Here is a 56,645-nt window from a genome sequence, read left to right on the forward strand (position 1 = left end):
TCTTCCAGTTCCTTGATCGCGGCTTCGATCTTTTCCTTCTCGCCCGCTTCCAGCTTGTCGCCGTATTCGGTGACGGCCTTCTTGGTCGAGTGGATCAGCGCGTCGGCCTGGTTGCGGGCGTCAGCCAGCTCACGGGCCTTCTTGTCTTCCTCGGCGTTGGCCTCGGCGTCCTTCACCATGCGCTGGATCTCGTCTTCCGACAGGCCCGAGTTCGCCTTGATGGTGATGCGGTTTTCCTTGCCCGTCGCCTTGTCCTTGGCGCCCACGTGCAGGATGCCGTTGGCGTCGATGTCGAACGAGACTTCGATCTGCGGCGTGCCGCGCGCGGCCGGCGCGATGCCTTCGAGGTTGAACTCGCCCAGCAGCTTGTTGCCAGTGGCCATTTCACGCTCGCCCTGGAACACCTTGATGGTCACGGCCGGCTGGTTATCGTCAGCGGTCGAGAACACCTGCGCATGCTTGGTCGGGATGGTGGTGTTCTTGGTGATCATCTTGGTCATCACGCCACCCAGGGTTTCGATACCCAGTGACAGCGGCGTCACGTCCAGCAGCAGCAGGTCCTTGCGGTCGCCCGACAGCACGGAACCCTGGATCGCGGCGCCAACGGCCACGGCTTCGTCCGGGTTCACGTCCTTGCGCGCTTCCTTGCCGAAGAACTCCTTGACCTGTTCCTGCACCTTGGGCATGCGGGTCATGCCGCCGACCAGGATCACGTCGTCGATTTCGCTGACCTTGACGCCGGCGTCCTTGATGGCGATGCGGCACGGCTCGATGGTGCGCAGGATCAGTTCCTCGACCAGCGATTCCAGCTTGGCGCGGGTCATCTTGAGGTTCAAGTGCTTCGGGCCCGAGGCATCCGCCGTGATGTACGGCAGGTTGATTTCGGTCTGTTGCGAGCTCGACAGTTCGATCTTGGCCTTTTCAGCAGCTTCCTTCAGGCGCTGCAGCGCGAGCACGTCCTTGGACAGGTCGACGCCCTGGTCCTTCTTGAACTCGGTGATGATGTAGTCGATGATGCGCTGGTCGAAATCTTCGCCGCCCAGGAAGGTGTCGCCATTGGTCGACAGCACTTCGAACTGCTTCTCGCCGTCAACGTCGGCGATCTCGATGATCGAGATGTCGAACGTGCCGCCACCCAGGTCATACACGGCGATCTTGCGGTCGCCCTTTTCGTTCTTGTCCAGGCCGAAGGCCAGCGCGGCCGCGGTCGGCTCGTTGATGATGCGCTTGACGTCCAGGCCGGCGATGCGGCCAGCGTCCTTGGTGGCCTGGCGCTGCGAGTCGTTGAAGTAGGCCGGCACGGTGATCACGGCTTCGGTCACCGGCTCGCCGAGGTAGTCTTCGGCGGTCTTCTTCATCTTGCGCAGCACTTCGGCGGACACCTGCGGCGGTGCCAGCTTCTGGTCGCGCACGGACACCCATGCGTCGCCGTTGTCGGCCTTGACGATGGTGTACGGCATCAGGCCGATGTCCTTCTGCACTTCTTTTTCTTCGAACTTGCGGCCGATCAGGCGCTTCACCGCATACAGGGTGTTGCGCGGATTGGTCACCGCCTGGCGCTTGGCAGGTGCGCCCACCAGGATCTCGCCGTCTTCCATGTAGGCGATGATCGACGGGGTGGTACGCGTGCCTTCGGCATTTTCGATCACCTTGGGCGTATTGCCTTCCATGATCGCGACGCAGCTATTGGTGGTACCGAGGTCGATACCGATGATCTTACCCATTATTCTCTCCTCTTGAGCCCCGCTATCCGCGGGGACTGCAATTCATCCTGAGGCCGAAATGTGGCCGTCCGGGGCCATTTCAAGGGCCAGAAGCGCAAATCCGACTAAATTTCTCGACTTCTCCCTCCGCGCAGCGGCTGCCTGGCCGGCCAAGTTGAAGGGTGTTGGAAGACGTTGCGCGCCAAGCGTGGTTTTTGTGCTTTTTGAATCACCAGAAAAAGGCGGCTAGCGCGCCCGCTGCCACTGGACATCGCTGCCCCCGCCGGCCCGGTTGAGCACGCGCGCCAGCACGAACAGCAAGTCGGACAAGCGGTTCAGGTACTGGCGCGGCGCCTCGTTCAGGGCTTCCTGCGCGCCAAGCGCCACCAGCGCGCGCTCGGCGCGCCGGCACACCGTGCGGCACACATGCGCCACCGCCGCGGCCCGGCTGCCGCCCGGCAGGATGAATTCGGCCAGGCGCGGCAGGTTGGCATTGTAATGATCCAGCCATTGGTCGAGCTGCAGCACCTGCTCTGGCTTGACCAGCACGTAGCCGGGAATGGACAGCTCGCCGCCAAGGTCGAACAGGTCGTGCTGGATGTGCAGCAAGGCCGAGCGGACGTCGTCGGGCAGCGTCTCGGTGAGCAGCACGCCAAGGCTGGAGTTGAGCTCGTCGACGTCGCCGATGGCCGCGATGCGCAGGCTGTCCTTGCCCGTGCGGCTGCCGTCGCCGAGCCCGGTGGTGCCGGCATCTCCGGTGCGGGTGGCGATCTTGGAGAGGCGATGGCCCATGCGGGACTCCTGCGTTGGTGAGTCCGCCATTATGGCGTGCATCTGGCCGCTCGCGTTATCGCAAGGCCCGGCGCCGGGTGCCTGTTGCGGCGCCCGCCCCGCGAGCCGCCACGGGCGCGGCGTAGAATAACGGGATTCGCTTGATACGCTACCGGGTGCGAGTGCCGGCACCGTTCGGAGCCGGCCTGCCATGGCCGGCACTGCACGGCCCGCGGCCCCCGCAGACCCGCCGGAGACGCCATGAACCAACCCCTTGCCCATGCCGCGCTGGTGCGCCAACCCTTGCCCGCCGCCGTGCGCGACGCGCTGCAGGCCCGCTTCGGCGAGCGCTTCTCCACCTCCCCTGGCGTCTGCGACCACCATGGCCGCGATGAATCGCCCTTTCCGCCGGCCGCGCCCGACGGCGTGGTCTTCGCCCATACCACCGAGGAAGTGGCCGAGGTGGCCCGCCTGTGCAACGCGCACCGCGTGCCGCTGATCGCCTACGGCGCCGGCTCCTCGCTCGAAGGCCACCTGCTGGCGGTGGCCGGCGGCATCAGCCTGGACCTGTCGCAGATGAACAAGGTGCTGTCGGTGCAATCCGAGGACCTGAACGTGACGGTGCAACCGGGCGTGACCCGCAAGCAGCTGAACCAGGAAATCAAGGATACCGGGCTGTTCTTCCCGATCGATCCGGGCGCCGATGCGTCGCTGGGCGGCATGTGCGCCACCCGCGCCTCCGGCACCAACGCCGTGCGCTACGGCACCATGCGCGAGAACGTGCTGGCGCTGACGGTGGTCACCGCGGACGGCCGCATCATCAAGACCGGCACCCACGCGCGCAAGTCTTCCGCCGGCTACGACCTGACCCGCTTGATGATCGGCAGCGAAGGCACGCTGGGCATCCTCACCGAGGTGACGGTGCGGCTGTACCCGCAGCCCGAAGCCATCTCGGCAGCCATCTGCAGCTTCCCCAGCATGGGCAGCGCGGTGCGGGCGACCATCGAAACCATCCAGCTGGGCGTGCCGGTGGCGCGCGTGGAGTTTGTCGACGCGCTGGCCATCCGCGCCATCAACCGGCATGACAACCTGTCCATGCCGGAGATGCCGCACCTGTTTTTCGAATTCCATGGCACCGAGGCCGGCGTCAAGGAGCAGGCCGAGACCGTGCAGCAGATCGCCGCCGACAATGGCGGCCAGGGCTTCGAGTGGGCCACCCGCCCGGAAGACCGCAGCCGCCTGTGGAACGCACGCCATACCGCTTACTTCGCCATGCTGCAGCTCAAGCCGGGCTGCAAGGCAGTGACTACCGACGTGTGCGTGCCGATCTCCCGCCTGGCCGATTGCGTGACCGAGACCGAGCGCGACCTCAACGCGTCCAGCCTGCCCTGCCCGATCGTGGGCCACGTCGGCGACGGCAACTTCCACGTGGCGATCCTGACCGACCCCGAAAAACCCGAGGAACTGGCCGAAGCCGAGACCATCAACCGGCGCATCGTGGAGCGCGCGCTGGCCATGGGCGGCACCTGCACGGGCGAGCACGGCGTGGGCCTGCACAAGATGGATTTCCTGGTCAGCGAGCACGGCGAAGACGCGCTGGACCTGATGCGCGCCATCAAGAACGCGCTCGATCCCAACCACATCCTCAACCCGGGCAAGATCTTCCGCGCGGTGCGCTGAGGACCAGCGCGGCATGGCATCCGTGTTCAACCGCGTCCCGCCGCTGCACCTGCTGATCGCGTTCGAGGCCGCCGCGCGCCTGGGCAGCTTCGCGCGCGCGGCCGAGGAGTTGTCGGTCACGCCCAGCGCGGTCTCGCACCGCATCACACATCGACACCGAGCTGCACCTGGCCATCCCCTTCCTGGACGTGAAGGCGGAAGACACGGATGTGGAGATCCGCTACGGCACCGGGCGCTACCCCGACCTGAAGACCACCAAGCTGCTGGTCGAGCCCGTGTTCCCGGCCTGCGGGCGCGAGTACTACGAGCGCATCGACGGCCGCGCCATCACCAGGCCCGAGCACCTGCACAACCTGGTGCTGCTGCGCAGCCCGCTGGAACCCTGGAAGCCCTGGTTCGAGACCGCGGGCCTGGACTGGCCCGAGCCTCAGGCCGGCCCGCAATTCAACGACATCGGCCTGATGCTCGAAGCCATCGCCTCCAACCAGGGGGTGGCCCTGGTGCGCCAGCGCATGGCCCGCCACTGGCTGTCACTGGGCCAGATGGTACGGCTGCTGGACATCGAATCGGTATCGCCGCACGGTTACTACATCGTCGAGCGCGAACAGGCGCCGCTCAAGCCGGAGGCGCGGTACTTCGTCGACTGGCTGCTCAGCCTGGACTGGTAGCACCGCCGAACCCGAACCTGAACCCGAACCTGAACCCGAACCGACCGACCGACCGACCTGACCTGAACCTGAACCTGAACCTGAACATCAACATCGACGAAGAGGAATCCTGCCAATGCTAGCCCTGAAGCTGTTGCTGGTACCCGGCTTCATCGCATGCATCTCCGTGGCTGGCAAACGCTGGGGCCCCAGCGTGGCCGGCCTGCTGGCCGGCATGCCCGTGGTGGTTGGCCCGATCCTGTTCTTGATCGCACTGGAGCGTGGCGCGCCGTTTGCCGCAGCGGCGGCTACCAGCGCCCTCTGCGCCGTGTTCGCGTCGGTCGCGTTCAGCTTGGCTTATGCCTGGAGTTGCCGCCGGCACGGCTGGCCGCTGGCGCTATCCGCTGCCTTGGGTGCCTGGCTGGCCGCAGCGGCGTTGCTTGGCAGGCTGCCCTTCTCGCCCTTCACCGCCCTGGCTTTTGCGCTGCTCACGCTAGGCATCTGCCCGTCGCTCTTTCCGCCGCCGGGTCCCGCCGGGCGGGCGGCTCATATGTCTCGCGCGGGGCTGCTGATGCGCATGCTAGCCGGCGCGGCCCTGACGGTTGCGGTAACGACCCTGTCGGCATCGATCGGCTCTACCTGGAGCGGGCTGCTGGCTGTATTCCCCGTGCTTGGCATCGTGCTGTCGGTGTTCTCGCATCGGGCAGCCGGCCCGGATTTCGTCATCGCCTTGCTAACGTCGATGGCGGCAGGCTTGTTTTCCTTTGTCGTGTTCTGCTTCACCTTGGCCGTACTCTTGCCGCATGGCACCATCGCGATCGCCTTTCCCGTGGCAATCCTCGCCGCCGCCGTTACCCAATGGGCAGTCAAGGCATATCGGGAACGACGCGCCAGACGGCGGCCAGCGATTGCCAACCAGGAACCAGCATGATGCCCATGCAGATCCGCCTGCTCACCCCCAACGACGCTAGCGCCTTCCAGGCGCTGCGCCTCGAAGGCTTGCTCGAGGCGCCCGCCGCCTTCGGCTCCAGCTTCGAGGAAGAGCGTGACCTGGCACTGGCCACCATCGCCGGCCGCCTTGAGGCAACGGCCGAAAAGGCCGTGATCGGCGCCTTCGAAGCCACCGGGGACGGCACCGCGCTGGCTGGCGTGGTCGGGGTGATGCGCGAGGACAAGGTCAAGCAGCGCCATAAGGCGTTTATCTGGGGCATGTACGTGGCACCGCCCTATCGCGACCGGCGCCTCGGGCGGCAGCTGATGGAACAGGCAATGGCGGTGGCTGCCGCCATGCCCGGCCTGCGCCAGGTCACGCTCTGCGTCAACGTCATCAATGCGCCGGCGATTGCACTCTATGAGGCCATGGGCTTCGTGCGCTACGGCGTGGAGCCGCAGGCGCTCTATGTGGCACCGGACTATCACGACAAGCTGGAAATGGTGCACATGCTGGCGCCGCGCTGACCAAAAAACGCCCTATTGCCGCCTTGCGCCACGCCGGTGCTAAGCTGGATTGGTAGCGGCCGGCCCGCGAGGATCCTCCCCGCCACCGCCCGCAAGGCACGTTCCGGGCCAATGCCGTCATGAGCGATTTTGATCGCCCCGCCATGCGGAATTCACTTCGCCACGGGACTGCGCAGCCACCTGGCTGCGCTATAGTCCTTGCTCCCCACCCGCTCCCGCCCTGCTTTTTTGGCGAGCGCCGGCGGCCATAACAGGAGTTGCCATGAACGCCCCGCACGAAGTCTCACTGGTCGCCGACGACGCACGCCGCAACGCGTTGCTCGCCGGCCTGGCGAAAATCCTGCCCGATGCGGCGTTGTTGTGGAAACCCGAAGACACCGTGCCCTACGAGTGCGACGGCCTGGCGGCCTACCGCCAGGTGCCGATGGCCGTGGCACTGCCCGACAGCGAGGACCAGGTCTGCGCCATCCTGCGCCTGTGCCACTCGCTGCAGGTGCCCGTGGTGCCGCGCGGCGCCGGCACCAGCTGTCCGGCGGCGCCATGCCGATTGCCACCGGGCTGGTGCTGTCGCTGGCCAAGTTCAAGCGCATCATCAGCGTGGACGTGCGCTCGCGCACCGCGGTGGTCCAGCCCGGCGTGCGTAATCTCGCCATCTCCGAAGCCGCCGCGCAGTACAACCTCTATTACGCTCCCGATCCTTCCTCGCAGATCGCCTGCACCATCGGCGGCAATGTCAGCGAGAACTCGGGCGGCGTGCATTGCCTGAAATACGGCCTGACGGTGCACAACGTGCTGCGCGTGCGCGCCGTCACCATGGAAGGCGAAGTGGTGGAATTCGGCTCGGAGGCGCCCGACGCGCCGGGCCTGGACCTGCTGGCGGCTGTGATCGGCTCCGAAGGCATGCTGGCGGTGGTCACCGAGGTGACCGTCAAGCTGATCCCCAAGCCACAACTGGCGCAGGTGATCATGGCCAGCTTCGATGACGTGGCCAAGGGCGGCAACGCGGTGGCCGATGTGATCGGCGCCGGCATCATCCCGGCCGGGCTGGAGATGATGGACAAGCCCGCCACCGCCGCCGTGGAGGAATTCGTGCGCGCCGGCTATGACCTGGACGCCGCCGCCATCCTGCTGTGCGAATCCGACGGCACGCCGGAAGAAGTGGCCGAGGAAGTGGAGCGCATGAGTGAGGTGCTGCGCGCTTCCGGCGCCAGCCGCATCCAGGTGTCGCAAAGCGAGGCCGAACGGTTGCGCTTCTGGAGCGGGCGCAAGAACGCCTTCCCCGCCGCCGGGCGCATCTCGCCGGACTACTACTGCATGGACGGCACCATCCCGCGCAAGCATATCGGCACGCTGCTCAAGCGCATCGAGGAGATGGAGCGCAAGTACGGCCTGCGCTGCATGAACGTGTTCCATGCGGGCGACGGCAATATGCATCCGCTGATCCTGTTCGATGGTGCGGACCAGGACGAATGGCACCGCGCCGAATTGTTCGGCTCCGACATCCTGGAGAGCTGCGTGGAACTGGGCGGCACGGTGACCGGCGAGCACGGCGTGGGCGTGGAGAAGCTCAATTCCATGTGCGTGCAGTTCTCCGCGGAAGAGCGCGAGCTGTTCTTTGGCGTCAAGGCGGCCTTCGACCCGGCGCGCCTGCTCAACCCGGACAAGGCCATCCCCACGCTGGCGCGCTGTGCCGAGTACGGCCGCATGCATGTGAAGCGCGGCCTGTTGCCGCACCCTGACCTGCCGCGATTCTGAACATGGCCGCTCCAGACGCCACGCAACGCGCCCGCAGCAGCGCGCAAACCCGCCAGCGCCTCGGCAAGCCCGAGTCCGGCTGGCGCGAGCGCTGGTACACCATCATCTTCGAGGCCGACACGCGCAACGGGCGGCTGTTCGACATCACCCTGCTGCTGGCCATCGTGGCCAGCGTGCTGATTGTGGTGTTCGACAGCCTGCCGGCGGTAAGCCTGCGGCTGGGCCGCGTGTTCACGATGCTGGAGTGGCTGTTCACGCTGCTGTTCACCGCCGAATACCTGATGCGCATCGTGGTGGTGCGCCGCCCCTTGCGCTATGTGTTCAGCTTCTTCGGCGTGGTCGATTTCCTGTCGATCATCCCGACGTGGCTCGCCTTCTTCGTGCCCGAGCTGGCGTTCCTGATCGACGTGCGCCTGCTGCGGCTGCTGCGCGTGTTCCGGATCCTCAAGCTGACGGTGTATTTCGAGGAGGCGCAGATCCTGTACCGCGCGCTGGCCAACAGCCGGCGCAAGATCTTCGTCTTCCTTGGCACGGTGTTCATCATCACGGTGATCCTCGGCACCGTGATGTATGTGGTGGAAGGCCCGCAGCATGGCTTTACCAGCATCCCCGTGAGCATGTACTGGGCGGTGGTGACGCTGACCACCACCGGCTTCGGCGACATGGTGCCCAAGACGCCGCTGGGCCAGTTCATCACCTCGCTGACCATCCTGCTGGGCTACGGCATCATCGCCTTCCCGACCGGCATCGTGGGCGCCGAGCTGGCCGCCAGCATCATGAAACGGCCGCTGACCACGCGCACCTGCACCCATTGCCTGACCGAAGGCCACGATCCGGACGCTGGCTATTGCAAGCACTGCGGCAGCGAGCTGCCGCCTTACCAGGACGAGAGCGAACGCGAGCCGGCCGGCTCCGGCGCGGCAGCCGAGGCGTCACCCCGCCGTCCCACTTCTTCCGCCTGACTCAGTTCAGGCCGACACCAGCCAGCAACCATGCCAGCCATGCCAGCAGATCTGCAAGCCACCCTTACCGCCTTTCGCGATGCCATCCGGCACGCCACCGACACGCGCGCGCCGCTGCGCCTGCGCGGCGGCGGCAGCAAGGATTTCTACGGCCAGCAAGCGCAAGGGGCACTGCTCGACACGCGCGCCTACAGCGGCATCGTCGACTACGATCCGCCCGAGCTGGTGATCACCGCGCGCTGCGGCACGCCGCTGGTGGAGATCGAGGCGGCGCTGGCCGAGCGGCGCCAGATGCTGGCGTTCGAGCCGCCGCACTTCGGCTCCGGCGCCGATGCCGGCGACGCGGCCACGATCGGTGGCGCGGTGGCCGCCGGCCTGTCCGGCCCGCGCCGGCAGGCGGTGGGCGCGTTGCGTGATTTTGTGCTGGGCACGCGCGTGATGGATGGCCGTGGCGACATCCTGAGCTTCGGCGGCCAGGTCATGAAGAACGTGGCCGGCTATGACGTCTCGCGGCTGATGGCCGGATCGCTCGGCACGCTGGGGCTGATCCTGGAAGTTTCGCTCAAGGTGCTGCCGGTGCCCTTCGACGACGCGACGCTGCGCTTTGCGCTGGACGAGGCCGCGGCGCTCGACCGCCTCAACGACTGGGGCGGCCAGCCCCTGCCAATTGCCGCCTCGGCCTGGCACGACGGCGTGCTGCACCTGCGCCTGTCGGGCGCGGCGGCCGCGCTGCGCGCCGCGCGCGAGCGGCTTGGCGGCGAAGCCGTGGACGCCACACAAGCCGATGCATTGTGGCGCGCGCTGCGCGAGCAGAGCCACGCCTTCTTTGCCCCGGTGCAAGCTGGCCGGGCCCTGTGGCGCATTGCCGTGCCAACCACCGCCGCGCCGCTGGCGCTGCCCGGCGGGCAACTGATCGAATGGGGTGGCGGCCAGCGCTGGTGGCTGGGCGGCAGCGACAGCGCGGCCGACAGTGCCATCGTGCGCGCCGCGGCCCAGGCGGCCGGCGGCCATGCCACGCTGTTCCGCAACGGCGACAAAGCCGTGGGCGTGTTCACCCCGCTGTCCGCGCCCGTGGCTGCCATCCACCAGCGCCTCAAGGCGACGTTCGACCCCGCCGGCATCTTCAACCCGCAGCGCATGTACGCCGGCTTCTGAGCCACGGGCCGCAACGCACCACACCGCATCGATCCCCAGCCAAGGCACCGGAGAGTCCCCGAACCATGCAAACCACACTGGCCGAATTCCTGCGCGACACGCCCGACGGCGAAGAAGCCAAGTCCATCGTCGGCAAATGCGTGCATTGCGGCTTCTGTACCGCGACCTGCCCCACCTACCAGCTGCTCGGCGACGAGCTGGACGGCCCGCGTGGCCGCATCTACCTGATGAAGCAGGTGCTGGAGGGACAGCCCGTCACGGAAAGCACACGCCTTCACCTGGACCGCTGCCTGACCTGCCGCAACTGCGAATCCACCTGCCCCTCGGGCGTGAAGTACGGCCGTCTGGTCGACATCGGCCGCAAGGTGGTGGACGATCGCCTGGAGGCGCAAGGCATCCAGCGGAGAGCATGACACGCCCGGCGCTGTTCGGCACGGCCATGCGCATGGGCCAGCGCGTGCGCCCGCTGTTGCCGCAGGCGCTGCGCAACAAGGTGCCGCAAGCGGTCGATGCCGGCGCATGGCCGCGCACTACGCATGCGCGCAAGATGTTGTTGCTCGACGGCTGCGTGCAGCCCTCGATGTCGCCCAACATCAATGCCGCCACGGCACGCGTGCTCGACCGCCTTGGCGTGCAGCTGGTGGTGGCGCGCGAGGCCGGTTGTTGCGGCGCCGTGCGCTATCACACCGGCGACCACGACGGCGGCCTCGACAATATGCGGCGCAATATCGACGCCTGGTGGCCGGCGGTGCAAGCCGGCGCGGAGGCCATCGTGATGACGGCGTCGGGCTGCGGCGTGATGGTCAAGGAATACGGCCACCTGCTGCGCAACGATGCCCGCTATGCGGATCGCGCGCGCCAGATCTCGGCGCTGGCCAAGGATCTGTCGGAATTGCTGCCGAACTTCGCCGACGCCCTGCAAGACGCGGCCTCCGAGGCAAGACTCGGCAAAGGCACCAACGGCCGGCGCGTGGCCTATCATCCGCCCTGCACGCTGCAGCACGGCCAGCAGATCCGCGGCAAGGTGGAAGCCCTGCTGACGGGCCTGGGCGTGGACGTCAAGCTCTGCGCCGACAGCCACCTTTGCTGTGGCTCCGCGGGCACGTACTCGGTGCTGCAGCCCGTTTTGTCCTATCGGCTGCGCGACGAGAAGCTCGCCAATCTGCAGGCCTCGAATCCCGAGGCCATCGTCTCGGCGAATATCGGCTGCATCACGCACCTGCAAAGTGGCACCGGCACGCCGGTGATGCACTGGATCGAGCTGGTGGATCGCATGCTGGGGTAGGCTGGACGCGTGGTGCCGGGTTACCATGCGATGGCATTCACCCTTGCCTCCTTTCGCTCCTTTCGCCCCGCCCGCGCATGCTCCAGACCCTCGCCATCCTGCTGGTTTTCCAATCCGTCGGGGAAGCGCTCAGTTATTCCCTGAGCCTGCCCGTGCCCGGGCCGGTGATCGGCATGATCCTGCTGTTCGGCTGGCTCACATTCGACGACCGGCTGCTGCCAGTGATCCAGGGGACCACGTCCGAGCTGCTCAAGCATTTGTCGCTGCTGTTCGTGCCGGCCGGCGTCGGCATCATGGTGCACGCGCATCGCATCGGCGGGGAGTGGCTGCCGATCGTGGTGGCGCTGGTGGTGTCCACCTGGCTGGCGATCGCCACCACCGCGCTGGTGACGCGCGCGCTGATGGGCAAGCCCCGGCCGCCCGAGGATGCCGGCGCGCAAGGCGGATCGGGAGAACAAGCATGACGCCGCGCCTGAACGAGATCTGGGTCTACCTGGCGGCCAGCCCGCTGCTCGGCCTGACCGCCACCTTGCTGGCCTATGTCTTCGCGTTCCGCATCTATGAGCGCGCGCGCTTCTCGCCGCTAGCCAATCCGGTGATGATTGCGGTCGCGATCCTGGTCACGCTGCTGACAGTGACCGGCACGCCGTACAAGACCTATTTCGATGGCGCGCAGTTCGTCCACTTCCTGCTCGGGCCCGCTACCGTTGCGCTGGCGGTGCCGCTGTACATGCAGTTGCCCAAGCTGCGCAAGCACGTGTTCCCGCTGCTGGGCGGACTGCTGGCGGGATCGCTGGTGGCGGTGGTATCTGCCGTGGGCATCGCCTGGCTGCTGGGCGCATCGCCCGAGACCATGCGCTCGCTCGCGCCCAAGTCGGTCACCATCCCCATTGCCATGGGCGTGGCCGAGAAGATCGGCGGCCTGCCCTCGCTGACCGCCGTGCTGGTGATGGCCACCGGCATCATCGGCGCGGTCAGCGCCACCAAGCTGCTGAACCTGCTGCGCATTTCCGACTACACCGTGCGCGGCTTCGCCACCGGCGTGGCGGCGCACGGCATCGGCACCGCGCGCGCCTTCCAGGTCAATCAGGAGGCCGGTGCCTTCGCCGCGCTCGGCATGGGCCTGAACGGCGTGCTGACCGCCATCATCGTGCCGATGCTGGCGGCATGGATGCCGCGCTGATCCCTGCTGACAGGACGTTGTCAGGAGCCCCCGCGCATGATTCGTCTCTCCATCCCCCCTGAAAGAGACCATCATGAACGGACTGATCAACTGGCTTGAAATTCCTGTCACGGACATGACCCGTGCCATCCGATTCTACGAGCAGGTCTTCGAGACCACCCTCAAGCGCGAAACCATGGCGCAAACCGACATGGCTATCTTTGCCGACCGTGAGCCTGGCGGCGCACTGGTGGCCAGCGAGGGCTCGCGCCCTTCGGCCGATGGCTGCCTGCCTTACCTGCACACGCCGGGACTAACGGCGCTGCTGGCGCGTGTGCAGGCGGCGGGCGGCAAGACCGTGTTCGGCCCGCTGCAGTTGCCTGGCGATATCGGCCATATTGCGCATATCATCGACAGCGAAGGCAATCGCATCGGCCTGCACCAGCCGCTGGTAGGATAGTCTGCCACCGCGACCGTTCTACCAATACCCGCATAGCACCAAGATGAAGCCTAGATGAGCCGCCGCGCCGACCGCCTTTTCCAGATCGTCCAGGTATTGCGCGGGCGCCGCCTGACCACGGCGGCGCTGCTTGCGCAGCGGCTCGGGGTGTCCGAGCGCACGGTGTACCGGGATATCCAGGCGCTGTCGCTCTCAGGCGTTCCGGTCGAGGGCGAAGCGGGCATCGGCTACCGGTTGCGGGCCGACTATGACGTCCCTCCGCTGATGTTCACCGCAATCGAAGTCGAAGCGCTGGTGGCCGGGCTGCGGCTGCTCAAGGCCTGGGGCGGCGGGGCGCTGGCCGCCGCCGCCGATCCCGCGCTGGAGAAGCTGATGGCGGCGCTGCCGCCCGCGCGGCGTCATGCGGCGCAGCAAAGCCGCGTGTTCGCCCCTGAATTCGTCAACCTCCCCCACGTGCGCGACGCGTTTGACGTGGTGCACGGCGCCATGAACGCGCAACGCCTGCTGCGCCTGGACTACACCGATGCGCAACAGCGCGCCACCGACCGCATCGTGCAGCCGCTGGGCCTGTTCTTCTGGGGCAACAGCTGGCTGCTGGCTGCCTGGTGCACGACGCGTACCGACTATCGCAGCTTCCGCCTGGACCGCTGCCGCGGCATCGTCATGCTGGAAGACCGCTTCCATGAAACGCCAGACCGCTCGCTCAATGGCTTCCTGCGTGCGGTGCAACACACCAGCGGCTAGCCGGCCGATCGGCAGATAGGCTGATTGACAGGCTGATTCGGGACGCGTGCTACGCCGGCTCGGCCAGCAGTGTCTCGATGTCGCGCTTGATATCTTCGGGCTTGGTGGTGGGCGCGTAGCGCTTGAACACCGTCCCGTTGCGGCGCAGCAAGAACTTGGTGAAATTCCACTTGATCGCTTCCAGGCCAAGCACGCCCGGCTTCTCCGAGGTCAGCCAGCGATACAGCGGATGCGCGTTGTCACCCTTGACGTCGATCTTGCCGAACATCGGGAAAGTGACGTGGAAGCGCGATTCGCAGAACTGGCCGATCTGCGCGGCGTCGCCTGGCTCCTGCTTGCCGAACTGGTTGCAAGGAAAGCCCAGCACGGCAAGGCCACGGGCGGTGTACTGGTCCTGAAGTGCCTGCAGGCCGGCGTATTGGGGCGTGAAACCGCACTCGCTGGCGGTGTTCACGATCAGCAGCACCTTGCCGCTGAATTGCGACAGCGGCACCGGCTGGCCAGCGAGGGAGCTGGCTTCGAACTGGTAGACATTGCTCATGACGGAATCCTCGGGTAGCACGGCGGCGCACGGCAATGCGCGTCCCGCGCGAGACAGTGTACTAGGCGACGTGATGTGATGTGATGCGGTGCGGTGCGTGCTCAGATGACATTCAGGTGCTCGGTGCCGGCGCCCAGGTCGGGCTCGCGGTCCAGGCTGCCATGCAGCTTGATCATCAGCCGCAGGTCGTTGAGCGAGTCGGCATTGCGCAGCGCGTCTTCATAGGTGATCTTGCCGGCCTCATACAAGTCGAACAGCGCCTGGTCGAACGAGACCATGCCCTGCTCGCGCGATTTCTTGATGACTTCCTTCAGCGCGTGGATCTCGCCCTTGAAGATCAGGTCTGCCACCAGCGGCGTGCCGAGCATGATCTCCACCGCCGGCACGCGGCCCTTCTGGCCCTTGCGGGGCAAGAGGCGCTGCGACACCATCGCCTTGAGGTTGAGCGACAGGTCGATCAGCAACTGCTGGCGCTTTTCCTCGGGGAAGAAGTTGACCACGCGGTCGATGGCCTGGTTGGCGTTGTTGGCGTGCAGCGTAGCCAGGCACAGGTGGCCCGTTTCCGCGTACTGCATCGCGTATTCCATGGTTTCCCGATCGCGGATTTCGCCGATCAGGATCACGTCGGGCGCCTGGCGCAGCGTGTTCTTCAGCGCCACGTGCCAGGAGTCGGTATCGATGCCGACCTCGCGCTGCGTGACGATGCAGTTCTGGTGCGCGTGCACGTATTCGATCGGGTCCTCGATGGTGATGATGTGCCCATACGAATGCGCATTGCGGTGATCGAGCATGGCCGCGAGCGAGGTCGACTTGCCCGAGCCGGTGGCGCCGGTGACGATCACCAGGCCGCGCTTTGACATCACGATGTCATGCAGCGCCTGCGGCAGGTCGAGATCTTCCACGGAGGGGATGCGCGTGTTGATGGTACGCACCACCATGCCCGCCTTGCCCTGCTGGATAAACGCGGAGACGCGGAAACGCCCGGCATTGGGCACGGAGATCGCGAAGTTGCACTCGCGGCTGCTGTCGAACTCGCCCGACTGGCGCTCGTTCATGATCGAGCGCACCAGGCCGAGCGCCTGGGTAGGGTTGAGCGGTTGTTGCGAGACTGGCGTGATCTTGCCGTCGACCTTGATGGCGGGCGGAAAATCAGCGGTGATGAACAGGTCCGAGCCGCGGTTGCCCACCATCAGCTCAAGCAGGTCGTTGATGTACTTGGCGGCGGATTCGCGATCGAGCATGGCGGTGTCCTGGTTTGGTTGCGGCGGACTCGCCTCAGCCCGTGAAAGAGTCGGGGTTCTTGGCAATGGCGCGCGCATCGCTGTAGTTGATGATGCCGCGCTTGATCAGGTCCGACAGGCACTGGTCCAGCGTCTGCATGCCAAGCCCGCTGCTGGTCTGCATCATCGAGTACATCTGCGCGATCTTGTTCTCGCGGATCAGGTGGCGGATAGCCGGCGTGGCGATCATGATCTCGTGTGCGGCCGTGCGGCCGTTGCCGTCGCGCGTCTTGAGAAGCGTTTGCGAAATCACCGCTTCCAGCGATTCGGACAGCATGGTGCGCACCATGTCTTTCTCTTCCGGCGGGAACACGTCGACAACGCGGTCGATGGTCTTCGCTGCCGAACTGGTGTGAAGCGTGGCAAACACCAGGTGGCCGGTTTCGGCCGCGGTCAGCGCCAGGCGGATGGTTTCCAGGTCGCGCAGCTCACCCACCAGCACCACGTCCGGATCCTCACGCAACGCGGAGCGCAGCGCGTTGGCGAAGGAGTGCGTGTGCGGTCCCAGCTCGCGCTGGTTGATCAGGCTCTTCTTGGATGTGTGCACGAACTCGATCGGGTCCTCCACCGTGAGGATGTGGCCCATGTCTTGATCGTTGCGGTGGTCCACCATCGCGGCCAGAGTGGTGGACTTGCCCGAGCCGGTCGGGCCGGTCACCAGCACCAGGCCGCGCGGCTTCATGCACAGGTCGGCGAACACCGCCGGCGCGCGCAGGTCTTCCAGCGTCAGTACCTTGGAGGGAATGGTCCGGAACACCGCCGCGGCGCCGCGCTGCGTGGTGTAGGCATTGACCCGGAACCGCGAGAGGCTGGCGATCTCGAAAGAAAAGTCGATTTCCAGCCGTTCCTCATATTGCTTGCGCTGGGTGTCGCTCATGATGTCGTACACCATGGCGTGGACATCCTTGTGACCCATCGCGGCCACATTGATGCGGCGCATATCGCCGTGGATACGCACCATCGGCGGCATGTCTGCCGAGAGATGGAGATCGGACGCCTTGTTCTTGACGGCGAAGGCTAATAGCTGCGCGATGTCCATCTATAATGACCCCACCTTTTTTTGTCGTACTTTGTTGTACTTCTTGATATGTTCGCCGGATTATGTCTGTAATCGCCGCCAACTTGCAAGCCGTCAACCGGCGCGTCGCGGCAGCCGCACAACAGGCCGGGCGACCGGCCGGTGAAGTCACGCTTCTGGCGGTCTCCAAGACCTTTCCCGCCACCGCGGTGCAGGCCGCGTTCGACGCCGGCCAGCGCGCCTTTGGCGAGAACTATGTACAGGAAGGCGTCGACAAGATTGCACAGCTCGCGGGCCTGCGCGACCAGCTGAGCTGGCACTTCATCGGCCCCCTGCAGAGCAACAAGACACGTGCCGTGGCCGAGCAGTTCGACTGGGTCCACGCCATCGACCGCCTGCGCATCGCCGAGCGGCTGTCGGCGCAGCGTCCCGTCGGCATGGCGCCGCTGCAGGTCTGCCTGCAGGTCAATATCAGCGGCGAAGCCAGCAAGAGCGGCGTCGCGCCGGATGAAGTGCCGGCGCTGGCACGCGCCGTGGCGGCGCTACCCGGGCTGCGGCTGCGCGGCCTGATGGCCATTCCGGAACCGCACAGCGATACGGCGGCCCAGCGCCGGCCGTTTGCCGCGCTGCGCGCCCTGCTCGCCACCTTGCGCGCCGCCGGGCTGGATGTAGACACCTTGTCGATGGGCATGTCCGCCGACATGGACGCCGCCATTGCCGAGGGCGCTACCGTGGTGCGCATCGGCACCGCCATATTCGGCGCACGCGACTATGCCACGGCCCCCGAGGCGACACCGGCCAAGCCGGGCTGAACGCCGACCCCCTTCTTCCTAGACGATTCCCAGCAAGAGACCGACATGCTCAACACTCTCACCTTTGGTTTCCTCGGCGGCGGCAATATGGCCACCGCCCTGATCGGCGGCCTGATCGCCCGGGGCGTGCCGGCCACCTCGATCCGCGTGGTCGATCCGTTCGATGAGGCGCAGGCACGCCTGCGGCGCGACCTCGGGGTGCATGCATCGGGCGCGCCCGACGCCGCCTTTGGCAAGAGCGACGTGCTCGTGCTGGCGGTCAAGCCGCAGCAGTTCCGCGAAGCGGCGGCTTCGCTGCTGCCGCACCTGGGCGACAACCTGATCGTGAGCGTGGCCGCCGGCATCCGCCTGGCCGACATGCAGCGCTGGTTCGGCGGGCGCACCCGCCTGGTGCGCGCCATGCCCAACACGCCGGCGCTGGCCGGCCTGGGCATGACCGGCCTGGCCGCCGTGCCCGGCCTGCCCCAGCAGGACCGTGACATTGCCAGCGCATTGGCCCAGGCCGTAGGCAAGTGCGAGTGGGTGGAAGGCGACGCGCAGATCGACGCGGTCACCGCCATCTCGGGCAGCGGCCCGGCCTACGTCTTCTACTTCGTCGAAGCCATGGAGAAAGCCGCCGTCGAACTCGGCCTGGACGCCGCGCAAGGGCGCGCGCTGGCTGTGGAAACCTTCCGCGGCGCCGCGGCCCTGGCGGCACAGTCGGAAGAGCCGGTCAGCCTGCTGCGCGAGCGGGTAACCTCCAAGGGCGGCACCACCTACGCGGCGCTCACCGCCATGCAAGCCGCCGGTATCGGCGAAGCCTTCGTCAAGGCCATGCACGCCGCCGCCGGACGCGCGACGGAAATGGGCGCGGAGTTTGGCAAGGATTGAGCCGGGTGCGTCCTTTCCCGCGGCGGCGGGGAAGGACGCAAACCGCCAGGACCCTGGCGCGCAGCCTCAGCGCAACGCGTAGGCTGCCGCCACCCCGGCAAACACACAAGCGCCCAGCCAGTTGTTGTGCCGGAACACGGCAAAGCACTTCATGCGATCCCGCCCGCGGATCAACGTGTAGTGATACACCGCGCATCCCGCCGCAGCCACTAGCCCGATCCAGTACGGCCAGCCCAGCCCGAACTGCGATCCGGCCCAGGCCATCAGCCCCAGGAACACCGCATAGCAGATCATGACGGCGGCGACATCAAAGCGCCCGAACGTGATGGCCGAAGTCTTCAGGCCGAGCAGCAAGTCATCGTCGCGGTCCACCATGGCATAGGCGGTATCGTAGGCCACCGCCCAGAACACGTTGGCCAGCAACATCACCCACGCCACCACCGGCACCTGGTCCTGCACTGCGGCGAACGTCATCGGGATGCCGAAGCCGAAAGCAATGCCGAGGTAGGCCTGTGGGATGGCAAAGAACCGCTTGAAGAACGGATAGGTGCCCGCAAGCACGGCCGCCACCACCGCCAGCCACTTGGTAAATCCGTTGAGCGGCGTGATCAGCGCGAAGGCCGCGAGCGCCAGCACCACCGCCACCGCGACGGCCTCCCACGCGGCAATCTTGCCCGCGGTCAGCGGCCGCTCCTTGGTGCGCTTGACGTGCTTGTCGAAGTCGCGGTCGGCCCAGTCGTTCATGGCGCAGCCGGCGGAGCGCATCAGCAAGGTGCCGATGACGAAGATCCAGAACAGGCTCCACGCCGGCTGGCCGCCCGAGGCCATCCACAGTGCCCACAGCGTGGGCCACAGCAGCAGCAGCGTGCCGATGGGCTTGTCGAGGCGCACCAGGCGCGCGTACAGGGCTAAGCGTTCAAACATGGCGAGGGGCCCGCGGCAGGGGGTCGGGAAAGGCAATGGCATTCAACGAAAAACGCGCCGCGACCCGGTCTGGGCGCGGCGCGCACATCCACGCGGTTTTTTCGTGCGTCTGCATGCGCTGGGTCAGCAGGTCGGCGGAGGGTTCGTCGCCGGCGGCGTCAATGGCCGGGAACAGCGAGCGCGCGGTGCGCACCACGGCTTCCTGGCCTTCGACCAGCTTGCGGATCATCTCGGTGGCTTCGGGCACGCCCTCTTCCTCGGCGATCGACGACAAGCGGGCGTATTCCTTGTACGTGCCCGGTGCCGGGTAGCCCAGCGCGCGGATACGTTCGGCGATCGAATCCACGGCGAGCGCCAGCTCGGTGTATTGCGTCTCGAACATCAGGTGCAACGTGTTGAACATCGGACCCGTGACGTTCCAGTGGAAGTTATGGGTCTTGAGATAGAGCGTGTAGGTATCCGCCAGCAACTTGGACAGGCCTTCCGCGATCTTCTTGCGCTCTTTGTCGGAAATGCCGATGTTCACGCTCATCTCATTCTTCTTTGCCATGATAGGTACGCTCCAGTCTGGGGTGGCTCTGACAACTGCCGCGCCACGGGACGCGGCACAACCCGCACATTATGGCATCACCCGGTAAAGCCGGACAAACCCGTGGCCGCGTCCATGAACATCGCGACCGCACCCAGCGCGGTCGCCGCCAGCCCGATCTCCGTGCGCCACAACTTGCGCTGCAGGCGCGCCGCGTCCGCGCGGCGGGGGCTGTCGTGGGCGGCGTGCTGCAACTGCTGAAACTCGCTGACGAACATTCTGAACATGGCCATGATGGTTCTCCTTGCCGGGCTTTCAGGGTGGCCCCGGCTCGGGGCCACCCGCACTGCCTTACTTCATTGCTTGCGCATTACTTGAGGTTGAGCGCGCGCCTGACACCCTCGCCATAAGCCGGATCGGCCTTGGTGAAGTGCTGCAACTGCACCCGCACGATGTCTTCCGGCACGCCCTGCATGGCCGCCGCGATGTTCGCGTAAAGACGCTGGCGCTGGGCCTCGTCGAACAGGCGGAACAGCGCGCCCGGCTGGCTGTAGTAATCGCTGTCGACACGGTGGTCGAAGCGGTCGGCCGCGCCGTCCAGGGCCAGGGGCGGCTCGATGGCGCGCTCGCTGGCGGCGTAGGCGCCCTCGCGGTTCGGCTCGTAGTTGAGCTTGCCGCCCTGGTTGCCGTCCACGCGCATCGCGCCATCGCGGTGGAAGGTATTGTGGAACGGGCACTTGGGCGCATTGACCGGGATCTGGTTGTGGTTCACGCCCAGGCGATAGCGCTGCGTGTCGCCATAGGAGAACAGCCGGCCCTGCAGCATCTTGTCGGGCGAGAAGCCGATGCCCGGCACGATGTTGGACGGGTTCATCGCGACCTGCTCCACCTCGGCGAAGTAGTTGTCCGGGTTGCGGTTGAGCTCCATCACGCCGATGTCGATCAGCGGATAGTCCTTGTGCGGCCACACCTTGGTGAGGTCGAACGGGTTGATGTGGTACTTGGCCGCATCGGCTTCGGGCATGACCTGCACACGCACGTTCCAGCGCGGGAAGTTGCCGCGCTCGATGTTCTCGAACAGGTCGCGCTGCGCGCTTTCGCGATCGCCCGCCACCACCTTGGCCGCTTCCTCGTTGGTCCAGTTGGCGATGCCCTGCTGCGACTTGAAATGGAACTTCACCCAGAAACGCTCGTTGGCCGCGTTGATGAACGAGAAGGTATGCGAGCCGAAACCATGGATCTGGCGATAGTTCTGCGGCAGGCCACGGTCGCTCATCAGGATGGTGACCTGGTGCAGCGATTCCGGATGGCGCGACCAGAAATCCCACACGGCGATCGGGTCGCGCAGGTTGGTGCGCGGATTGCGCTTTTGCGTGTGGATGAAATCCGGGAATTTGAGCGGATCGCGCACGAAGAACACCGGCGTGTTGTTGCCGACCACGTCCCAGTTGCCTTCATCGGTATAGAACTTGACCGAGAAGCCGCGCACATCGCGCTCGGCGTCGGCCGCGCCACGCTCGCCCGCCACCGTGGAGAAGCGCATGAACATCGGCGTCTGCTTGCCAACGCTGGCAAAGATCGAGGCCTTGGAAAAGCGCGTGATGTCGTGGGTCACCGTGAACGTGCCGTGGGCGCCCGAGCCCTTGGCGTGCACGCGCCGCTCGGGGATGACTTCGCGGTCGAAGTGAGCGAGCTTCTCCAGGAACCACACGTCCTGCAGCAGCATCGGGCCGCGCGGGCCCGCGGTCTGCGAATTCTGGTTGTCGGCGACCGGCGCGCCGGCGGCGGTGGTGAGAGTGTCCTTGTCCTTGCTCATCTTGGCCTTATTTTTTCGTGGGTTGGAACGGGGAAGTCTGGCTGGATGCAGGAAGTCTACGGGATGGCTATTGAATTACAAATTCAATTATTTCTAACTATGAAATAGAGCATGCCTATGCGTTGGCTGCGCGCCAGCATGGCATAGGACCAAGAGCCAGTGAAGTTAGAAAAATCGTGAGGGGAGAAAGACGAAGGCAGGAGAGCCTGCCGCCAGCACGGCGGCGGCAGGCCGGGCGCGCTCAGGCCGCTTCAGCCAGTTCCTTGGCCAGCATGCTGACACCTGGCAAGTCGCAGGCAGCCACCGCGCGGCGCAACGCTTCCATGGCCGGCAGGCGGGTAAAGCTCTTGCGCCAGGCCAGTACCACGCGCCGGTCGGGCACGGGATCGGTAAAGGGCACGTAGGCCAGCAGGTCGTTCTTGTTGGGCTTCAGGTCCGGCACCGAAGTCCGTGGCAGAACAGTGATGCCGACGCCACTTGCGACCATATGGCGGATGGTTTCCAGCGAGGAGCCTTCGAAGGTCTTCTGGATGCCGTCGGCCGCCTGCGAGAAGCGCGACAGCTCCGGGCACACGCCCAGCACCTGGTCGCGGAAACAATGTCCGCTGCCCAGCAGCAGCATGGTCTGCTGCTTGAGCTCATCGGGATCCACCTTGCCGGCATGCTCCAGATGGTGGCCGCGCGGTACCGCCACGACGAACGGCTCGTCATAGAGCGGTTGCACGGTCAGCCCGGAATCGGCAAAAGGCTCGGCCATGATGGCGCAATCGATCTCGCCCTGCTTGAGCAGCTCGATCAGCTTGACCGTGTAGTTTTCCTGCAGCATCAGCGGCATCTGCGGCACCGTCTGGATCATTTCCTTGACCAGCGTGGGCAGCAGGTAGGGCCCGATGGTGTAGATCACGCCGAGGCGCAACGGCCCGGCCAGCGGATCCTTGCCCTGCTTGGCGATCTCGCGGATGGCCATGGTCTGCTCCAGCACGCGCTGTGCCTGCGCCACGATCTGCTCGCCGATCGGCGTCACCGAGACTTCGGAGGTGCCGCGCTCGAAGATCTGCACATTGAGTTCGTCTTCCAGCTTCTTGATCGCCACCGACAGCGTCGGCTGCGACACGAAGCAGGCTTCGGCCGCCCGGCCGAAATGGCGCTCGCGCGCTACGGCGACGATGTACTTGAGTTCGGTGAGCGTCATGACTTATCAATTTCCATTAAGCGATAGATTTTACCTTCGATTCGACGTTCTGTCAGAGATCCCAAGCAAGGCGGCGCGAGCGATACCGGATGGCAACCAGATGGCCCGCGCATGGGGAGACCCTGCCATCACATCACGCCTTCAGGTAGTGTTCCCTGCCGCCCAGCCAGCGCAGCAAGTGCGCTTCTACCGCCTCCGGAAAGCGCAACAGCATCAGCTCGGCGGCCTCCTGCGCATAGTCCACCAGCCAGGCATCGGTGTTGAGATCGGCGAAACGCAGCATCGCCTCGCCGGACTGGCGCGCGCCGAGGAACTCGCCCGGGCCGCGTATTTGCAGGTCGCGCCGGGCGATCTCGAAGCCGTCGGTGGTTTCGCGCATGGTTGCCAGGCGCTCGCGCCCGGTGGGCGACAGCGGTGCCTGGTACATCAGCAGGCAGACCGATTCCGCGCTGCCCCGCCCTACCCGGCCGCGCAACTGGTGCAGTTGCGCCAGGCCAAAGCGCTCGGCATGCTCGATCACCATCAACGAGGCGTTGGGCACGTCCACCCCCACCTCGATCACGGTGGTGGCCACCAGCACCTGCAGGCGGTTGGCCGTGAAGTCTTCCATCACCGCGGCCTTCTCCGCCGGTGGCAGGCGCCCGTGCACCAGTCCCACCTTGAGCTCGGGCAAGGCGGCGACCAGGGTTTCATAGGTTTCCACCGCGGTCTGCAGTTGCAGCGCCTCGCTCTCCTCGATCAGCGGGCAGACCCAGTAGACCTGGCGGCCATCGGCGGCGGCGTGGTGCACGCGCTCGATCACCTCGTCGCGGCGCGCGTCGTTGACCAGCCGGGTCACCACCGGCGTGCGCCCGGGCGGCAATTCGTCGATCACCGAGACGTCGAGGTCGGCGTAGTAGGTCATGGCCAGCGTGCGCGGGATCGGCGTGGCCGACATCATCAACTGGTGCGGCACGGTTTCCGCAATCTTGCCGGTCTTCCCCTGCGCGGCGGCGGCGTCGGGATCGGCCTTGCCGCGCAGCGCCAGGCGCTGGGCCACGCCGAAGCGATGCTGCTCATCGACCACGGACAAGCCCAGGCGGGCAAACTTGACGCTGTCCTGGATCAGCGCGTGGGTGCCGATGGCCAGCTTGGCCTCGCCGGACTCGACCTTGGCCGCGGCCTCGCGCTTGGCGCGCGTCTTCAGGCTGCCGGCCAGCCACACCACCGGCACGCCCAGCGGCTCCAGCCAGGCGGAAAGCTTGCGGAAATGCTGCTCGGCCAGGATTTCGGTCGGCGCCATCAGCGCGGCCTGGTAGCCGGCATCGATGGCCTGGCAGGCGGCCAGCGCCGCCACGATGGTCTTGCCGCTGCCAACGTCGCCCTGCAACAGGCGGTGCATCGGATGGGGCGCGCCCATGTCCTTGGCGATTTCCTCCACCACGCGCTGCTGCGCGCCGGTCAGCTTGAACGGCAGCGCCGCCAGGAAGGCGCTCAGTAGCCCCCCCTCGCGGCGCGGCATGGGCGGCGCGCTCTTGTCGCGCCGCGCCGCCTGGGAGCGCTTGAGGGAGAGCTGCTGCGCCAGCAGTTCATCGAGCTTGATGCGTTGCCAGGCCGGGTGCGAGCGCTCGATCAGCGCGTGCTCGTCCACCTCCTGGGGCGGCGAGTGCAGCAGGCGCAAGCACTCCGGCAAGGCCTGCAGCTTGAGCTGGCCCAGCGGGCCTTGCAGCACGGGCAACGGCAGGGTCTCCGGCAGCGGCGTGCGCGCCAGCGCGCCGCCGATGGCTTTCAGCGCCTCGCCGGGCGTCACCGCGCGCACCGTGGGATGGACCATCTCCGCGCCGAAGAAGCCGCCGCGCAGCTCGCCGCGCACCCGCAGGCAGGCGCCTTCGGCCATCAGCTGGGCCTGGCTGCCGTAGAAATTGAGGAAGCGCAGCGTCAGTTCGCCGGTATCGTCGGCGATCTTGACCACCATCTGGCGGCGCGGGCGCAGGCTGACCTCGTTGGAGGCGACCACGCCCTCGACCTGCACCGTCAGCCCCATCCCCGCGCGCCCGATGGCATCGGCGATCGGCAGCAGCGTGGTCTCGTCCTCATAGCGCATCGGCAGGTGCAGCACCAGGTCGACATCGCGCTTGAGGCCGAGCTTGTGCAGCCTGGCCATGGCCGAGGACGGCTTGCCGGCGGCAGCGCCCTTGGCCGCCGCCTTGCCCGCACGGCCCGGCTTGTCGCCGGCGCGTGCCGCGGGCAGGCTGTCGGTGGTTTCCGGGATTCGGTCGGGAGCGGTTCCTGGCATCTGGGGCGTGGCTGGCGATTCGGGTCGGGGCGCGAGCCTGGTGGCACGCTCTGGTTGGCGCAAATACGCGACATCACGCGCGCCCGGGCGGCGGGGCCGCCCCAAGCCTTACAATATCGGATTCGCCGATTGTACCTATGCCGGCCGCGCCACCGCGCGGTCTGCGGCCGTTTTTGCCCCCATGATGCTGACGCTGTCCGATTTTGACTTTGCCCTCCCGCCCGAATTGATCGCCCAGACCGCCTTGCCGGAGCGCGGCGCGAGCCGGCTGCTGGTAGTGGATGCGGACGCCCGGGAAGGCACTACCCGCCTCACAGACCGCGCGTTCACCGACATCGTCGACTACCTGCGTCCCAATGATTTGCTGGTGTTCAATGACACCCGCGTCATCAAGGCGCGCTTCTTCGGGCAAAAGGGCAGCGGCGGCAAGGTCGAGGTGCTGGTCGAGCGGGTGCTGGACAGCCACACCGTGCTGGCCCAGGTGCGCGCCTCCAAGACGCCGCCCGTGGGCAGCCTGCTGCGCCTGGCGGATGCCTTCGACGTCACAGTCGGCCCGCGCGTGGACCAGTTCTTCACGCTCACCTTCCCGGAGCCGGCGCTGGACCTGATCGAGCGCCACGGCCGCCTGCCGCTGCCGCCGTACATCACCCACGACCCCGACGCCTTCGACGAAACCCGTTACCAGACGGTCTACGCCCGCGCCCCCGGCGCGGTGGCCGCGCCCACCGCCGGCCTGCATTTCGACGAGGCCCTGTTCGCCCGGCTCGATGCGATGGGCGTGCGCCGCGGCTTCCTGACCCTGCACGTGGGCGCCGGCACCTTCCAGCCGGTGCGCACCGAGAACCTGGCCGAGCACAAGATGCACGCCGAGTGGTACGAAGTCTCGGACGCGCTGGCCCAGGCCGTGCGCGACACGCGCGCGGCCGGTGGCCGGGTGATCGCGGTCGGCACCACGTCCCTGCGCGCGCTCGAGTCCGCCGGCGCCGCCGATGGCACGCTGGCCGCCGGCCGTGGCGACACCGAAATCTTCATCACGCCCGGCTATCGTTTCCGGGTGGTCGATGCGCTGATCACCAACTTCCACCTGCCCAAGTCGACCTTGCTGATGCTGGTATCGGCGCTGGCCGGGGTGGAGCCCATCCGCGCCGCCTACCGCCATGCGGTGGCCGAGCGCTACCGCTTCTTCAGCTACGGCGACGCCATGCTGCTGACGCGCCAGCCCCAGCCCTGAGCGCGCCGCGCCAGCCCGAACCTGAATCCCGAATCCAGCCATGCTCAATTTCGAACTGCTCACCACCGACGGCAACGCCCGCCGCGGCCGCGTCACCCTCAACCACGGCGTGGTCGAGACCCCGATCTTCATGCCGGTTGGCACCTACGGCTCGGTCAAGGCGATGTCGCCGCTGGAGCTGGGTGAGATCAACGCCCAGATCATCCTGGGCAATACCTTCCACCTGTGGCTGCGCCCGGGGCTGGAGGTGGTGGAAAAACACGGTGGCCTGCACCGCTTCATGGGCTGGGACAAGCCGATCCTGACCGATTCGGGCGGTTTCCAGGTGTTTTCGCTGGGCGCGCTGCGCAAGATCACCGAGGATGGCGTGACCTTTGCCTCGCCGGTCAACGGCGACAAGCTGTTCCTGTCGCCCGAGATCTCGATGCAGATCCAGCGCACGCTGAACTCCGACATCGTGATGCAGTTCGACGAATGCACGCCCTACGAGATCGACGGCCGCCCCGCCACCCACGCGGAAGCGGCCGCCTCCATGCGCATGAGCCTGCGCTGGGCCAAGCGCTCGATCGACGAATTCAACGGCGTGGGCAACCCCAACGCGCTGTTCGGCATCGTCCAGGGCGGCATGTTCGAGGACCTGCGCGACGAGTCGCTGGCCGGCCTGTCGGAGCTGGACTTCCATGGCTACGCCATCGGCGGCCTGTCCGTCGGTGAGCCCAAGGAAGACATGATGCGCGTGCTGGAACACGTGGGCCCGCGCCTGCCCGCGCACAAGCCGCACTACCTGATGGGCGTGGGCACGCCCGCCTGCACTACTACCTCGAACTCATGAGCGAGATGCGCGAAGCCATCGAGGAGCACCGCTTCGAGGCGTTCCGCCTGCAATTCGCCGCCGACCGCGCGCGCGGGGCGCAATAGCGCCGTGCAGGGGCCGGCGAGTCCCGGCTTGAACTTTCTGCACGGCACCGGTCGAACACCGGTGCCCGCGGCCGTCAAGCGGCCCGCAAGGCGCTCCGAACAAACCCGTACTACACCGTAAATGCCCGGATCGGGCATGGAATGCGGTTGCAAGCGGGTGGTAGAATAACCGACTAACTGATTGATTTTGTGACGGAGAAGCAACGTGCTGATTTCTAACGCATTTGCCCAGACTGCCGGTGTCACCGGCGGCGCGGCGGGTGGCCTGATGAGTTTCCTGCCTATCATCCTGATGTTCGCGGTGCTGTGGTTCATCATGATCCGGCCGCAGATGAAGCGCCAGAAAGAATCGAAGGCAATGCTGGAAGCCCTGGCCAAGAACGATGAAGTCGTGACCGCCGGCGGCATTCTCGGCCGTGTCACCAAGGTCAACGAGCAATACGTGACCGTCGAAATCGCCGCTGGCACCGAAATCACGGTGCAAAAGAGCGCGGTTACCACGGTGCTGCCCAAGGGCTCGCTGAAGTCGCTCTGAGCACCGCGGCCGCGGGCGTGGCGTTGCTTGACCCAGGCGCCGCCCAGCTTCTCCCGCACCGCCTGCCTGCTGTTTCGCCCTTCCCGGCACGCCTTTAGCGCGCGTGCCCCCGCAGCCGCCTGATCCAGCACGGGTTATCCGTGGATGCCAGGCGGCTGTTTGCCAACCGGTGCGGTGGTGCCAACTGCCCGCTGACGGTCTCGTCGGCACCGCCAACCGAAGAACGACTGGCCAAAGATGAATCGTTATCCGCTTTGGAAATACCTTGTGATCCTGGTGGCTCTGGCCATCGGCATTACCTATACGCTGCCGAACTTCTTCGGCGAGGCGCCTGCCGTGCAGGTCTCCTCCGCCAAGGCCACGGTCAAGGTCGACCTGGCCATGCAGAAGCAGATCGAACAGATCCTGGCGCAGAACAACCTGCAGCCCGATGGCATGTTCTTCGACCTGAACGGCCAGTCCGGCTCTGTCAAGGCGCGCTTTCAAACGCCCGACGAGCAGCTCAAGGCCAAGGACATCCTGAGCCGTTCGCTCAACCCCGATCCCAACGACCCCACCTACGTGGTGGCGCTGAACCTGCTGTCGGGTTCGCCGCGCTGGCTCACTGCCATGCACGCGCTGCCGATGTACCTGGGCCTGGACTTGCGCGGTGGCGTGCACTTCCTGCTGCAGGTGGACATGAAGGGCGCGGTCGACAAGAAGCTCGACAGCCTGGCCGGCGACGCCCGCACCCTGCTGCGCGACAAGGGCATCCGCCACGGCGGCATCGACCGCGACGGCGACCGCCTGACGGTGCGCTTCAACAATGCCGACGACGCCGCCAAGGCACGCGGCATCCTGGCCGACAACCTGCGCGAGCTGACCTTCACCCCGGATGGCAACAACATTTCCGGCGTGTTTACCGATGCGGCGCGCAAGGCGGTGCAGGATTCGGCGGTCAAGCAGAACATCACCACCCTGCACAACCGGGTCAACGAGCTCGGCGTGGCCGAGCCGGTGATCCAGCAGCAAGGCGCCGACCGCATCGTGGTGCAGCTGCCCGGCGTGCAGGATACCGCCAAGGCCAAGGACATCATCGGCCGCACCGCCACGCTGGAAGCCCGTCTGGCCGACCCCGACGCGCCGCGCAACCCGCGCCCGGGCGACCCGATCCCCTTTGGCAGCGAGCTGTTCACGCAAGGCAACGGCGCCCCGGTGGTGCTCAAGAAGCAGGTGATCTTCACCGGCGACCGCATCGAAAGCGCTTCGGCAGGCTTCGACCAGAACCAACGCGCCTCGGTCAACATCAAGCTCGATGCCCAGGGCGGCCGCGTGCTGCGCGACATCTCGCGCGAGAACATCGGCAAGCCGATGGGCATCGTGCTGTTCGAGAAGGGCAAGGGCGAAGTGCTGACGGTGGCAACGATCCAGTCGGAACTGGGCTCCAGCTTCCAGATCACCGGCTCGTACTCCACCGAAGCCGCCAACGACCTGGCCCTGCTGCTGCGCGCCGGCTCGCTGGCCGCGCCGATGGAAATCATCGAAGAACGCACCATCGGCCCGTCGCTGGGCGCGGACAACATCAAGAAGGGCTTTGACTCGGTGGCCTACGGCTTCGGCGCCATTGCGGTCTTCATGATGCTGTACTACATGCTGTTCGGTGTGTTCTCGGTGGCCGCGCTGGCCGTCAACCTGCTGCTGCTGGTGGCGGTGCTGTCGATGCTGCAGGCCACGCTGACGCTGCCTGGCATCGCCGCTATCGCGCTGGTGCTCGGCATGGCCATTGACGCCAACGTGCTGATCAACGAGCGGATCCGCGAGGAATTGCGCGCGGGCGCCTCGCCGCAGATGGCGATCGCCGTCGGCTTCGACCGCGCCTGGGCCACCATCCTGGACTCCAACGTGACCACGCTGATCGCGGGCCTGGCGCTGCTGGCCTTCGGTTCCGGCCCGGTGCGCGGCTTTGCCGTGGTGCACTGCCTGGGCATCATGACCTCGATGTTCTCGGCGGTGTTCTTCAACCGCGGCCTGGTGAACCTCTGGTACGGCCGCAAGAAGAAGCTGCAAAGCGTGGCGATCGGCCAGATCTGGAAGCCGGGCTCGGACAGCCAGGGCACCATCGCCAAATAAGCATCATGGATGTCCGCGCGCAGGATGCGCACGGACATCCAACCAGCATAGAACGGCTGCAAAGGCAGCCGTACAAATTCTTCCTGGCGCACAAGGGCCTGCACCTGTCGATCGAGTTCACCGGCGGCACGGTGATGGAGGTCAACTACCAGCAGACGGCCGACCTCGAGCGCATCCGTGGCCAGGTCGGCAAGCTCGGCTACAGCGACGTGCAGGTGCAGAACTTCGGCACCTCGCGTGACGTCATGATCCGCCTGCCGCTGCAAAAGGGCCCGGACGGCAAGCCCGTCACCTCGGCGCAGCAGAGCGAGCAGGTCATCACCGCGCTGCAAACCGCTACGCCTGACGTCAAGCTCCAGCGTGTCGAGTTCGTCGGCCCGCAGGTGGGCAAGGAACTGGCCACCGATGGCCTGCTGGCGCTGCTGTGCGTGGTGGCCGGCATCGTGATCTACCTGTCGTTCCGCTTCGAGTGGAAGTTCGCGGTCGCCGGCATCATCGCCAACCTGCACGACGTGGTGATCATCCTGGGTTTCTTCGCCTTCTTCCAGTGGGAATTCTCGCTGTCGGTGCTGGCGGCGATCCTGGCGGTGCTGGGCTACTCGGTGAACGAATCGGTGGTGATTTTCGACCGGATTCGCGAGAACTTCCGCAAGTACCGCAAGATGACCACGCACGAGATCATCGACAACGCGATCACCAGCACCATCTCGCGGACCATCATCACCCACGGTTCGACCCAAATGATGGTGCTGTCGATGTTCTTCTTCGGCGGCCCCACCCTGCACTACTTCGCGCTGGCGCTGACCGTCGGCATCTTGTTCGGCATCTACTCCTCGGTATTCGTCGCCGCTGCGCTAGCCATGTGGCTGGGCGTCAAGCGCGAGGACCTGGTCAAGGGCGAGAAGAAGCCGGGCGACGTCGACCGCGACGACCCGAACTTCGGCGCGCAGGCCTGACGGCCCGCCGCGGACAGATTCAAGGCAACAAAAAAGGGCACCTCCGGGTGCCCTTTTTTGTCATGCCGTGACAGGCTCGGATCTGGCGCAGATCTCGCTCAGAACTGCTCGATCCATACCGCCAGGCGGTCCACCGCAAACTCTGCCGTGCGATCGGCGGGACGGTAGATGATGGAGTCGCCCTCGCGCACGGCCTTGAGCGCACCGCCGGCTTCATCCAGCCACAGCAGCCCGGCCAGCCAGGTGGCATGTTGCTCGGACACGTCCTTGTCGACCGGCTCGCTCAGGTACTCGGCCAGCGCGGCGCCCTGGATCCACACCAGGGCATCGCCATCGCGGCGCACATTGGCCGCGCCTTGCGTCGCGGCCAGCATCTCGGCCAGCGACACCACCGCATCGCCGGCGCCACGGCCGGCGAATTGGGTGCGCAGCGCGGCGAGCTTGGCCGCCACCGCGTGGCCGAAGGTGCCGCTGCGGCGGCTTTCCGCCGCCACCAGGTCGGCGTAGTCCATCAGCAGCCAGTCCGGCTCGGGATTCTGTACGCCGACCAGCGCGGCGGAGGCCAGGTAGGTGTCCACCGGCTGGAAGCGCTCTGGGCCGATCAGGCTGGCCGACAGCGTGCGGATCAGGCCGATGCGCGAGGCAATGGTCTGCCGCTGCAGCACGCTCAGCTTCTCGCGCAGCAACTGGTCGCGCTCCTTGCGCAGGCCGGCCATCTCGAGCGCCTGCTTGAGCTCCATGCGCAACGAGGTGATGTCCCACGGCTTCTTGATGTAGCGATGGATCTGGCCTTCGTTGACGGCCGCGACGGTATGCTCGATCTCCGAGTAGGCGGTCGTCAGGATCCGCACGATATACGGATAGCGCTCGCGCGCGTAGCGCAGCAGCTGTAGCGCAGCAGCTCATTGCCGTACTCGCCCGGCATCCGCTGGAAAACAAGACCGCAAGGCTGTCGGCATGCGCATCCAGCAGCGCCTTACCTTCTTCGACCGAGCCGCCGGTCACGACCGGCGCCAGGGCTCCGATGGCACGCTGGAAATACTTGACGGCCGTAGCCTCGTCATCGACGAACAGAATCGCCGGTGATGGTGCCTGCGTGGCATTCGGTTCGTTCATCGATCACTCCTATGCATTCGACTCTTGGTATTGGGGAAATCCAGCGTGACTGTGGTACCCGCACCGGGCGTAGACTCGATCCGGATGCCGCCACCAAAGGACTGCATGACACGGTTGCAAAAAATCATGCCCAGTCCGTTGCCGCCGGTACTCGCATGGGTGGTGACCGGATCCACCAGAAGGCGCCCCATCACCTCGGGTGGTATGCCCGGGCCGTTGTCGCAAATGCGGATCGCGGCATCGGGATCGGCCGCCACCACGAAGCGCAGCGAAGGCAAGTCGACACCGTCGAGCGCCCGCAGCGCATTGGACAACAGCGACGACAGCACCAGCGCCACGCAATTGGGCAGCGTGCGCACGGCAAAATCGTCTTGCATTTCGATCTTCACCCACTCGCGCTGCGACCCGGCGAAGGGGTAGGTATCGAGCAGCGCGGCGATCAGGCCGCCGGCGGTGGCTTCCCGGTCGGCCGGCTGCCACTGCTGCGCACCGACTGCAGGAACGATGAAATCACGGCCAGGCAATACTGCGCGTTGTCGTGCATCGACGTTGCCGCCTGTCCGATCTCGCTCTGGCGCTGCGGATTGTATTCCGCCGCGATACGGCTTTCGATACCGCGCGCAAAATTTGCGATCGCCGCCAACGGCGTGTTCAATTCATGTGCCAGGAAGGCCAGCGTCTCGTCGATCGCCATCAGGCGCTGATGGCGGATCGAGCGCTCGCGATAGCGCTCGGCGGCCAGCCGCAGCGCTTCGCGCACCTGGCCCAGCTCGATGGGCTTCTCCAGGATGCGGAACACTTCGCCGGTGTTGACCGTCTGCAACAGCATGTCTTTGTCCGCGTAGGCGGTCACCAGGATGCGCACGATCTGCGGATACTCGAGCGCCACCTGGCGCAGCAGGTCGCCGCCATCGCGGCCCGGCATGCGGAAGTCCGTCACCAGCACGGCGACGCGCGCGCTCTCCCGGCGCAGGATGCGTACCGCTTCGTCAGCGCCACTGGCGACCAGCACCTCGTACTCCGTGCCGACCGCACGCGCGAAGTACTTGCACGCCATCTCCTCGTCATCGACGTAGAGCACGGTAAGCCGTTGTTGACGGGTATCGCTCATGGCCTTCTCAGTCGGCTCGGGGCAGGTCGAAGCTGAACGAGGCCCACTTGCCCAGTTCGCTCTCGGCAAACAGCACGCCGCCGTGACGCTCGATCACCGCGTAGCTGATGGACAGGCCAAGGCCCAGGCCCTGGCCGACTTCTCGCGTGGTGAAGAACGGCTCGAACACGCGCGCCAGATGCTCTTGCGCAATGCCCGGCCCGTTGTCCTTCACGGTCACGTGCAGCCGGCGCTCGACCCACTTCACCGTGGTATGGATGGCCGGGCCCTGCGTGCCGGCCTTGCGCATGGCCAGCGCGGCGTTGGAGAACAGGTTGATCAGCACGCCGATCACCGCGGCCTCGTCGCCCAACACCAGCGTATCGGTCGGCAGTTCGCGCGTGACGGCTACCCCGCGCAGTTCATGCGCGGTCAGCCGGATCGAGGAATCGAGCGCCTTCTCGAACAGGAACGGCGTGCCCTCCGCTTCGGCGCCGGGCTTGCGATAGGCGAAGGTCTTCAGGTCCGAAACGATATGCTGGATGCGTTGCATCCCCTGCTTGGCGTCGACCAGGCACTCCTGCAACATCGGTTCGCTCTTGGCCACCGGTTCTTCCAGCGCGACCTCGATCGCCATCAGGCAGAAGTTGACCGGGTTGTTGACCTCGTGCAGCAGACCCGCGGCCAGCGTACCGATGGCCGCCATCTTTTCCTGCTGCAGCATTTGGCCCTTGATGTCGACCAGCTTGCGGTTGATCACTTCGAGCTCGCCGTTCTTCTCCGCCACTTCGGCCTTGAGCCGGAACAGCATGAAGCGCGCCCGCTCATTGAAGAAGGTGTAGACCGCGCTGGCCGCCGCGGCGAACAGCAGGAACAGCGAATTGACGATAAAGGTGCCGGCCGGCTCGATGCCGCCAGAATGCAGCACGCAGGCGAGCAGGTAGAACAGGTAGGACAGTATCCCGAACACCAGGTTCTGCCACAGCCCGAACGGCAGCGCGATGCCAGACGCGAAGATGGCGAGATTCAGCCCGACGTAATACGGCGACTCCACGCCATCGGTATGCCAGATCATCCATGAGATCATGATCTGCGGCAGCAGCAGCCAGGACAGGGTCAGCCACGGCGCAAAGCGGCGCCCTGCCGTGCTGTACAACAGCATCACGATACCTGCGATCAGCAGCGACACCAGCACGCGAGCCACGGCGAAGGGCGCCTGCAGCTGCGGATACTGGCCATAGTCCAGCCCCACGCCGAGCAGCACCAGCACGATGGCGGTATAAGCGCCGCCGCGGCTGAAGGCCAGGCGGAAATCCGCCAGCTCGGTCTGGTAACCCGCGTAAAGTTGATTGGTGCTCATGGCTGGGCCGGCTACTGGCGTTTCAGGAGATGATCGCTTCCGCGAACACATTGACCCCAGTCTGGTCGACATAGAGCTTGTGATCGCGGGATTGTTCGGGCAGCAGCATACTCATCCTGGCCTCGTCGCGATAGATCAGGTACCACTCCAGCAGGTGTTCCATGCCGAATTTCTCCGGATTGGCCGAATGGACGTTGGTTACCAGCAACTGGCCGCCCGGCCGCGTACGCGCGGCAAAATAGCTCAGCAGGCGGGAACACACCTTATCGGACAGGTAGTCGAACAACCCGGCGCAGTACACCGCATCGAACTCGCGCAGCCCGGCGTCGTCCGGCGCGATCTTGCGCTTGAGCAGCTCATGTACCGATTGATGCACCATCTCCACCGACACCTTGTGCCCCGCCGAGGCGGCCGAGCTCTCGATGGAGGACTTGGTGTAAGCCAGGGTCTCCTCGCTGAAGTCGACCAACTGGAACGACAGGAACTCGGGTTGCGGATACTCGCGCACGAAGCGCTGGATCTCGAAGGCCGGGCCGCAGCCGACATTGAGGATGCGAAACGGCCTGCCGGCTGCGCGAGCGGAATCGGCCTGGCGCGACAGGAAATCGACCAGCAGGTCGATCCGGTTGCGGTGGGCGGTTGCCACGGCCGCCTTGAGGAAGGCGGTATTGACGATCTGGAAGTAGGTGGTCGGGCCCTGCTGCGGATCGTTCAGGATCTGGTTGACCATCTCATAGTCGCCCGCATAGCCCAGCGGCTTGGTGAAGGTGCGGTAGACAAAGGGGGCGCGCAGCAGCAGCGGATGCAGGGCCGATTGCGCGTACGTGCGGTGCACCGGCGCGATCTCCGCGTCCACCTGCTCGGCCTCGCCTTCGAGCCGGTCGAGGTAGGTCTTGACCTTTAGCATGATTGGCGTGGCGAGCTCGTAGAACACATCCGCGCGCAGCCGTCCGTCGGTCTTGGGCAGGTTCTCGGTCAGGTCGACCTGCTCAACCCAGCGCGACACTTCCGAGAGAAACGCGCGCATTTCGTTGACCACGATCTGGTAATCGCGCCGGATATTGAAGCGCGTATCCCAGTCGTTGATGAACAGTTCCGCCTCGCGCCCGACCGACTTGGGCTCATTGGGCAGGTCGCTCAGCTCGCGCCATTCATCGATCAGCGTCAGCGATACCACCGCGGTGAGGCCGGTGTTCACCAGGCTCATCACCACCGCCTTGCCCAGGTAAGCGTTCTTGCTCCCCATGCGCACACTCAGCTCGCTCAGCACCTCGCTGACCTGGACGATCGAGTATGGATTGTAGATTTCCATCACCAGAGCTTTTCTCTGGAGATTGATAATTGTGCCCCGCACCTGCTCGCCCTGCGAGTTGCGGAAACTAACCACCGGATCGATTTGCGTTTGGGAGTACACGGTATTGCGCCAGAGAAATCCGAAAAACGCTGCCGGCCGCCCAGTTCAACAATGCTTCATTGACTGGCCGGGTACAGCTCGTAGGGCGATGGATCGCTACGCTAGGCCAGTATCAGGGGGTACTGCTGGGATACATGTCTGTAATCGGTTGCGGGCATGGGCGTCCTGATGATGGCACGCGCGCGACTACACCCTGGTAACTGTGACTGAGACTGTGACTGCGTGAGGCTGTACTGGGTAGGACTGTAACTGAATCTTAGCGGATCATTGTACTGTGGGCGTCAAGTGCAGACAACATAACCTGCGCAAGCCCGCCCGCCGACCCGGCAACGGACAGAACCCCCCGGAAATAAAGCAAAAGGCCGTTGCTCCCGGCCTTTTTGCCTTGCTGCTTGCATGCGCGACGCCGCGGGACGAAACCCGGGCATCGCGAAGCCTTGGTCGACGCTTACTCGGCCTTGACGCCTTCGACCTGGATCGCCAGCTTGACCTCAGGCTTGAAGCCCATCTTCACCGCGTAGTCGATACCGAAATCGGCACGGTTGAAGGTACCCACCACGTCAGCACCGCAGGCTTCGCGCTTGAGCATCGGATGCTGGATGCACTTGAACTCGCGGATCTCCAGCTTGACCGGCTTGGACACGCCGTGCAGGGTCAGCACGCCATCGACTTCGGTCGGCACGTCGCCGTTGAACTTGGAGAACTTGCCCTTGTAGGTGGCTTCGGGGAAGGCTTCGACGTTGAACATGTCGGGGCCCTTCACGTGCTGGTTCAGCTTGCTGTTGCCGAAGTCGACCGAGGCGGGATCGATCTTGATGTCCACCGTGCCGGTCTTCGCCGCACGGTCCAGCGTCACCACGCCGCTCGACTTTTCGAACTTGCCGCGCCAGGTCGACAGGCCACCCAGGTGGTCGGCTTCGAAGCTCGGGTACGTGTGGGTGGGGTCGAGGTTGTAGGTAACCGTGTTGGCGGATGCAATGCCGACGGCGGACAGGGCCGCGACAGCGGCGAGGATGGTGCGCAATTTCATGAGAGCTCCCGGCAAAAAGTTGGGGATGAACAGCAAAGGAATGGCAGGGAAGACTTAGCGCCGCGCGCTTACTTCTTAGCCAAGGTCACGATACGGAATTTGATCTGGACATCGTCGGCCACGACAGAAGTATCCTTCCATTCGCCGTCGCCGATGTTGTACACGGTGCGCTTGATCGGCAGCACCCCTTCAAACACCTGGCCGCCGGCATCCTGGCGATAGCTTGCCGGAATCACGACGTCCAGGGTCTTGCCCTTGATGGTGAGCTTGCCCGTCACCTCGTACTTGCCGGCGGCGCCGGCCTTGATGCTGGTCGACTGGAATACCGCCTTGGGGTACTTGGCCGCGTCGAACCAGTCGCGTCCCTTGACCTCCTTGGTGGTCTCGGCGTCGCCGATCTCGAAGCTGGACACGTCGATCTCGACCTTGGCCGTGGACGTTGCCAGCTTGGCGGGGTCGAACGCGACCGTGGCGTCGAATTTCTTGAACTTGCCCTCCATCGGCACGCCGATCTGGCGGGCCGTAGCGGTGACCGAGCTTTTGGCTGCGTCGACCTGGGCCCAGGCGTAGTTGGCTGCGATGCCGGCAGTGGCCAGCGTGGCTGCCATCAGGAGCGCGCTCGGGCGGGGAATGCGTTTCATTAAAAACTCCTGTCGCTAGGAGGGCCTTGCGGCCCTCGGTCATTTGTCGGTTTGACGACTTACTTGAGGAACGGCAGCATGCGTGCCAGCGTGCCGTCGCGCTCGATGAACTGATGCTTGATGGCAGCGGCCGCATGCACTACAACGATCACGGCCATCAGGTAGTTCAGCCAGATGTGGACCAGCTTGAGGATTTCCTTGAGCTCATCGTTCTTCTCGATCAGCGCGGGCAGTTGCCAGATGCCGAGGTAGACCACCGGAACCCCGGCAGCCGAGCTGTACAGGTAGCCGGTGATGGGCACCACCACGATCAGCGCGTAGAGCAGCAGGTGAGCCGCGTGCGCGGCCTTGGCCTGCCAGGCCGGGGTGGCCGCTGCCGGTGCCGGCGCGCGGTGGGTGGCGCGCCACAGCACGCGCAGCACGGCGATGGCAAAGACGGTCACGCCGATCCACTTGTGCCAGGAAAACAGCTTGAGCTTGAGCATCGACAAGCCCGGGATGCTGGTCATGTACAGGCCCAGCCCAAAGGCGGCGAAGATCAGCAGCGCGATGATCCAGTGCAGGCCGATCGCGGTGGCCCCGTAGGCGGACGGCGGCGCCGCCGCTGGGGCAACGGCGGCGTGGGCGCTGGCTTTGACTTGGGAATGCATGGATAAGGACCCCTGCCCTTGCGGGCATTTCATAATCTTTTACCGAACGGCAATCACTGCTGCTCTTTGAATTCTCGCATTATTGTGCGGCAGGCAGGTTGCGGAACGGTCTGAAATTCATGAAATCATTCAAACCATTTGAAGTGACATTTCGCCGCAGCTGGCAGGCCATGCCGGCGCCGGGCGCCCATCAAGAAAAAAAAAGCCATCCGGGGGATGGCTTTTTTACAACGCGCCAGCCGGCAGGCCGGAAGCATCACACGCGTTCGGCGAGGCTGACGGCACGGCCTATATAGGTGGCCGGGGTCATTTCCAGCAGCAGCTTCTTGGCATCGTCGGGGATCGCCAGGCCGCTGATGAAGGTTTGCAGTGCCTCGCGCGAGATGCCCTTGCCGCGCGTCAGCTCCTTGAGCTGCTCGTAGGGGTTGGGCACGCCGAAGCGGCGCATCACGGTCTGGACCGGCTCGGCCAGCACTTCCCAGCAGTTATCGAGGTCTTCGTCCAGGCGCTCTGGGTTGGTTTCCAGCTTGCCCAGGCCGCGCAGGCAGGCCTCATAGGCCAGCAGGCTGTAGCCGAAGGCCACGCCCATGTTGCGTAGCACCGTGGAATCGGTCAGGTCGCGCTGCCAGCGCGACAGCGGCAGCTTTTCCGACAGGTGGCGCAGCACCGCGTTGGCCAGGCCCAGGTTGCCTTCGGAGTTCTCGAAGTCGATCGGGTTGACCTTGTGCGGCATGGTCGAAGAGCCGATTTCGCCGGCCTTGGTGCGCTGCTTGAAGTAGCCCAGCGAGATATAGCCCCAGACGTCGCGGTTCAGGTCGAGCAGGATGGTGTTGGCGCGGGCGATGGCGTCGAACAGCTCGGCCATGTAATCGTGCGGCTCGATCTGGATGGTGTACGGATTGAACGTCAGGCCCAGGCGCGTTTCGATCACCTGCTTCGAGAACGCTTCCCAGTCGAAGCTGGGGTAGGCCGACAGGTGGGCGTTGTAGTTGCCGACCGCGCCGTTCATCTTGCCCAGCAGCTCCACGCGCTGGATGCGCTCGATGGCGCGCGCCAGGCGCGCCGCCACGTTGGCCATTTCCTTGCCCAGCGTGGTCGGGCTGGCCGGCTGGCCGTGGGTGCGCGACAGCATCGGCTGGCGGGCGTTGGCATGCGCCAGTTCCACCAGGCGCGCATGCACGCGTTGCAGTGTCGGCAGGATCACGCCTTCGCGGGCGCCCTTGAGCATCATGCCGTGCGAGGTGTTGTTGATGTCTTCCGAGGTGCAGGCGAAATGGATGAACTCGCTCGCGGCTTCCAGCTCGGCGTTGCCCTTGACCTGCTCCTTGAGCCAGTACTCCACGGCCTTCACGTCATGGTTGGTGACCGCCTCGATCTCCTTGATGCGCGATGCATGGGCTTCGCTGAAGTTGTCCACCAGCGCCAGCAGGGCCGCTTCCGAGCCCGGCGAAAACTTCGGCATGTCGGGCAGGCCGGCTTGCGACAGCGCGATCAGCCAGTGCACTTCGACCTTGACGCGGTTGCGCATGAAGGCAGCTTCCGAGAGCCACTCGCGCAACGCATCGGCCTTGGAGGCGTAGCGGCCATCGATGGGAGACAGGGCGGTGAGCGGGGAGAGCGAGGCAGAAGACATGCTGGGAGACCGGAGGGATAGAGGGAAGTGGTTACGCAAGCGTGGCCGGGCGGGCAGATTGCGCGGGCAAAATGGCCGGGCGAGGCCCGCGCGGGCCGAAGTGGCCGGTGACTAGGCCGAAACCGGTCTAAAGAGGGGAAAAGACACAAAAACAGGTCCAATTCGCCTCAAAAAGAGAACAATCCGGCGCAATAATCGACTGACGGCACGACGGAAAGCGGCCATTTTACCATCGCGGCCCACCTTCTGTGGACGCGTTCGCGGGGCCGGGCAGCTCGTGCGTCTCGGCATGACGACACGGCAGGCGGGCGCCGCGCACGCCCGGCACATCCCGGACAGGGCACGGGTATACTCGCGCTCGCCGATCCGCTAGCCTGTTATGAAGTGCATCGGGCATGCCGGCGCGCGAGGCGCGGCCGATGCACTTCATAACAAGCTCGAGGGGAGTCCATGAAGCTGTATGCATCGCAAACCAGCCCTTACGCGCGCAAAGTGCGCGTAGTGATGGCGGAAAAGAAGATCGATTACCAGATGGTCGAGGTTGACGTGTGGTCGCCGGACACCACCATCTCCCAGTTCAACCCGCTGGGCAAGGTACCGTGCCTGGTCATGGAAGACGGCGGCGCGATTTTCGACTCGCGCGTGATCGTCGAATACGTCGACACCCTGACGCCCGTCAGCCGCATGATCCCGCAAGGCGCCCGCGAACGCGTCGAGGTCCGTTGCTGGGAAGCGCTGGCCGACGGCCTGCTCGATGCCGCCCTGCTGGCGCGCCTGGAACACACGCAGCGCGAGCCGGCGCAGCGCAGCGAGCGCTGGGTCCAGCGCCAGCTCGGCAAGATCGACGCGGCCTTGGCCGCCATCGCCGACGGCCTGGCCGACCGGCCCTGGTGCTCGGGCAACCATTACTCGCTGGCCGACGTGGCCGTGGGCTGCGCGTTGTCGTACCTCGACTTCCGCTTCCCGGACATCGCTTGGCGCGAGCGTCACCCGCGCCTCGCGGTGTACCAGGACAAGCTTGCCAAGCGCCAGTCGTTTATCGACACGGAACCACCGCGCGCCTGATGCACCGATCGACGTGAAGATAAAAAAAACCGGCCATCGAGCCGGTTTTTTTATCTTATCGCGCAGCGCGCGGCCGACGAACTAGCGGATGATGCCGCCGCCCAGGCACACATCGCCGTCGTACAGCACCGCGGACTGGCCCGGCGTAACCGCCCACTGTGCCTGCGCGAAGGTCAGCTGCAGGGCATCGTCGCCCGCCCCCGTCACCGTGCAGGGCGCATCGCTCTGCCGATACCGCGTCTTGGCCGACAGCGAGGTACCCACCGCGGGGCCGGAGCCCGCCACCCACGACAGGTCGGCAGCGTCGAGCGTGGGTGTCAGCAGCCACGGATGCTCATGGCCCTGCACCACGTACAGCGTGTTGCTGGCCATGTCCTTGCGCGCCACATACCAGGCGTCGCCATTGCCCGCGCGGCTGCCGCCCAGGCCGATGCCCTTGCGCTGCCCCAGCGTGTAGAAGGCCAGGCCGATGTGCTGGCCCACTTCCTTGCCGTCCGGCGTGCGCATCGGCCCAGGCTTGGTCGGCAGGTAGCGGTTGAGGAAATCGCGGAAGGGCCGCTCGCCGATAAAGCAGATGCCCGTGGAATCCTTCTTCCTGGCATTGGGCAGGCCGATCTCGGCTGCGATCTCGCGCACGCGCGTCTTGGGCATCTCGCCCAGCGGGAACAGCGTGCGCGACAGCTGCGCCTGGTTCAGCCGGTGCAGGAAGTAGCTCTGGTCCTTGGTGTGGTCGAAGGCCTTGAGCAGCTCGAAGCGGCCCGTGCCGGCACCCGCACCCGCCCCCGCTTCGCGCACGCGCGCATAGTGGCCGGTGGCGATGGTGTCCGCGCCGAGCGACATGGCGTGGTCCAGGAAGGACTTGAACTTGATCTCGGCATTGCAGAGCACGTCGGGGTTCGGCGTGCGGCCGGCGGAGTACTCGCGCAGGAAGTCGGCAAAGACCCGGTCCTTGTACTCGGCGGCGAAATTGACCGCCTCCACGTCGACGCCGATCAGGTCGGCCACCGAGACCACGTCCAGCCAGTCCTGCCGGGTCGAACAGTACTCGCTGTCGTCGTCGTCTTCCCAGTTCTTCATGAACAGGCCGATCACCTCATAGCCTTGCTGCTTGAGCAGCCATGCGGTCACCGACGAATCCACGCCGCCCGACATGCCTACCACCACGCGCTTGCCCTGGCTCATGACTGCACTCCGCCGCCCACCACGGAGGGATGGGTGTAAAGCGCATCGAGCGCGAAGCGCTTGCCCGCCAGGTAGTCTTCGATGCAGGCCAGCACCAGCGGCGTGCGGTGGCGCTCGGGGCAGGCGCGGATCTCGTCAGCGCTCATCCACACGGTGCGCACGATGCCCACGTCGAGCTGGCGCCCGGCATCGAGCGCGCCCAGTTCGCCGGTAAACGCGAAGCGCACGTAGGTGATGTCGCCGCCCGGCCGCGTCGCGGTGCCGGCCGGGTGCGAGCGGGCGGTATAGCAGCCCAGCAGCGCGCGCGGCTCGAACGTGTGCGCAGTTTCTTCCAGCGTTTCGCGGATGACGGCGTGGATCAGGCTCTCGCCCGGGTCGAGATGGCCGGCGGGCTGGTTCAGCCGCAGGCCGTCGGGGGTTTCTTCTTCCACCAGCAGGAAGCGGCCGCCGCGTTCGATAACCGCGGCGACAGTGACGCTGGCCTTCCAGTCGTGTGACATGATGCACAAATTTTAGGCAATCCGGCATTCTACCGGTTGCCGCCATTTCGCGCATCCGGCGCATCCGGCGGCGCGCCCGCGCCGACGCTAGGCCGGCAGCAAAGTGCGCTCCACATCCCCCACCGTCGGAAGTTGCGCGATCACCTGGTCCAGCCGTTCGCGCAGCGCGCGGCTGGCCGGCGCCAGCGGCCGCCTGACCTCCGGACCTGCCAGCCCGCACAATGCCAGCGCGGTCTTGACCGGCGCCGGATTGGGCTCGGAGAACAGCAGCGAGATCAGCGGCGCCAGGCTCGCAAACAGCGCACGCGCTGCGGCAACGCGGCCCTGCGCCACCAGTTGCAACAGCCGCACGAACAGATCCGGGCGGATATGCGCGCAAGCCGGCACCACGCCGTCGCCGCCGGCCAGCAGGTGATCCAGCATGGCCGCGTCCTCGCCGCAGAAGACCGCGAGCCGATCATTGCCGGCCAGGGCGCGCAGCCCGGACACGTCGCACTCCTTGACCGCGACGACGCGCGGATGTGCCGCCAGCCGCTGCACCAGTGCCGGTGACATATTGCAGCCGGTGCGCTTGGGCACGTTGTAGAGCATCAGCGGGCGCCAGGTGGCATCCGCCACGCGCTCGACATGCCAGGCAATGCCCTCGTCGCCGGGCCGCAGGTAGTACGGCGGCGGCACGAGGTAGCCCGCCAGGTCGAAGCGGTCGAGCTGGCGCACCTGCTCGCAGACTCGCAAGCCCGCGATCATGTCAGTGCGCGGCATGATCTTGTCCCAGCATCGTGGTGACGCCGAACTCGGCGGCCGGCAAGGCCATCATGATGGCGTGCATGGCGGCGTCGCGGCCGCCGCGTTCGACTTCCACATGCAGCGTGGTCTCGCCATGGCGGTGGTCCACCTCGACCACGTAGATGCGTGCCAGTTGCCCGATCGCGCGGTGCAGCGACTGGCGCAACGCAAAGACCTGGCCCGACGCAACCGCCAGGCGCAGGCGGATCCAGCTGTGCGCGGTGCCCGCGCCAAGCGCGGGCGCGGCGGCCTGCGCGGCTTCGATGCCGGATGCGTCAAGGCGCGCGGTGCGGGATTCGGTGCGGGTAAGACGGCGGCGCGGCACGGAAGCAAAGGCCACGGCGAGGCTCGACTGTCGCATTTGAGCGGGACCCGCGCTGGGCGGGTCGTCTGTTGGAGATGCAACCATGCTATGCATGGCCGCCTCAAGTTGATGCAGTAATCGCCGCCGCCGCCATCAAAATGTCATCAAGATGGCGCGGCACGTTCAGAACGTCTTGGTGAGCGACGCGAAGGCGGTAGCCTTGCCGACGTAGCGGCCATACGAGTTGGTGTAGACCGACTTGTGCGCATTGGTGTCGATGTAAGCGATCGCCAGCGCGAAGCCCTTGCCCAGGTCCTTGGTCAGCCCGAGCTTCCAGTCCGTGTACGAGGCGCTGTTCACGTGCTTCACGTTCTGGTAACCGACGTGGGCATTGAGCGTCAGGTCCCAGAAGTTCAGCGGCACGTTGGCCGACAGGTCGGCGTAGTAGCTGTACTTGCTGTCCGCGAAGCCGAACAGGTTGGTCAACGCCTGCGAGTACTTGAAGAACACCGGGCCAGCGCCGGCGCCGACATACAGTTCCGTGGTGTACGGGCGCGTGAAGCCGGTCGGGTAATCGCCCGGGTAGTAGTACTGCAGCACGCCCGCGTCATAGTTCCACTCCAGGCCGGCCAGCGTCACCGTGTTCTTGAAGCCGCCGTAGAAGTCCATCTCGATCGGCGCCGAGACTTTCGGATTGCTGTCGCCGAGCCAGCTGATGCTCGAGTTCCAGTTACCCACGTAGAAGCCGCTCGAATGCGCGTAGTCGAACCCACCCTGGATGGCCGGGCGGCGGTTGCTCTGCATCAAGCCGCGATAGCGATACTCGCTGGCGAGCGTCACGTTGGCGGTGAAGGTGTGCGGCGAGACCTCGGCGGCGGCGGCGTCGGTAGGCGCACCGCCCTCCTGCGCGCTGCTCTGGGCAAAAGCGGCGGGGGCGGCGGGGGCGGCGGGGGCGGCGGCGAGGAGCGTGGCGCAAGACAGGGAAGCGAGGCAGGCACGCGAACTGTTGAAGCAAAGCGCAGTCATGGATAGCTTGGCAAATGGAAAAGACATCGATCGGTGGACAGCCACAAATGAAGCCACGGCAGGCGTCACGACGACAGTGGCCGCGGCGCGACCAGAACAGTACGGGCGCGTGCCTAAAATCGGTGTCAAGAAAACAGCACTGCGCCAAGGGATGGCGTAAAAATCATAAAGGGCGCGGCCTGGCAAGAGCCGGCGGGTCTTGCCAGGGGGGGCGATGCGGTTGCGCAAAAGCCGACCGGCCGGTCACCACATCTCGTCAGATTCCTGTAAGCTGCGAAAAAATTGTGCGCTGCGTTTGGCTTAGCCGAGCGCATGGCAGACACAAGGGGCGGACACAAAAGGGCCAACGACGTCCGCCCGCTTAGCAGATCAGCGGCATTGTCAGAATGAACCGAAGCGGTTCTGGTCAGGCGCGTTGCCATGTCGTACCGGTCGTACGACAAGCTCGCGCCCCAACGCCAGAATCATTTTGACAGCGCCTCAAAGACGCCAGCAAAAGGAGAAATTGACGATGCACATCGGCATCCCGCAGGAGACGCGGGCAGGTGAGACTCGTGTCGCCGCCACCCCGGAGACGGTCAAGAAGTACGTGACCCAGGGCCATCAGGTCATTGTCCAGTCGGGAGCGGGCGTTCGCGCCAGCGTGCCGGACTCGGCGTACGAGGCCGTCGGTGCCACCATTGGCACCGCGGCACAAGCCTTCGGCGCGCAGTTGGTGCTCAAGGTCCGTGCCCCCGAGGATGCCGAGCTCGCGCTGATGAAGCCGGGCGCCGTGCTGGTCGGCATGCTCAACCCCTTCGACGCAGAGAACAACGCACGCATGGCCAGCGCCACGCTGACGGCTTTCGCGCTGGAAGCCGCGCCGCGCACCACGCGCGCGCAGAGCATGGACGTGCTGTCCTCGCAGGCCAATATCGCCGGTTACAAGGCCGTGCTGATCGCCGCCCACCATTACCAGCGTTTCATGCCCATGCTGATGACCGCCGCCGGCACCGTCAAGGCGGCCCGCGTGCTGATCCTCGGCGCCGGCGTGGCGGGCTTGCAGGCCATCGCCACCGCCAAGCGGCTGGGCGCGGTGATCGAAGCCTCCGACGTGCGTCCCGCCGTCAAGGAACAGATCGAATCGCTGGGCGCGAAATTCCTCGACGTGCCGTTCGTCACCGACGAAGAGCGCGAGATCGCGCAAGGCGTGGGCGGCTATGCCCGACCGATGCCGCCCGACTGGATGCGGCGCCAGGCGGAACTCGTGCACGAGCGCGCCAAGGCTGCCGACATCGTCATCACCACGGCGTTGATCCCGGGCCGCCAGGCGCCGGTGCTGCTCAAGGAAGAAACCGTGCAGGCCATGAAGCCCGGCTCGGTGGTGGTCGACCTGGCCGCGGCGCAGGGTGGCAACTGCCCGCTCACGGTGGCCGACGAAGTGGTGGAACGCCACGGCGTCACGCTGATCGGGCACACCAACCTGGCCAGCATGGTGGGGGCGGACGCTTCCGCCCTCTATGCGCGCAATGTGCTCGATTTCCTCAAGCTCGTCATCGACAAGGACGGCCAGTTCACCTTGAACCTGGAGGACGACATCGTCGCAGCCTGCCTGATGTGCAAGGATGGCCAAGTGGTCCGCGGCGCTTCCTGAAGCGGCTTTGGGCCCATCGCGGCCCGGCCGTTTTAGAATGGCACCAGGCGGTTCCGGCCAGGCAAGCGGTTTAGCGCCGCTGCCGGCGTGCGCCGGCACGGCCGGCCAGCGCCCAGGCACCGGAATCATTCCAAGTGGTCCTCAAATCCAAGGGCCCGCATACAAGCTCATCCAGCATCAACCAAGGACGTATCACCCATGCAACGCATCATGCTCCGCGCCAAGCTCCATCGTGTCACCGTGACGCAGGCGGACCTCAACTACGAGGGATCGTGCGGCATCGACGAGAATCTGCTCGAAGCGGCCGACATGAAGGAGTTCGAAAAAATCGAGCTGTACAACGTGAACAATGGCGAGCGTTTCTCCACCTACATCATCAAAGGCGTGCGCGGCAGCGGCGAGATCTCGCTCAACGGGGCAGCCGCACGGCGCGCGCACCTGGGCGACCACCTCATCATCTGCACCTACGCGCCGATGAGCGACGAGGAGATCGCCACCTATAAGCCGAAGATCATCCTGGTGGACGACAACAACGCCATCAAGGAAATCAAGAAGGTGTAAGCGGATCCAGCCCCCCGTGCCGGCAGCCAGCGCCGGCACGGGGGGCAGACAACAGACAGCAAGCAGCAGGCGGCATCGATGCAGTTGGCGCCCACAAGCGCCTGGCCAGGCAAAAGAACACGGGACAACCGCGCAGCGAAGGCATTCAAGCAACGGAGGAGAAGTCGATGGAACTGGTGAACCACACGGTGATCAACCTGATCATCTTCGTGCTAGCGATCTACGTGGGTTACCACGTGGTCTGGACGGTGACGCCCGCGCTGCACACCCCGCTGATGGCCGTGACCAATGCGATCTCGGCCATCATCATCGTCGGCGCCATGCTGGCTGCCGGCCTGACCGAGGGCCCCGTGGGCCGCACCATGGGCACGCTGGCGGTCGCGCTCGCCGCGGTCAACGTGTTCGGTGGCTTCCTGGTGACGCAGCGCATGCTGGAGATGTTCAAGAAGAAGGAACCCAAGGCCAAGGCCGGCAAGGGTCATGAGGAGGGCGCCAAGTGAGCATGAACCTCGTCACCCTGCTCTACCTGCTCGCCTCGGTCTGCTTCATCCAGGCGTTGAAGGGCCTGTCGCACCCCAGTTCCGCGCGGCGCGGCAACGCCTTCGGCATGATCGGCATGGCCATCGCCGCGGTGACCACGCTGGTGCTGATCGTCAAGCTGAAGAATGAGTTCCTGGCCATCGGCGCGGGCCAATCGTCGGTCGCCGAAGGCATGGCGCTGATCTTCGGCGCGCTGGTGGTCGGCGGCGGCATCGGCGCCTTCGTGGCCAGGCGGGTCGAAATGACCAAGATGCCCGAGCTGGTAGCCGCCATGCACTCGCTGATCGGTATGGCCGCGGTCTGCATCGCGGTGGCCGTGGTGGCCGAGCCGTCGGCATTCAGCATCACGCCGCCGGGCTCGCACGATATCCCGTTTGGCAACCGCATCGAGCTGTTCATCGGCTGCTTTGTCGGCGCCATCACTTTCTCGGGCTCGGTGATCGCTTTCGGCAAGCTGTCGGGCAAGTACAAGTTCCGCCTGTTCCAGGGTGCGCCGGTGTCGTTCGCCGGGCAGCACCTGCTGAACCTGCTGCTGGCGGTGGCCATGATCGGCTTCGGCATCATCTTCTGCCTGTCGCAGGACTGGATTCCGTTCCTGCTGATGCTAGCGGTCGCCTTCGTGCTGGGCGTGCTGATCATCATCCCGATCGGCGGCGCCGACATGCCGGTGGTGGTGTCGATGCTCAACTCGTACTCGGGCTGGGCGGCGGCGGGCATCGGCTTCTCGCTGAACAACCCGATGCTGATCATCGCCGGCTCGCTGGTGGGATCGAGCGGTGCCATCCTCTCGTACATCATGTGCCGCGCGATGAACCGCTCGTTCTTCAACGTGCTGCTGGGCGGCTTTGGCGGCGCGCCCGCCGCGGCCGCTGCCGGCGGCCAGGCGCAGCGCAACGTCAAGTCCGGCTCGGCCGACGATGCCGCCTTCCTGATGGGCAACGCGGAAACCGTGATCATCGTCCCGGGCTACGGCCTGGCGGTGGCGCGCGCGCAGCATGCACTGAAGGAACTGACCGAGAAGCTGGTCGAGAAAGGGGTGACGGTGAAGTACGCCATCCACCCGGTAGCGGGCCGCATGCCGGGCCACATGAACGTGCTGCTGGCCGAGGCCGAGGTGCCTTACGACCAGGTCTTCGAAATGGAAGACATCAACAGCGAGTTCGGCCAGGCCGACGTGGTGCTGGTGCTGGGCGCCAACGACGTGGTCAACCCCGCCGCCAAGACCGACCCCAACTCGCCGATTGCCGGCATGCCGATCCTGGAAGCCTACAAGGCCAAGACCATCATCGTGAACAAGCGTTCGATGGCCGCGGGCTACGCGGGCCTGGACAACGAGCTGTTCTACATGGACAAGACCATGATGGTGTTCGGCGACGCCAAGAAAGTGGTGGAAGACATGGGCAAGGCGGTCGAGTAGGCACGCAGAAGGTACTGGATACGGGCAGCCAGCCGTATCCGCTGCCACGAAAAGCGCGACATTGTCGCGCTTTTTTCTTGCCCCGCTGCGGCCCGGTTGCGCGAGAGCGCGAGCGCGCTATACTGGTTTCCGGTCACCGGTCATGGCACGCGCCGGTCATCCAAACAGGGCCAGGTGTAGTCCAGCGCGGTGGGCCGCTCCGAACCGATCCGTCCGCTGGCCTTGCCGCGCCGGATCCCCAGCCGCGCCAAATCACCCGCCCGAAGTGTCTGCCGACACCGGAGCTGAACGCAACATGACATTCAACCCCCAGGACAGGAATCTGTCGGTCTTCCATCACCCGATCCTCACGGTGCTGGTCGACGACAGCAAATCGTTCATCGACAGCCTGGCGTTCCAGATGGATCCGTCGCGGCCGGTGGTCACGTTCACCGATCCCCGCGAAGCCCTGCAATGGATCCGCGAGACCTACACCACACGCTCGACAGGCTTCCTGCCCGTGCGGGTCACGCACGACGACCTGACCTTCCTGACCGAGCGGCGCACCGTGCAGCTCGATATCGACCGCATCTACCGGCAAATCCACGACTACAACCGCTTTGTGCAGCCGGGCGTGATCGTGGTGGATTACTCGATGCCGCAGATGAACGGGCTGGAGTTCTGCCAGGCCCTGCAGGACCTGCCGTGCAAGACCATCCTGCTGACCGGCACCGCCGACGAAGGCATTGCCGTGCAGGGTTTCAACCACGGGCTGATCGACCGCTACGTGAAGAAGCACGACAGCAACATGGTGGAGCGGCTGGACCAGGAGATCGACGCGCTCCAGCAGCAGTACTTCGCCACCCTGTCGCGCACGCTGCGCGACCTGCTGACGCGCCACTCGTTTTCGTTCCTGTCGGATCCGGCGATCTGCGAGCGGGTGCGCCAGGTCACTGCGCGCTACGGCTTTGTCGAGTACTACCTCTACCCCAACCCGGCCGGCATCCTGATGCTGACGGCGCAGGGCCAGGCCACGCTGATGGTGATCGAGACGCGCGCCGGCCTGATCAACCAGGTGGAATCCGCGGAGGCCTACGATGCACCGGCGGCCCTGATCGAGGGACTGCGCGAGGGCCGCATCGTGCCCTTCTTCTGGCCGGGCAATGGCATGTACACGCCCGCCTGCATCGACTGGGAGCAATATTGCCTGCCGGCCGAGCACTGCGTAGGACGTGAGGATTACTTCTACGCGCTGTTCGACCTGCCGCGCCATTTGCTGCAGGAGCCGGTGGTCAGCTTCCAGGGTTTCCTGGATGATTTTGCCCGCCACCCGGAACGGGTCACCGGGCGCGCAGCGCGCTAAGCCACGCAGCGCAGGAGAGGCTCGCTCTCCTGCGCGCGCGCCATCAGGCCGAAGGTTGCGCCGATGCGTTGCGGTTGCCGCCTCGCACCATGTCGAATCGGAACAGCCGGCACTCGATATTGCCGTTGTAAAGCGGCGTGCGGCGCGACTCCTTGAGCCGCAGCCGGCGCGGCAGCGTCAGGTCGCCCGTGAACACCCATGCCTGCCAGCCCGCGAAATGCTGCTTGAGCGTGGTGGCAAAGGCGCTGGCAAACTGGTTGGCGGCTTCGTCGTCGATCTCGTCGACCGGCGCTTCGTCCATCGGCCGGCGGCGTTCGCCTCGCACGGCAATCCGCTCGCCGTACGGCGGGTTCATCAGCATCAGGCCGGGTGCCGCGAACGGCGGCTGCGCAAAACGCGCATCCACCTGCTTGAGCCGCACTTCGCCGGGCAAGCCCGCGCGCTCCCAGTTGGCTTGCGACATCGACAGCAGGTCGGTGGAAATATCGCTGCCAGCGAGTTCCAGGGGCTCGGACGCAACACGCTTGCGCGCGGCCTCCTCATCGTCCCGCGCGGCGGCCTTGAGCGCATTCCACGTTTTGTTGTCGGCGCCCTTCAGTCGCTCGAAGCCAAAGCTGCGGTTCGCGCCGGGCGCCAGGCCAAGGGCCACCTGGGCCGCTTCCACCAGGAAGGTGCCGCTGCCGCACATCGGATCGTAGAACGGGCGTTCGGTCTGGCCTGGCACCCAGCCGGCCAGGCGCAGGATGCCGGCAGCCAGGTTTTCCTTCAGCGGCGCCTCGCCTTTCTCCAGGCGCCAGCCCCGCTTGAACAGCGGCTCGCCCGAGGTGTCGAGGTAGAGCGTGCAATCGTGCTCGGTCAGGTGGGCATAAATCCGCACATCCGGATTCACCGTATCGACGCTGGGGCGCTCGCCCGAGCGCTCGCGCATGGCGTCGCAAACACCGTCCTTGATACGCAGCGCGATGAAATTCAGGCTCTGCAGCGGCGAGCGATGCGACGTGACATCCACCCGGAGCGTCTCATCCGGCGTGAACCAATGATCCCAGCGCTGGGCGCGCACCAGGTCATAGATGTCGTCTTCGCGGCGGTAGCCACGGTTGGCAACCCGCATCAGCACCCGGCTGGCAATGCGCGAGTGCAGGTTGACCACATAGGCCGCGGCCATCTCGCCCGAGAAAGTGACGCCACCGGGCATTTCGCGGTGGACCTGGATCGGCGCGAGCTTGGCCAGGCCGGGCCGGGCTGCGATCTCGTGCAACTCTTCGGCAAGTGCGCTCTCGAGGCCGCGCGGGCAGGAGGCAAAAAAGGCTTGGGACATGGCTTGGGAATTCCTGCAAACAAAAACGTCCGCCGTAGCGGACGGGGTCGGATAGCGCGCAGTGTACCGCGCTCCGGGGCTTCAGCCCGCCGCGAGCGCGCGATCCAGGAAGTCCAGGCGGTCCTGGCCCCAGAAAGGCTGGCCGTCAAAGACGTACCACGGCGCGCCGAACGCGCCGACGGAGACGGCGTCCTGCGTGTGCTGCGTATAGGCGGCCTGCACGGCCTGCGCGTCGCTCGCCTTGAGCAGCGCGGCGCCTTCCAGGCCGATGCTGTCGGCCAGCTGCGCCAGCGTAGCGGTGTCGGCGATGTTGCGTTGCTCGGCCCACAGGGCACGGCCAATGGCACCGACCAGCTCCATCGCGCGGGCAGTGCCATGCGCCAGCTGCACGGCAATGATCAGCTTGCTGGCGGCGTCGCCGGAGACCGGAAAGAAGGTCGGCTGCGGATTGAGCGGCAGGCCAAGGAACTCGCTCCAGCGGGCCAGCTCAACCAGCCGGTAGGCCTGGCGCTGCGGCGGACGCTGCGCCAGCGGCAAACCACCCGAAACGGAGAACACGCGGCCCAGATCGCAGGGCTTGAGATTGACTTGCACGCCATGCTTGGCCGCAATCGCGGTGAAGCGTTCGTGGCCAAGGTAGACGAAAGGCGATTGCGGAGTGAGGTAGTAGTCGACCTGCTTGCTCATCATGTCCTCTGGACGGGGGTGGGGCGAGACAACGGCTTAAAACGAATTAAATACGATACGAGAAAAAACCAAAACCCGGCGGACTGCGAAGGCGACGCGCGCGGTTGCCGGCCAGCGCTCGTCAGAACGGCTTGACCACCACCAGGACCACCACCGCCAGCAGCACCAGCACCGGCAACTCGTTGAACCAGCGATAGAAGGTGTGCGAGCGCGTATTGCGCCCGCCCTCGAACTTCTTGAGCAGCACGCCGCAGCCATGGTGATAGCCGATCAGCACCAGCACCAGCGCCAGCTTGGCATGCATCCAGCCCTGCCCCGGACCGCGCCCGATGCCGTAGCCGATATACAGCCACAGCCCGAACACCAGCGCCGGCACCGCCAGCATGGTCATGAAGCGGTAGAGCTTGCGCGCCATCAGCAGCAGGCGCTGCACGCTGGCCGGCTCACGCTCCATGGCGAGATTGACAAAGATGCGGGGCAGGTAGAACAGGCCAGCGAACCAGGAGACGACGAAGACGATGTGCAGCGCTTTGACCCAGAGCATCTGGCCCTTTTTCTAATTGGGTTCCCGTGGGAACGGTGGGAACGGTGGGAACGGTGGGGATGCGCAGCGGGATGCGGCCCGCCCGCTCGTTCAGGTACGGATCTCGCCGTGGCCGAACACCACGTACTTCAGCGAGGTCAGCCCTTCCAGCCCGACCGGGCCGCGCGCGTGCAGCTTGTCGTTGGAGATGCCGATCTCGGCGCCCAGGCCATACTCGAAGCCATCGGCAAAGCGCGTCGACGCATTGATCATCACGCTGGCCGAATCGACCTCGCGCAGGAAGCGCATGCCGGTGGTGTAGTTCTCGGTGATGATGGAATCGGTATGCGCCGAGCCGTAGGTGTTGATGTGCTCGATGGCCTCGTCCAGCCCGGCCACGGTGCGGATCGCCAGCACCGGCGCCAGGTACTCGAGCCGCCAGTCTTCTTCGGTGGCGTCGACCAGGCCGGTGAAGCCTGCGGCTTCCAGCGTGGCGCGGGTGGCGGCGCACACGCGCAGCTCCACGCCCTTTTCCTGGTAGATGCGGCACAGCGGCGGCAACGCCGCGGCGGCGGCAGCGCGCGCGACCAGCAGCGTTTCCATGGTGTTGCAGGGCGCGTAGCGCTGGGTCTTGGCGTTGTCGGCAACGCGCACGGCCTTGTCCAGGTCCGCGTCGACATCGATATAGACGTGGCAGATGCCGTCCAGGTGCTTGATCATGGGCACCCGCGCTTCTTCCATCAGGCGCGCGATCAGGCTCTTGCCGCCACGCGGCACGATCACGTCGACGTATTCGGTCATGGTGATGAGACGGCCAACCGCGGCGCGGTCGGTGGTCGAGATCACCTGCACCGCTTCGGGCGGCAGGCCGGCGGCGGCCAGGCCCTCGGCCACCAGGGCGGCCAGCGCGGTGTTGGAATCGATCGCCTCGGAGCCGCCGCGCAGGATGGTGGCGTTGCCCGACTTCAGGCACAGCGCGGCCGCATCGATGGTCACATTGGGACGCGATTCGTAGATGATGCCGATGACACCCAGCGGCACCCGCATCTGGCCCACCTGGATGCCGGTGGGACGGAATTTCATGTTGCTGATCTCGCCGATCGGGTCCGCCAGCGCGGCGATCTGCTCCAGGCCGGCGGCCATGGTGTCGATGGCCTTGTCCGAGAGCGTCAGGCGGTCGATGAAAGCGGCATCCTGGCCGTTGGCGCGGGCGCGCTCCACATCGCCGGCGTTCACGGTCTTCAGGTGCGCGGCGTCGCGGCGGATGGCGGCGGCGATGGTCAGCAGCGCGCGGTTCTTGTCGGCGGTGGAGGCGCGCGCCATGGCGCGGGAGGCGGCGCGGGCCTGCTGGCCGACGCGGTCCATGTACTGCTTGAGATCGAGCTCGTTCATATTCCTGGCCAGGGGACCCGGCCCTCAATGCTTGGTTTCTTGTCGGCTACGGCTGGCAATGCGGGCAGTGCAGGCCTGGCCATCGAGCGCCAATGACTGCGCCACCGCGCTTACCGGGCGATGGTCAGCGCCAGTTGCAGCAGGCCATCCCAGGGTTCGGCCGGCATGCCCTCGGCGCGCAGGCCCTTGACCTGCCGGTCCAACTTGGCGGCCATGCCCAGCGCGGCTTCCAGCTGCGCCAGCGAGAGGCGCTGCGCGGCCTGCGGTACCAGCTTTTCGCGTGCGCCCCAGATACGCAGCTCGCGCGTCAGGACGCCGATCTGCTTGCCCGCCGCCAGCCCTTGCCGGACCTTGGATAATACGCGAATTTCCTCGGTCAGCGCCCACAGCACCAGCACCGTGGCCTCGCCCTCCCCGCGCAGCCCTTCGAGCATGCGCACCAGGCGCGGCACGTCGCCGGCGAGCATGGCTTCGGAGAGCTTGAAGACGTCGTAGCGGGCCACGTTGAGCACCGCATCGTGCACCTGCTCGAAGGTCAGCGGGCCTGCGGGGTAGAGCAGCCCCAGCTTCTGGATTTCCTGATGGGCGGCCAGCAGGTTGCCTTCGACCTTGTCGGCGATGAACTGCAGCGCGCGCCGGCCCGGCTCGCCGGGCTCAACCCGCTGCTGCTGCAGCGCCAGCCGCTCGCCGACCCAGGCCGGCAGCCGGGTGCGGTCGACGGAATCGACCTTGATCGACACGCCCGCGGTGTCCAGCGCCTGGAACCAGGCCGACTTGGCGGTGGCGAAGTCCAGCCGCGGCAGCGTGATGAACATAACCACGTCCGGCGAAGGCTGGGCGGCCACCGCGCGCAGCGCCTCGCCGCCGTCCTTGCCGGGCTTGCCGGAGGGAATCCGCAGCTCGACGATCTTGCGGTCGCCGAACAGCGACATCGATTGCTGCGCCTGGACCACATGGCCCCAATTGAAGCCACGCTCGGAAGACAACACCTCGCGCTCCGTGAAGCCGGACTCGCGCGCGGCCTGGCGCAGGCGGTCAACCGCCTCGAGCACCAGCAGGTGCTCATCGCCATGCACCACGTAGAGCGGCGCGAGGCCGCGTCCCTTGGCCTGGCGCAGGTGCGCTTCGAGTCCGTCGAGCTTGAGCTGCATGCCGTGCGCTTCTTTCCTGTGTCCTTGCCGTGTGAGCTTCCCGGGCGGCGCTCTTCGCGCCGCTCAGATCGCCTTGACCGCGCTCAGCCGGCGAATCAGCTGTTGCACGATGTCGCGCTGCATATCGCGATAGAGCTGCTGCTCTTCGTAATCCTTGGCCAGCGTATTGGCTTCGTTGTAGGTCAGGTCACGCGTAAGCACCAGTTGCGATATGGTGCGATCAGTTCCTGGCCGCCGGCATCGCGCAGGCGGAAGGTGAAGCGCTGCGTCAGGCGGTACTCGCGCACCACGCCGGTGGTGGTGATCGACAGCACCGTCTTGGTACGCGTGTCCTGCAGCACATCGAGCAGGGCATCCGCCTCTTTCGGGTCGGTCACGATCTGCGTGTCCGAGCCGTTGCGGATGGCGCGGCGCAGATCGGCGCCCATCAGCGTATTGGGCGGAATGCTCATGTACAGCCGCTTGAACGCGAAGTCCGCGTTGCCGCGCATGTGAAACCCGCAGCCGCCCAGCAGGCCGGCCAGCAGCAGCGTGGCCAGGACCTTGCGGCGGCCCTGCAGCGGTCGATCCAGCTTCTGTCCATCCATACGGGCAGCTCCCCTTGTTGGCTTGCCTGGCGCTCGTCAGAGCACCAAGTTAAAGAACCACGTTGACGAGGCGGCCCGGGACCACCACGATCTTCTTCGGCGCGGCGCCGTCGGCAAACTTGGCAACGATCTCGCTGGCAGCCGCCATGGCCTCGATGGCCGCGCGGTCGGCACCGGCCGGCACCTTCAGGCTGCCACGCACCTTGCCGTTGACCTGCAGCACGAGATCCAGCTCGCTTTGCACCAGCGCGGCTTCATCCACCTGCGGCCAGGCCGCGTCGAGCAGGTCGCCATACTGCGTGGCGTAACCAAGCTCCTGCCACAAGCCGTGGGTGACGTGCGGCACCACCGGGTACAGCACGCGCAGCAGAATGCCCATGCCCTCGCGGCGCGCGGCGGGCGTAGCCTGCTTGGCGTCTTCCAGCGCGTTGAGCATCTTCATGGTGGCGGACACCACGGTGTTGTACTGGATGCGCTGGTAGTCGTAGTTAGCCTGCTTGAGCACGCTGTGGATCTCGCGGCGCAGTGCGGCATCGGCGTCGCCGGATAGCTTGCCATTGCCCGCCGCGGCAATCGCCTCGGCGTTGGCATAGCCGTAGTTCCACACCCGGCGCAGGAAGCGCGAAGCGCCCTCCACGCCCGAGCCGCTCCACTCGAGCTGCTGCTCGGGCGGCGCGGCGAACATGACGAACAAGCGCGCGGTGTCGGCGCCGTACTGGTCGATCAGGGCCTGCGGGTCGATGCCGTTGTTCTTGGACTTCGACATCTTCTCCACGCCGCCGATCACCACCGGCTGGCCATCGGCCTTGAGCACGGCGCCCAGCGGGCGGCCGCGTTCATCGGTGCTGACGTCGACTTCGGCCGGGTTGTACCAGGTCTTCTTGCCGGCCGCGTCCTCGCGGTAGTAGG

The 56,645-nt window shown here is 65.9% G+C and carries 50 protein-coding genes and 7 pseudogenes (2 of these 57 only partly in view); 26 read left to right on the top strand and 31 right to left on the bottom strand.

Annotation, left to right across the window (positions count from 1 at the left end):
- Window positions 1-1,766 carry the 5' portion of a molecular chaperone DnaK gene (dnaK, locus tag OR16_RS08465; protein WP_337459821.1) on the bottom strand. The gene continues 244 nt to the left of window position 1, outside the view, so the window shows 1,766 of its 2,010 coding nt (coding positions 1-1,766); it begins with the start codon at window positions 1,764-1,766; its stop codon lies beyond the left edge, outside the window.
- 183 nt (window positions 1,767-1,949) lie between these two features.
- Complete coding sequence (locus tag OR16_RS08470; protein WP_006157555.1) at window positions 1,950-2,495, bottom strand: cob(I)yrinic acid a,c-diamide adenosyltransferase; 546 nt, start codon at window positions 2,493-2,495, stop codon at window positions 1,950-1,952.
- A gap of 240 nt (window positions 2,496-2,735) precedes the next feature.
- On the opposite strand from OR16_RS08470, the gene OR16_RS08475 reads away from it, so the two are divergent.
- From OR16_RS08475 to OR16_RS08530, 12 genes and pseudogenes are all read left to right on the top strand, one after another.
- Window positions 2,736-4,154: an FAD-binding oxidoreductase gene (locus OR16_RS08475; protein ID WP_006157556.1), complete on the top strand. Its 1,419-nt coding sequence runs from the start codon at window positions 2,736-2,738 to the stop codon at window positions 4,152-4,154.
- A 13-nt stretch (window positions 4,155-4,167) separates the two neighbouring features.
- Window positions 4,168-4,822, top strand: a pseudogene (locus tag OR16_RS08480) (LysR substrate-binding domain-containing protein).
- Window positions 4,823-4,937: 115 nt separating this feature from the next.
- Window positions 4,938-5,732 (top strand): hypothetical protein, encoded by a 795-nt coding sequence (locus tag OR16_RS08485; protein ID WP_006157558.1) that lies wholly within the window; start codon window positions 4,938-4,940, stop codon window positions 5,730-5,732.
- Window positions 5,729-6,259: a GNAT family N-acetyltransferase gene (locus OR16_RS08490; protein ID WP_043419002.1), complete on the top strand. Its 531-nt coding sequence runs from the start codon at window positions 5,729-5,731 to the stop codon at window positions 6,257-6,259. Before OR16_RS08485 ends, OR16_RS08490 begins: the two co-directional genes overlap by 4 nt.
- A 262-nt stretch (window positions 6,260-6,521) precedes the next feature.
- Window positions 6,522-8,014 (top strand): annotated as a pseudogene (locus tag OR16_RS08495) (FAD-linked oxidase C-terminal domain-containing protein).
- 2 nt (window positions 8,015-8,016) lie between these two features.
- Window positions 8,017-8,976 (top strand): ion transporter, encoded by a 960-nt coding sequence (locus tag OR16_RS08500; RefSeq protein ID WP_006157562.1) that lies wholly within the window; start codon window positions 8,017-8,019, stop codon window positions 8,974-8,976.
- Between the two features lie 39 nt (window positions 8,977-9,015).
- Complete coding sequence (glcE, locus tag OR16_RS08505; protein WP_006157563.1) at window positions 9,016-10,131, top strand: glycolate oxidase subunit GlcE; 1,116 nt, start codon at window positions 9,016-9,018, stop codon at window positions 10,129-10,131.
- A 65-nt stretch (window positions 10,132-10,196) separates the two neighbouring features.
- A pseudogene (glcF, locus tag OR16_RS08510) lies at window positions 10,197-11,416 on the top strand (glycolate oxidase subunit GlcF).
- Between the two features lie 77 nt (window positions 11,417-11,493).
- Window positions 11,494-11,880 (top strand): CidA/LrgA family protein, encoded by a 387-nt coding sequence (locus OR16_RS08515; RefSeq protein ID WP_006157564.1) that lies wholly within the window; start codon window positions 11,494-11,496, stop codon window positions 11,878-11,880.
- Window positions 11,877-12,599, top strand: a complete 723-nt coding sequence (locus OR16_RS08520; protein ID WP_006157565.1) for an LrgB family protein — start codon at window positions 11,877-11,879, stop codon at window positions 12,597-12,599. The genes OR16_RS08515 and OR16_RS08520 overlap by 4 nt, the downstream gene beginning before the upstream one ends.
- Before the next feature lie 73 nt (window positions 12,600-12,672).
- Entirely contained in the window at window positions 12,673-13,038 is a 366-nt protein-coding gene (locus OR16_RS08525; RefSeq protein ID WP_006157566.1) for a VOC family protein, read from the top strand.
- A gap of 54 nt (window positions 13,039-13,092) precedes the next feature.
- Window positions 13,093-13,782, top strand: coding sequence for a helix-turn-helix transcriptional regulator (locus tag OR16_RS08530; protein WP_006157567.1), 690 nt, complete (start codon window positions 13,093-13,095; stop codon window positions 13,780-13,782).
- A gap of 49 nt (window positions 13,783-13,831) precedes the next feature.
- On the opposite strand, the gene OR16_RS08535 is transcribed toward OR16_RS08530, so the two are convergent.
- From OR16_RS08535 to OR16_RS08545, 3 genes are all read right to left on the bottom strand, one after another.
- Window positions 13,832-14,323 carry a glutathione peroxidase gene (locus OR16_RS08535; RefSeq protein ID WP_006157568.1) on the bottom strand — a complete coding sequence of 164 codons (492 nt, stop codon included), beginning with the start codon at window positions 14,321-14,323 and terminating at the stop codon, window positions 13,832-13,834.
- Between the two features lie 101 nt (window positions 14,324-14,424).
- Window positions 14,425-15,564, bottom strand: coding sequence for a PilT/PilU family type 4a pilus ATPase (locus OR16_RS08540; RefSeq protein WP_006157569.1), 1,140 nt, complete (start codon window positions 15,562-15,564; stop codon window positions 14,425-14,427).
- Between the two features lie 34 nt (window positions 15,565-15,598).
- Complete coding sequence (locus tag OR16_RS08545) at window positions 15,599-16,642, bottom strand: type IV pilus twitching motility protein PilT (protein ID WP_006157570.1); 1,044 nt, start codon at window positions 16,640-16,642, stop codon at window positions 15,599-15,601.
- Between the two features lie 62 nt (window positions 16,643-16,704).
- On the opposite strand from OR16_RS08545, the gene OR16_RS08550 reads away from it, so the two are divergent.
- A complete protein-coding gene (locus tag OR16_RS08550) occupies window positions 16,705-17,433 on the top strand; it encodes a YggS family pyridoxal phosphate-dependent enzyme (protein WP_006157571.1) in 729 nt (242 codons plus the stop codon).
- Between the two features lie 45 nt (window positions 17,434-17,478).
- Window positions 17,479-18,303 carry a pyrroline-5-carboxylate reductase gene (proC, locus tag OR16_RS08555; protein WP_006157572.1) on the top strand — a complete coding sequence of 275 codons (825 nt, stop codon included), beginning with the start codon at window positions 17,479-17,481 and terminating at the stop codon, window positions 18,301-18,303.
- 66 nt (window positions 18,304-18,369) lie between these two features.
- On the opposite strand, the gene ubiA is transcribed toward proC, so the two are convergent.
- The 6 genes from ubiA to recG all read right to left on the bottom strand — a co-directional run bounded on the left by ubiA (window position 18,370) and on the right by recG (window position 25,039).
- Entirely contained in the window at window positions 18,370-19,227 is an 858-nt protein-coding gene (gene ubiA, locus OR16_RS08560) for a 4-hydroxybenzoate octaprenyltransferase (RefSeq protein ID WP_006157573.1), read from the bottom strand.
- Complete coding sequence (locus OR16_RS08565) at window positions 19,220-19,777, bottom strand: Dps family protein (RefSeq protein WP_006157574.1); 558 nt, start codon at window positions 19,775-19,777, stop codon at window positions 19,220-19,222. The genes ubiA and OR16_RS08565 overlap by 8 nt, the downstream gene beginning before the upstream one ends.
- A gap of 77 nt (window positions 19,778-19,854) precedes the next feature.
- Complete coding sequence (locus OR16_RS08570; RefSeq protein WP_006157575.1) at window positions 19,855-20,049, bottom strand: hypothetical protein; 195 nt, start codon at window positions 20,047-20,049, stop codon at window positions 19,855-19,857.
- Window positions 20,050-20,126: 77 nt separating this feature from the next.
- Complete coding sequence (locus tag OR16_RS08575) at window positions 20,127-21,572, bottom strand: catalase (RefSeq protein WP_006157576.1); 1,446 nt, start codon at window positions 21,570-21,572, stop codon at window positions 20,127-20,129.
- Between the two features lie 241 nt (window positions 21,573-21,813).
- On the bottom strand, window positions 21,814-22,764 hold the full coding sequence (locus OR16_RS08580; RefSeq protein ID WP_006157577.1) for a LysR substrate-binding domain-containing protein: 951 nt from the start codon (window positions 22,762-22,764) through the stop codon (window positions 21,814-21,816).
- A gap of 133 nt (window positions 22,765-22,897) precedes the next feature.
- Entirely contained in the window at window positions 22,898-25,039 is a 2,142-nt protein-coding gene (gene recG, locus OR16_RS08585; RefSeq protein WP_006157578.1) for an ATP-dependent DNA helicase RecG, read from the bottom strand.
- Window positions 25,040-25,223: 184 nt separating this feature from the next.
- Here recG and queA point away from each other — a divergent pair, with 184 nt between their 5' ends.
- From queA to secF, 5 genes and pseudogenes are all read left to right on the top strand, one after another.
- Window positions 25,224-26,270 carry a tRNA preQ1(34) S-adenosylmethionine ribosyltransferase-isomerase QueA gene (gene queA / locus OR16_RS08590; protein ID WP_006157579.1) on the top strand — a complete coding sequence of 349 codons (1,047 nt, stop codon included), beginning with the start codon at window positions 25,224-25,226 and terminating at the stop codon, window positions 26,268-26,270.
- A gap of 40 nt (window positions 26,271-26,310) precedes the next feature.
- A pseudogene (gene tgt / locus OR16_RS08595) lies at window positions 26,311-27,188 on the top strand (tRNA guanosine(34) transglycosylase Tgt).
- 205 nt (window positions 27,189-27,393) lie between these two features.
- The gene (gene yajC / locus OR16_RS08600; RefSeq protein WP_006157582.1) at window positions 27,394-27,723 is read left to right on the top strand and encodes a preprotein translocase subunit YajC; all 330 of its coding nucleotides are present in this window, start codon (window positions 27,394-27,396) and stop codon (window positions 27,721-27,723) included.
- A 237-nt stretch (window positions 27,724-27,960) separates the two neighbouring features.
- The gene (gene secD, locus OR16_RS08605) at window positions 27,961-29,832 is read left to right on the top strand and encodes a protein translocase subunit SecD (RefSeq protein WP_043419005.1); all 1,872 of its coding nucleotides are present in this window, start codon (window positions 27,961-27,963) and stop codon (window positions 29,830-29,832) included.
- A 5-nt stretch (window positions 29,833-29,837) separates the two neighbouring features.
- Complete coding sequence (gene secF, locus OR16_RS08610) at window positions 29,838-30,788, top strand: protein translocase subunit SecF (RefSeq protein ID WP_006157584.1); 951 nt, start codon at window positions 29,838-29,840, stop codon at window positions 30,786-30,788.
- 98 nt (window positions 30,789-30,886) lie between these two features.
- Here the strand turns inward: secF and OR16_RS08615 are convergent.
- From OR16_RS08615 to purB, 8 genes and pseudogenes are all read right to left on the bottom strand, one after another.
- Window positions 30,887-31,904 (bottom strand): annotated as a pseudogene (locus tag OR16_RS08615) (response regulator).
- A pseudogene (locus OR16_RS08620) lies at window positions 31,901-33,015 on the bottom strand (ATP-binding protein). Before OR16_RS08620 ends, OR16_RS08615 begins: the two co-directional pseudogenes overlap by 4 nt.
- Before the next feature lie 7 nt (window positions 33,016-33,022).
- Window positions 33,023-34,354: a sensor histidine kinase gene (locus tag OR16_RS08625; protein ID WP_006157585.1), complete on the bottom strand. Its 1,332-nt coding sequence runs from the start codon at window positions 34,352-34,354 to the stop codon at window positions 33,023-33,025.
- 22 nt (window positions 34,355-34,376) lie between these two features.
- Complete coding sequence (locus tag OR16_RS08630) at window positions 34,377-35,768, bottom strand: class I SAM-dependent methyltransferase (protein WP_006157586.1); 1,392 nt, start codon at window positions 35,766-35,768, stop codon at window positions 34,377-34,379.
- A 448-nt stretch (window positions 35,769-36,216) separates the two neighbouring features.
- Window positions 36,217-36,798, bottom strand: coding sequence for a YceI family protein (locus OR16_RS08635; RefSeq protein WP_006157587.1), 582 nt, complete (start codon window positions 36,796-36,798; stop codon window positions 36,217-36,219).
- 68 nt (window positions 36,799-36,866) lie between these two features.
- Window positions 36,867-37,439, bottom strand: coding sequence for a YceI family protein (locus OR16_RS08640; protein WP_006157588.1), 573 nt, complete (start codon window positions 37,437-37,439; stop codon window positions 36,867-36,869).
- A gap of 59 nt (window positions 37,440-37,498) precedes the next feature.
- Entirely contained in the window at window positions 37,499-38,089 is a 591-nt protein-coding gene (locus tag OR16_RS08645; RefSeq protein WP_006157589.1) for a cytochrome b, read from the bottom strand.
- A gap of 256 nt (window positions 38,090-38,345) precedes the next feature.
- Window positions 38,346-39,722, bottom strand: coding sequence for an adenylosuccinate lyase (gene purB / locus OR16_RS08650; RefSeq protein ID WP_006157590.1), 1,377 nt, complete (start codon window positions 39,720-39,722; stop codon window positions 38,346-38,348).
- A gap of 450 nt (window positions 39,723-40,172) precedes the next feature.
- Between purB and OR16_RS08655 the strand changes: the two genes are divergently transcribed.
- The gene (locus tag OR16_RS08655; protein WP_006157591.1) at window positions 40,173-40,787 is read left to right on the top strand and encodes a glutathione S-transferase family protein; all 615 of its coding nucleotides are present in this window, start codon (window positions 40,173-40,175) and stop codon (window positions 40,785-40,787) included.
- Window positions 40,788-40,868: 81 nt separating this feature from the next.
- Here OR16_RS08655 and mnmA read toward each other — a convergent pair whose 3' ends face one another.
- The 5 genes from mnmA to OR16_RS08680 form a co-directional block, all read right to left on the bottom strand.
- Window positions 40,869-41,969 carry a tRNA 2-thiouridine(34) synthase MnmA gene (gene mnmA / locus OR16_RS08660; protein ID WP_006157592.1) on the bottom strand — a complete coding sequence of 367 codons (1,101 nt, stop codon included), beginning with the start codon at window positions 41,967-41,969 and terminating at the stop codon, window positions 40,869-40,871.
- A complete protein-coding gene (locus OR16_RS08665) occupies window positions 41,966-42,469 on the bottom strand; it encodes an NUDIX hydrolase (protein ID WP_006157593.1) in 504 nt (167 codons plus the stop codon). The genes mnmA and OR16_RS08665 overlap by 4 nt, the downstream gene beginning before the upstream one ends.
- Before the next feature lie 87 nt (window positions 42,470-42,556).
- Complete coding sequence (locus OR16_RS08670) at window positions 42,557-43,231, bottom strand: dihydrodipicolinate synthase family protein (protein WP_006157594.1); 675 nt, start codon at window positions 43,229-43,231, stop codon at window positions 42,557-42,559.
- Window positions 43,218-43,616, bottom strand: a complete 399-nt coding sequence (locus OR16_RS08675; protein ID WP_043419010.1) for a hypothetical protein — start codon at window positions 43,614-43,616, stop codon at window positions 43,218-43,220. The genes OR16_RS08670 and OR16_RS08675 overlap by 14 nt, the downstream gene beginning before the upstream one ends.
- 126 nt (window positions 43,617-43,742) lie before the next feature.
- Window positions 43,743-44,585, bottom strand: coding sequence for a TorF family putative porin (locus tag OR16_RS08680; protein ID WP_006157596.1), 843 nt, complete (start codon window positions 44,583-44,585; stop codon window positions 43,743-43,745).
- Here OR16_RS08680 and OR16_RS43975 point away from each other — a divergent pair.
- The 6 genes from OR16_RS43975 to OR16_RS08705 all read left to right on the top strand — a co-directional run bounded on the left by OR16_RS43975 (window position 44,584) and on the right by OR16_RS08705 (window position 50,078).
- Window positions 44,584-44,745 carry a hypothetical protein gene (locus OR16_RS43975; RefSeq protein WP_158001338.1) on the top strand — a complete coding sequence of 54 codons (162 nt, stop codon included), beginning with the start codon at window positions 44,584-44,586 and terminating at the stop codon, window positions 44,743-44,745. The two genes, OR16_RS08680 and OR16_RS43975, sit on opposite strands and share 2 nt — an antisense overlap.
- A gap of 351 nt (window positions 44,746-45,096) precedes the next feature.
- On the top strand, window positions 45,097-46,218 hold the full coding sequence (locus tag OR16_RS08685) for a Re/Si-specific NAD(P)(+) transhydrogenase subunit alpha (protein ID WP_006157597.1): 1,122 nt from the start codon (window positions 45,097-45,099) through the stop codon (window positions 46,216-46,218).
- Between the two features lie 198 nt (window positions 46,219-46,416).
- On the top strand, window positions 46,417-46,779 hold the full coding sequence (panD, locus tag OR16_RS08690; protein WP_006157598.1) for an aspartate 1-decarboxylase: 363 nt from the start codon (window positions 46,417-46,419) through the stop codon (window positions 46,777-46,779).
- Window positions 46,780-46,946: 167 nt separating this feature from the next.
- On the top strand, window positions 46,947-47,279 hold the full coding sequence (locus OR16_RS08695; protein WP_006157599.1) for an NAD(P) transhydrogenase subunit alpha: 333 nt from the start codon (window positions 46,947-46,949) through the stop codon (window positions 47,277-47,279).
- Window positions 47,280-47,281: 2 nt separating this feature from the next.
- Window positions 47,282-48,736: an NAD(P)(+) transhydrogenase (Re/Si-specific) subunit beta gene (locus OR16_RS08700; RefSeq protein WP_050982920.1), complete on the top strand. Its 1,455-nt coding sequence runs from the start codon at window positions 47,282-47,284 to the stop codon at window positions 48,734-48,736.
- Between the two features lie 295 nt (window positions 48,737-49,031).
- Window positions 49,032-50,078 carry a response regulator gene (locus OR16_RS08705; RefSeq protein ID WP_006157601.1) on the top strand — a complete coding sequence of 349 codons (1,047 nt, stop codon included), beginning with the start codon at window positions 49,032-49,034 and terminating at the stop codon, window positions 50,076-50,078.
- Window positions 50,079-50,121: 43 nt separating this feature from the next.
- On the opposite strand, the gene OR16_RS08710 is transcribed toward OR16_RS08705, so the two are convergent.
- The 7 genes and pseudogenes from OR16_RS08710 to leuS all read right to left on the bottom strand — a co-directional run.
- Window positions 50,122-51,396: a THUMP domain-containing class I SAM-dependent RNA methyltransferase gene (locus tag OR16_RS08710; protein ID WP_006157602.1), complete on the bottom strand. Its 1,275-nt coding sequence runs from the start codon at window positions 51,394-51,396 to the stop codon at window positions 50,122-50,124.
- A gap of 81 nt (window positions 51,397-51,477) precedes the next feature.
- Window positions 51,478-52,083, bottom strand: a complete 606-nt coding sequence (locus OR16_RS08715) for a 2-hydroxychromene-2-carboxylate isomerase (protein ID WP_006157603.1) — start codon at window positions 52,081-52,083, stop codon at window positions 51,478-51,480.
- Between the two features lie 121 nt (window positions 52,084-52,204).
- On the bottom strand, window positions 52,205-52,627 hold the full coding sequence (locus tag OR16_RS08720; protein ID WP_006157604.1) for a CopD family protein: 423 nt from the start codon (window positions 52,625-52,627) through the stop codon (window positions 52,205-52,207).
- A gap of 90 nt (window positions 52,628-52,717) precedes the next feature.
- Window positions 52,718-53,998: a glutamate-5-semialdehyde dehydrogenase gene (locus OR16_RS08725; protein ID WP_006157605.1), complete on the bottom strand. Its 1,281-nt coding sequence runs from the start codon at window positions 53,996-53,998 to the stop codon at window positions 52,718-52,720.
- 110 nt (window positions 53,999-54,108) lie between these two features.
- Window positions 54,109-55,149: a DNA polymerase III subunit delta gene (gene holA / locus OR16_RS08730; RefSeq protein WP_006157606.1), complete on the bottom strand. Its 1,041-nt coding sequence runs from the start codon at window positions 55,147-55,149 to the stop codon at window positions 54,109-54,111.
- Window positions 55,150-55,212: 63 nt separating this feature from the next.
- Window positions 55,213-55,736: pseudogene (gene lptE / locus OR16_RS08735) on the bottom strand (LPS assembly lipoprotein LptE).
- A 49-nt stretch (window positions 55,737-55,785) separates the two neighbouring features.
- Window positions 55,786-56,645 carry the 3' end of a leucine--tRNA ligase gene (gene leuS / locus OR16_RS08740; protein WP_006157607.1) on the bottom strand. It continues 1,765 nt past the right edge of the window, so 860 of the gene's 2,625 nt are visible here — the last part of the coding sequence; its start codon lies beyond the right edge, outside the window; it ends in the stop codon at window positions 55,786-55,788.

The organism is Cupriavidus basilensis OR16, assembly GCF_000243095.1.
Taxonomy (GTDB): Bacteria; Pseudomonadota; Gammaproteobacteria; order Burkholderiales; family Burkholderiaceae; genus Cupriavidus; species Cupriavidus basilensis_D.

Excerpts from the sequence above, each read along its gene's own strand:
- OR16_RS08470 (WP_006157555.1), bottom strand. The coding sequence starts at position 2,495 with ATGGGCCATCGCCTCTCCAAGATCGCCACCCGCACCGGAGATGCCGGC.
- OR16_RS08475 (WP_006157556.1), top strand. The coding sequence starts at position 2,736 with ATGAACCAACCCCTTGCCCATGCCGCGCTGGTGCGCCAACCCTTGCCC.
- OR16_RS08485 (WP_006157558.1), top strand. The coding sequence starts at position 4,938 with ATGCTAGCCCTGAAGCTGTTGCTGGTACCCGGCTTCATCGCATGCATC.
- OR16_RS08490 (WP_043419002.1), top strand. The coding sequence starts at position 5,729 with ATGATGCCCATGCAGATCCGCCTGCTCACCCCCAACGACGCTAGCGCC.
- OR16_RS08500 (WP_006157562.1), top strand. The coding sequence starts at position 8,017 with ATGGCCGCTCCAGACGCCACGCAACGCGCCCGCAGCAGCGCGCAAACC.
- glcE (WP_006157563.1), top strand. The coding sequence starts at position 9,016 with ATGCCAGCAGATCTGCAAGCCACCCTTACCGCCTTTCGCGATGCCATC.
- OR16_RS08515 (WP_006157564.1), top strand. The coding sequence starts at position 11,494 with ATGCTCCAGACCCTCGCCATCCTGCTGGTTTTCCAATCCGTCGGGGAA.
- OR16_RS08520 (WP_006157565.1), top strand. The coding sequence starts at position 11,877 with ATGACGCCGCGCCTGAACGAGATCTGGGTCTACCTGGCGGCCAGCCCG.
- OR16_RS08525 (WP_006157566.1), top strand. The coding sequence starts at position 12,673 with ATGAACGGACTGATCAACTGGCTTGAAATTCCTGTCACGGACATGACC.
- OR16_RS08530 (WP_006157567.1), top strand. The coding sequence starts at position 13,093 with ATGAGCCGCCGCGCCGACCGCCTTTTCCAGATCGTCCAGGTATTGCGC.
- OR16_RS08535 (WP_006157568.1), bottom strand. The coding sequence starts at position 14,323 with ATGAGCAATGTCTACCAGTTCGAAGCCAGCTCCCTCGCTGGCCAGCCG.
- OR16_RS08540 (WP_006157569.1), bottom strand. The coding sequence starts at position 15,564 with ATGCTCGATCGCGAATCCGCCGCCAAGTACATCAACGACCTGCTTGAG.
- OR16_RS08545 (WP_006157570.1), bottom strand. The coding sequence starts at position 16,642 with ATGGACATCGCGCAGCTATTAGCCTTCGCCGTCAAGAACAAGGCGTCC.
- OR16_RS08550 (WP_006157571.1), top strand. The coding sequence starts at position 16,705 with ATGTCTGTAATCGCCGCCAACTTGCAAGCCGTCAACCGGCGCGTCGCG.
- proC (WP_006157572.1), top strand. The coding sequence starts at position 17,479 with ATGCTCAACACTCTCACCTTTGGTTTCCTCGGCGGCGGCAATATGGCC.
- ubiA (WP_006157573.1), bottom strand. The coding sequence starts at position 19,227 with ATGTTTGAACGCTTAGCCCTGTACGCGCGCCTGGTGCGCCTCGACAAG.
- OR16_RS08565 (WP_006157574.1), bottom strand. The coding sequence starts at position 19,777 with ATGGCAAAGAAGAATGAGATGAGCGTGAACATCGGCATTTCCGACAAA.
- OR16_RS08570 (WP_006157575.1), bottom strand. The coding sequence starts at position 20,049 with ATGGCCATGTTCAGAATGTTCGTCAGCGAGTTTCAGCAGTTGCAGCAC.
- OR16_RS08575 (WP_006157576.1), bottom strand. The coding sequence starts at position 21,572 with ATGAGCAAGGACAAGGACACTCTCACCACCGCCGCCGGCGCGCCGGTC.
- OR16_RS08580 (WP_006157577.1), bottom strand. The coding sequence starts at position 22,764 with ATGACGCTCACCGAACTCAAGTACATCGTCGCCGTAGCGCGCGAGCGC.
- recG (WP_006157578.1), bottom strand. The coding sequence starts at position 25,039 with ATGCCAGGAACCGCTCCCGACCGAATCCCGGAAACCACCGACAGCCTG.
- queA (WP_006157579.1), top strand. The coding sequence starts at position 25,224 with ATGCTGACGCTGTCCGATTTTGACTTTGCCCTCCCGCCCGAATTGATC.
- secD (WP_043419005.1), top strand. The coding sequence starts at position 27,961 with ATGAATCGTTATCCGCTTTGGAAATACCTTGTGATCCTGGTGGCTCTG.
- secF (WP_006157584.1), top strand. The coding sequence starts at position 29,838 with ATGGATGTCCGCGCGCAGGATGCGCACGGACATCCAACCAGCATAGAA.
- OR16_RS08625 (WP_006157585.1), bottom strand. The coding sequence starts at position 34,354 with ATGAGCACCAATCAACTTTACGCGGGTTACCAGACCGAGCTGGCGGAT.
- OR16_RS08635 (WP_006157587.1), bottom strand. The coding sequence starts at position 36,798 with ATGAAATTGCGCACCATCCTCGCCGCTGTCGCGGCCCTGTCCGCCGTC.
- OR16_RS08640 (WP_006157588.1), bottom strand. The coding sequence starts at position 37,439 with ATGAAACGCATTCCCCGCCCGAGCGCGCTCCTGATGGCAGCCACGCTG.
- OR16_RS08645 (WP_006157589.1), bottom strand. The coding sequence starts at position 38,089 with ATGCATTCCCAAGTCAAAGCCAGCGCCCACGCCGCCGTTGCCCCAGCG.
- purB (WP_006157590.1), bottom strand. The coding sequence starts at position 39,722 with ATGTCTTCTGCCTCGCTCTCCCCGCTCACCGCCCTGTCTCCCATCGAT.
- OR16_RS08655 (WP_006157591.1), top strand. The coding sequence starts at position 40,173 with ATGAAGCTGTATGCATCGCAAACCAGCCCTTACGCGCGCAAAGTGCGC.
- mnmA (WP_006157592.1), bottom strand. The coding sequence starts at position 41,969 with ATGAGCCAGGGCAAGCGCGTGGTGGTAGGCATGTCGGGCGGCGTGGAT.
- OR16_RS08665 (WP_006157593.1), bottom strand. The coding sequence starts at position 42,469 with ATGTCACACGACTGGAAGGCCAGCGTCACTGTCGCCGCGGTTATCGAA.
- OR16_RS08670 (WP_006157594.1), bottom strand. The coding sequence starts at position 43,231 with ATGCCGCGCACTGACATGATCGCGGGCTTGCGAGTCTGCGAGCAGGTG.
- OR16_RS08675 (WP_043419010.1), bottom strand. The coding sequence starts at position 43,616 with ATGCGACAGTCGAGCCTCGCCGTGGCCTTTGCTTCCGTGCCGCGCCGC.
- OR16_RS43975 (WP_158001338.1), top strand. The coding sequence starts at position 44,584 with ATGGATAGCTTGGCAAATGGAAAAGACATCGATCGGTGGACAGCCACA.
- OR16_RS08680 (WP_006157596.1), bottom strand. The coding sequence starts at position 44,585 with ATGACTGCGCTTTGCTTCAACAGTTCGCGTGCCTGCCTCGCTTCCCTG.
- OR16_RS08685 (WP_006157597.1), top strand. The coding sequence starts at position 45,097 with ATGCACATCGGCATCCCGCAGGAGACGCGGGCAGGTGAGACTCGTGTC.
- panD (WP_006157598.1), top strand. The coding sequence starts at position 46,417 with ATGCAACGCATCATGCTCCGCGCCAAGCTCCATCGTGTCACCGTGACG.
- OR16_RS08695 (WP_006157599.1), top strand. The coding sequence starts at position 46,947 with ATGGAACTGGTGAACCACACGGTGATCAACCTGATCATCTTCGTGCTA.
- OR16_RS08700 (WP_050982920.1), top strand. The coding sequence starts at position 47,282 with ATGAACCTCGTCACCCTGCTCTACCTGCTCGCCTCGGTCTGCTTCATC.
- OR16_RS08705 (WP_006157601.1), top strand. The coding sequence starts at position 49,032 with ATGACATTCAACCCCCAGGACAGGAATCTGTCGGTCTTCCATCACCCG.
- OR16_RS08710 (WP_006157602.1), bottom strand. The coding sequence starts at position 51,396 with ATGTCCCAAGCCTTTTTTGCCTCCTGCCCGCGCGGCCTCGAGAGCGCA.
- OR16_RS08715 (WP_006157603.1), bottom strand. The coding sequence starts at position 52,083 with ATGAGCAAGCAGGTCGACTACTACCTCACTCCGCAATCGCCTTTCGTC.
- OR16_RS08720 (WP_006157604.1), bottom strand. The coding sequence starts at position 52,627 with ATGCTCTGGGTCAAAGCGCTGCACATCGTCTTCGTCGTCTCCTGGTTC.
- OR16_RS08725 (WP_006157605.1), bottom strand. The coding sequence starts at position 53,998 with ATGAACGAGCTCGATCTCAAGCAGTACATGGACCGCGTCGGCCAGCAG.
- holA (WP_006157606.1), bottom strand. The coding sequence starts at position 55,149 with ATGCAGCTCAAGCTCGACGGACTCGAAGCGCACCTGCGCCAGGCCAAG.